This is a genomic window from Pseudomonas sp. BP8 (genome assembly GCF_017875955.1).
Classification (GTDB): Bacteria; Pseudomonadota; Gammaproteobacteria; order Pseudomonadales; family Pseudomonadaceae; genus Aquipseudomonas.
This window is the reverse complement of sequence record NZ_JAGINK010000001.1, coordinates 4,804,916-4,862,442: the sequence shown is the minus strand read 5'-3', so window position 1 is coordinate 4,862,442 and position 57,527 is coordinate 4,804,916. Positions and strand designations below refer to the sequence as shown.

Genomic DNA, 57,527 nt, shown 5'->3' with positions numbered 1-57,527 from the left:
GCGGCTCGAGCAGCGCACGCGTTTTGACCTGGAGATGATCCTCGAACTGGGCTACTGCAACGGCATCGAGAACTACTCGCGCTACCTCTCCGGGCGTCCGTCCGGCGCGCCACCGCCCACGCTCTACGACTACCTGCCGGATGACGCCTTGCTGATCATCGATGAGTCGCACGTCAGCGTTCCGCAGGTCGGCGCCATGTACAAGGGTGACCGTTCGCGCAAGGAAACCCTGGTGGAGTACGGCTTCCGCCTGCCCTCGGCGCTGGACAACCGGCCCATGCGTTTCGATGAGTGGGAATCGGTCAGCCCGCAGACCATCTTTGTTTCGGCTACCCCGGGTCCGTATGAGGCGGAGCATGCCGGACGGGTGGTCGAGCAGGTCGTGCGGCCGACCGGCCTGGTCGATCCCCAGGTGGAGATACGCCCCGCATTGACCCAGGTCGACGACCTGCTGTCGGAGATCGGCAAACGGGTGGCCGTTGGCGAACGGGTCCTGGCCACGACGCTGACCAAGCGCATGGCCGAGGACCTCAGCGATTACCTGGCCGATCACGATGTGCGTGTGCGTTACCTGCACTCGGACATCGACACCGTCGAGCGGGTCGAGATCATTCGCGATTTGCGTCTGGGTACGTTCGACGTGCTGGTCGGGATCAACCTGCTGCGAGAGGGCCTGGACATGCCGGAAGTGTCCCTGGTGGCGATTCTCGATGCTGACAAGGAGGGCTTCCTGCGCTCCGAACGCTCATTGATCCAGACCATCGGTCGTGCCGCGCGAAACCTCAACGGCAAGGCGATCCTCTATGCCGACAACATGACTGGCTCCATGCAGCGGGCAATTGACGAGACCGAGCGACGACGGGCCAAGCAGGTGGCTTTCAACGAAGCCAATGGCATCGTGCCCAAGGGCGTCGTCAAGGACATCACCGATATCATGGAAGGCGCCAACATCCCCGGCGGGCGCAGCAAGAAGCGCAAGGGCATGGCCAAGGCTGCGGAGGAGAGCGCCCGTTACGAAGCGGAGCTGCGCACCCCAGGCGAGATCACCAAGCGCATCAAGCAGCTCGAAGAGAAGATGTTCCAGTTGGCGCGGGATCTGGAGTTCGAGGCCGCCGCGCAATTGCGCGACGAAATCACCCAGCTGCGCGAGCGGTTGATCGCCAGCTGACACCGCTCAGGGTACCTCTGAGCGGTATGCGGATCTTGTAGTGGGTCGGGTAGGTAGGTGCGGGCGAGGCAGTTCTCGCCCGCCAAAGCAGTACCTGCCGGTTTGACCACAGGCGATGATCGCTCCATTGCTGGAGCCGAGTGCCCGCTCCCTGCTAACATCCCGCCTTTGTTTCATCTTTCGTCCGAGACTCCCCATGACCACCGTTCGCACGCGTATCGCGCCATCGCCGACTGGCGACCCCCATGTCGGCACCGCCTACATCGCCCTGTTCAACTACTGCTTTGCCAAGCAGCACGGCGGCGAGTTCATCCTGCGGATCGAAGACACCGACCAGTTGCGTTCGACCCGTGAGTCGGAACAGCAGATCTTCGACGCCCTGCGCTGGCTCGGTATCGAGTGGAATGAAGGTCCGGACGTCGGTGGTCCGCACGGCCCATACCGGCAGAGCGAGCGTGGCGAGATCTACGCCAAGTACGCCAAGGAGCTGGTGGATGCCGGTCACGCGTTCTATTGCTTCTGCACCGCCGAAGAGCTCGACCAGATGCGCGCCGAGCAGATGGCCCGCGGCGAGACCCCGCGCTATGACGGTCGCGCGCTGAACCTGAGCGCTGAAGAAGTCCAGCGCCGCCTGGCCGCTGGCGAGCAGCACGTGATCCGCATGAAGGTGCCGAGCGAAGGTATCTGCGTGGTGCCGGACATGCTCCGTGGCGATGTGGAAATCCCGTGGGACCGCATGGACATGCAGGTTCTGATGAAAAACGACGGCCTGCCGACGTACTTCCTGGCCAACGTCGTCGACGACCACCTGATGGGCATCACCCACGTCCTGCGTGGCGAAGAGTGGCTGCCGTCGGCGCCCAAGCTGATCAAACTGTACGAATACTTCGGTTGGGAGCAGCCCAAGCTGTGCTACATGCCGCTGCTGCGTAACCCGGACAAGAGCAAGCTGTCCAAGCGCAAGAACCCGACCTCGGTGACCTTCTACGAGCGTATGGGCTTCATGCCTGAGGCGATGCTCAACTACCTCGGCCGCATGGGCTGGTCGATGCCGGACGAGCGTGAGAAATTCTCCCTGGCGGAAATGGTCGAGCACTTCGACCTGTCGCGCATCTCTCTTGGTGGTCCGATCTTCGACATCGAGAAGCTGTCCTGGCTCAACGGCCAGTGGCTGCGTGAGTTGCCGGTGGAAGAGTTCGCTGCGCGCGTGCAGAAATGGGCATTCAACAGCGACTACATGATGAAGATCGCCCCGCACGTGCAGGGTCGGGTCGAAACCTTCAGCCAGATTGCCCCGCTGGGTGGCTTCTTCTTCGAAGGCGGGCTTAAGCTCGACGCCAAGCTGTTCGAGCACAAGAAGCTCTCCGCCGACCAGGTGCGTCAGGTCATCCAGTTGATCCTGTGGAAGCTCGAAAGCCTGCGTCAGTGGGAAAAAGAGCGTATCACCGGCTGTATTCAAGCGGTGGTTGAAGCGCTGGAGCTCAAGCTGCGCGACGCCATGCCGCTGATGTTCGCGGCCATTTCCGGCCAGGCCAGTTCGGTCTCGGTGCTCGACGCCATGGAAATCCTTGGCCCGGACCTGACCCGTTACCGTCTGCGTCAGGCCCTGGACCTGCTCGGTGGCGTGTCGAAGAAAGAAAACAAAGAGTGGGAAAAGCTGCTGGCAAACATCGCCTGATAGCCCGCTCTCACTCCTGCAGGGTTCGCGTGGGCCACAGTCTCTATGACCCACGCGAACCTTGTAGGGGCGGGCTTGCCCCGCGAAGAGGCCAGCGCTACCGCAACCAACACAGTTGTTCTCATCGTTAAAAAGCCTGTTTTGATAGGGCAGGGCGGTAAGTGATTGTTATCTGTGAAAAAACTTTTGAATATTTTCAAGAATTCGTTTGACAGCTCTGCAATCCGATCTTAATATGCGCCCCGTCCACAGCGATGAACGTTAAGAAGCGCCAGGCACCCAGCCGGTGATTCAAGTTCAGAGCGACATTGTGGGGCTATAGCTCAGCTGGGAGAGCGCCTGCATGGCATGCAGGAGGTCAGCGGTTCGATCCCGCTTAGCTCCACCAAATTCCGATTCCACGTCAGCCAAGGCGACGGGGAATGAAGTCCGGGTTCAGCACCGGGTTTCACGGTAGAAGGTTCGTCCCCTTCGTCTAGTGGCCTAGGACACCGCCCTTTCACGGCGGTAACAGGGGTTCGAGTCCCCTAGGGGACGCCAGTTTTACACAAGCGATGTTTCACGATGTCGCTGGGCCGCGAGGCTAGAAATCTGGGGCTATAGCTCAGCTGGGAGAGCGCCTGCATGGCATGCAGGAGGTCAGCGGTTCGATCCCGCTTAGCTCCACCAAATTGCGCCGGGTCTGTGAAAGCGGATCTGCACGAAGGTTACGTCCCCTTCGTCTAGTGGCCTAGGACACCGCCCTTTCACGGCGGTAACAGGGGTTCGAGTCCCCTAGGGGACGCCATGTTTTACCCGCGTTTTGCGGGGCTTTAAAGGCTCATTCGCATATTGGATGGGCCTTTTGTTTTCGGGGCTATAGCTCAGCTGGGAGAGCGCCTGCATGGCATGCAGGAGGTCAGCGGTTCGATCCCGCTTAGCTCCACCAATTTGCCAGGATTCGTGAAAACGGATCTGTACGAAGGTTACATGTCCCCTTCGTCTAGTGGCCTAGGACACCGCCCTTTCACGGCGGTAACAGGGGTTCGAGTCCCCTAGGGGACGCCATTTTTTTCTCGCGTTTTGCGGGGCTTATAAGGCTCATTCGATTATTGAATGGGCCTTTTGTTTGTCTGCGATTTACCTTTTTCTCCGTCTGCCGACCAAGGGTCGCAGAGAGCGCTTGCCAAAAAATATTATGCGTATCATATTCTGATCATAATATTTCTGAGGTGGGCCATGAGCGAAAAGAAGAGCAAGACCCGCGAACGCATTCTCGAATCGGCGCGCAGTGCCTTGATCCAGCACGGCCCGGCCGAACCAAGCGTGAGCCAGGTCATGGGTGCGGCTGGGTTGACCGTGGGCGGCTTCTACGCCCATTTCGACAGCAAGGACGCGCTCATGCTCGAGGCCTTCAACCAACTGCTCGGTGAGCGGCGTGGGCTGCTCGCGCAGGTGGATCCGGCGCTGGACGGCGAAGGTCGTCGCGCCCTGGCCGCCGCCTTCTACCTGTCGCGCAAGCACCGTGACGCACAGGTGCAGGCCTGCCCGTTGCCCGCCTCCCTTAGCGAAATGCAGCGCCTGCCGGCAGTGTTTCGCGAGGTCCTGGCTGAGCATATCGAGCTGATGGCCGCGCAGATGGTCGACTGCCCTGAAGACGTCGACAAGGCCTTTGCCGATCTTGCCCTGATGATCGGCGGCCTGGCCCTGGCCCGGGCCTTGGGCGGTACTGAGTTGTCGGACCGTATTTTGCGCGCCGCCAAGTCGGCAGTCATTTGAGCAACCTCACCCCTGGAGCATGGCGATGACCACCCTGAGCTGGATTCGCGGCGTCAACGGTACCCTGGGCCGATTGGCCCCTGAGCATGTCGCCGGCAAGATGCGCCGGGCCTTCATGACCCCGCGCAACCTGCCTCCCAAACCCTGGGAGCTGCCGTTGCTGGCCCGCGCCGAGCGCATCACCTTGCGCTTCGGCTTGTCGGCGCTGCGCTGGGGCAAGGGCCCGACAATATTGCTGATGCACGGCTGGGAAGGGCGGGCGACCCAGTTTGCCGCCCTGATCGAGACGCTGGTCGATAGCGGTCATAGTGTTGTGTCGCTCGAAGGTCCGGCCCATGGTCGTTCGCCTGGACAACAGGCACACGTGGTGCTGTTTGCTCGTGCGCTGCTTGAAGCAGCTGCCGAACTGCCACCGCTGCGCGCAGTGATCGGTCACTCCATGGGCGGCGCCAGTGTCCTGCTGGCCTTGCAGTGGGGCCTGCGTACCGAGGCGGCGGTCAGTATTGCCGCACCGGCGCAGTTGCTCGGTGTGTTGCGTGGCTTTGCCCGGCACCTGGGCCTACCGCCGCGTGCGCGTGCGGCGTTCATTCGCCAGGTCGAGCGCGATGTCGGCCTGCAAGTGGCCCGTCTGGATGTCAGTGGCTATCAGCTGGAGCTGCCGGGGCTGGTGGTGCATGCCGCCGATGACGCGCTGGTGCCGGTCGGTGAGGCGCAAGCCATTCACAAGGCCTGGTTCGACAGTCGCTTGATGGTGCTGGAGGAGGGTGGTCATCAGCGGGTGCTGGCCGACCCCCGTTTGAGCGAAGCCGTACTTGAGCTGTTGGCGCGCGCGCAGGCACCTGCCCGGCAAAGCGCCTGAGCATCCGTTACACTCTGCCCGTTCACTGACATTGGGAGCGCGCATGAGCTGGGATCTGGCATCGCCATTCATCATCGACCTTAGCGTCGGCCGGGAAGACATTGACGGCCTCGGCCACGCCAACAACGCCGTCTACGTCACTTGGCTGGAGCGCTGCGCCTGGCGCCATTCGCAGCGTCTTGGCCTTGACCTGGCCGAGTACCGGCGGCTGGACCGGGCCATGGCGGTGGTACGTCACGAGATCGATTACCTTGCCGCTGGCTATGAAGAGGACGAGCTGCAACTGGCCACCTGGATCGTCGACTGGGACCAGCGCCTGCGCATGACCCGCCGCTTCCAGTTAAAGCGCCCGCGCGACGGCGCGACCTTGCTGCGTGCGCAGACCACCTTTGTCTGCATCGAGCTTTCCAGCGGCAAGCCCAAGCGCATGCCGACTGAATTTGTCGAAGGTTACGGTCAGGCCTTGCTGTCCAGCTGAAGGGGGCGCGTACTCAGATCCTGGCTGCTTTTGCTCAGGGTTGTATCTTCGAAGTCGGTAACGCTGGGGCCGCTGCGCGCCCCTTTCGCGACACAAGGCCGCTCCCACAAAGATCGTGTACGCCGCAATTTACACGGCAAGCGCGGACATCGTGGGAGCGGCCTTGTGTCGCGAAAGGGTCGCGCAGCGGCCCCGGCATCACCGACTTCGAAGATGGGGATGCCGCCGTTACATCAAGCGTTTGAAGCGCCATCTCCAACATCATCATCTAGTGATCTTGTGCCTTTAGCTTCATCGGGGCTATCCAGTTCTGGCTCAGGCTCTGGTCGCAGTGAGCGGGGTTGTTCCTGCTCAAGCACGAAGTACAGTATTTCGTAGTTGCTTGGTTTGATCTGTTTCATTCAAAGTTTCTCGCGTGTACATCCCGAAGCGCTGACAGAAGCGAGGATGTGTGGTCGAGCGGCTCCGAGTACCTGCATTCACACGTAGTTGGAGACCGGGGGTGGCAAACGACCCACGGGAAAGAAATTGCTGTTTCATCAGATGCTCCTGGTTTGAGCTTTTTGGCAGTAAGCAAAAGCCTATCTTCAAAGTTCAGAGTTCTTGGCAAAAGCGTTCCGACCGATGCGTAGCCGCTTTCCTCAATGCGTGTCAGGCAAATCTCGGACGAATGCTCGACCCTGGGCTCAACGGCTCTGGTAGCATTCGCTTTTTTTCAGCGCGGTCTTTCTCCATGCAAATTGCCCTGGCCCCCATGGAGGGGCTGGTCGACAACATCCTGCGCGACGTCCTTACCCGGGTCGGCGGTATCGACTGGTGCGTCACCGAGTTCATCCGCGTATGTGACCGGCTGCTGCCGCCGTCCCAGTTCGACAAGCTGGCCCCCGAGCTGCGCCTGGGCGCACGCACGGCGGCTGGGGTGCCGATGCGCCTGCAACTGCTCGGCTCCGATCCGGTCTGTCTGGCCGAGAACGCCGCGCTGGCCTGCGAGCTGGGCGCGCCGGTGATCGATCTGAACTTCGGCTGCCCAGCCAAGACGGTCAACAAGTCGCGCGGTGGGGCGGTGCTGCTCAAGGAGCCGGAGCTGCTGCATGCGATCGTGCGCGAAGTGCGTCGGGCGGTGCCGGCACACATTCCGGTGACCGCCAAGATGCGCCTGGGCTTCGACAGCCCGGATGGCGCGCTGGAGTGTGGTACGGCGTTGGCTGAAGGCGGCGCTGCGCATCTGGTGGTGCACGCGCGGACCAAGGTCGAGGGCTACAAGCCGCCGGCGCATTGGGAGTGGGTGGCGCGGGTGCAGGATGTGGTCAAGGTGCCGGTGTTCGCCAATGGCGAGATCTGGACCGTGGATGACTGGCGGCGCTGCCGTGAGGTCAGTGGTGCCGAGGACATCATGCTGGGTCGCGGACTGGTTTCGCGGCCGGACCTGGCATTGCAGATTGCTGCGGCGCGGGAAGGCCGAGACTATCAGCCTATGGCCTGGCAGGCGCTGTTGCCGCTGCTGCGCGAGTTCTGGCGCCAGGCGCAGGCCAAGCTGTCGCCGCGCTATGCACCGGGGCGGATGAAGCAGTGGGTGGCGATGTTGACCCGCAGCTATCCGGAGGCGGTGGTGCTGTTTGCCGAGCTGCGGCGGGTGGATGATTGTCAGCGGATCAGTGAGCTGCTGGGGGTGGTCGCGGCGCGTTGCGAGGCAGTGGCCTGAGGTTTTTCGGCTGTCAGTGATGGCCTCTTCGCGGGGCAAGCCCGCTCCTACAGGTTCGGCGGCGCTGCCTCTCCTGTAGGAGCGGGCTTGCCCCGCGAAGAGGCCGCCACTGACATCGCCCGCAAAAAATTTTGCAATCAGCGCTTGAAACTCGTTGGCCAAGCCATATCTCTTGAGTACGCGATGCCGAAGTCGGGTCGCGTAATGACTTACTTGCTGAAACTCAGGAGTTTATGACCATGACCACCGCTTTCTCTCTCGCTCCACTGTTCCGCCATTCCGTTGGCTTCGACCGTTTCAATGATCTGTTCGAGTCTGCGGCGCGTAATGAGGCGGGTAGCAGTTACCCTCCCTACAACGTCGAAAAACATGGCGAAGACCATTATCGTATCGTGGTGGCCGCAGCCGGCTTCCAGGAAGAAGACCTCGATCTGCAGGTTGAAAAAGGAGTCCTGACTGTTAGTGGTGGCAAGCGTGATGCTGCCAACGCGACGGTGACCTACCTGCACCAGGGCATTGCCCAGCGGGCCTTCAAGTTGTCGTTCCGTCTGGCCGACCACATTGAAGTGAAGTCTGCTGGCTTGGCTAACGGTCTGCTCAGCGTTGATTTGCTGCGCGTCGTGCCGGAAGAGGCCAAGGCCAAGCGTATCCCGATCAACGGTGACAAGCCTGCGCTGAACTGAGTTTGGCGGGATGAAAAAAGGGGTGCCTACGGGTGCCCCTTTTTTACGGATTGCCGGGGCGCCACCCCATCAAATGGATAAGCCCACAATTCCTAAGCCAGCCAAGCCCCCTCCGCACGCCCATCAATAATCCGCCGGCGCCTCAAGCAACATCTGCCTGAACTCCTGCAGCGGCAGCGGCCGGCTATGCAGATACCCCTGATACAGGTAACACCCCAGCCGCTCAAGAAACTCCAGCTGCTCGGTCAACTCCACCCCCTCGGCAATCACCGATAACTCCAGGCTACGCGCCATGGCCACGATAGCCCGGACAATCTCGGCATCATTGGAATCAATCGGCGCATCACGAACAAACGTCTGGTCGATCTTCAACGTATCCACCGGCAAGCGCTTGAGGTAGGTCAGCGACGAATAGCCCGTGCCGAAATCATCCATGGCAAAACTCACCCCATAACGCTTCAGCTCGCGCATCTTGCCAATGGTGTCTTCCAGGTTCTGGATAACGATCCCTTCAGTGATTTCTAGCTTGAGCATGTGCCGCGGCAGGCGGTAGTCATCCAGGCTACGCAGTACCCGTGCGACAAAATCGTTCTGGCGAAACTGCCGCGGGCTGATGTTGACGCACAGGCTGAAGTCATCGGCATCGATCAGGCCGTCCTCAAGCATGCGCGCACAGGCATCGCAGGCTTCGTCGAGAATCCAGCTGCCTACTTCCAGAATCAAGCCGCTTTCTTCCAGCACCTGAATAAACTGCGACGGCGCTTGCTGGCCCAGTTGCGGGTGATGCCAGCGCAGCAGGACCTCGGCACCGACAATACGGTTATCCCGTGCATCCACCTGCGGCTGGAAGTGCAGCGCCAGTTCACCCCGAGCCAGTGCCAGGCGCAGGTCGTTTTCCATGCGCAGGCGCTCGCTGGCCGCCTTCTGCATGGTGGTGTGGAACAGTTGCGTGGTGTTGCGCCCGGAATCCTTGGCCCGGTACAGGGCGATATCCGCGCGCTTGAGCAGATCGGCCGGCGTTGCACCGTGGTCGGGGATCAGCGCCACGCCGATACTGGGGGTAACCTGCAGGCGCTGGCCGTCCAGCGACATGGGCTCGGCCAGCAGCTCACGCAGGGTATCGGCCAGTTGGCGGACTTTGCTTTCGACCGCTTCGCGGCTGCCCTCAAGGCCGCTCAACAGCACCACAAACTCGTCGCCTCCCAACCGCGCGACGGTGTCCTCAAGGCGCACGCTGGCTTCCAGGCGAGCGGTGATGATCTTCAGCACCGTGTCGCCCACCGGGTGGCCGAGCGAGTCGTTGATGTGCTTGAAGTGGTCCAGGTCGAGAAACAGCAGGGCACCGCGCAGGTTGTGCCGCTTGAGCAGGGCAATCTGCTGGCTCAGGCGGTCCATCAGCAGGGCGCGGTTGGGCAGGTTGGTCAGCGGGTCGTGATAGGCCAGGTGGCGGATCTGCGCCTGGGCGTTTTTCAACTGGCTGACATCGCGGGCGGTGAGCAGCAGGCAATCGCTTTCATTCAGGCTGATCGGCTCTACCGACACTTCGACCGTAAGGATATCGCCACGCTTGTTGCGCCCAAGCATCTCCCGGTGATGCACCCGGCCGCGCTCCTTGAGCTCGCTGAGCAGGGCGCCGCGCTGCTTGTCGTCGGCCCAGATGCCGATTTCGTACACCGAATGGCCGACCACTTCGGCAGCGCTGTAACCGGTCAGCCGGCAGAAGCCATCGTTGACCTCCAGGTAGCGGCCAGTATGGCGGTCGGTGATGGTGATGGCGTCAGGGCTGGAGTGAAACGCCTTGGCGAACTTCTCCTCACTGGCCTTGAGCGCCGCTTCAGCGCGTTGCTGCTGGGTGATGTCGCGCAGCGAGGTGACACTGCACGGCTGGTTGTCGACCGTGATCAGGCGGCTGGAAATGACGCAGGTCAACGGCGTGCCTCTGCGGTGGTTGACCACCACGGCGACGTTGCTCAGGGCCTGCTCACGGATGACCTGTTCAATGCGGTGCGCCCGTTCGGCTGATTCGGCCCACAGGCCAATCTCTTCGGCAGTGCGGCCGATGACCTGCTCGGCGCGCCAGCCGAAGGTCTGGGTAAAGGCCGGATTGACCTCGATGAACTGGCCCGAGTCCTGGCGAGTCACGCAGATCGGGTCGGGGCTGACCTGAAACAGGCTGGCGAACTTTTCTTCCGATGCGCTCAGGCGTTGTTCGCGTTCGACCTGGTCGGTGATGTCGAGCAAGGTGCCGGCCATCCGCAGTGGGTTGCCCTGTTCGTCACGGTACAGCCGTGCGCGGCTTTCGATGTAGCGCGAGGCGCCGTTTTCCAGCTGTACCCGGTAGGTGATCTGATAGTTGCCTGCTGGCCCTTCGCGCAAGCTCCGATAGGCCTGGCGCATGACGCTGCGCTCATCTTCAGGTACGCCCTCGAAAAACGCCTCGAACGACTCGTGGAACGGTACCGGATCGAGCCCGTGCAGTTGCGCGGCGCGGGCCGAGCCATACAGCATGCCGCTGGGGATGTGCCAGTCCCAGGTGCCCAGTTGCGCCGAATCCAGGGCCAGGTCGAGGCGCTCCTGGCTGTCCTTGAGTGCCAGTTCGGCGCGTTTGCGCTCGGTGGTGTCGACAAAGGTGCTGATCAGGAAGTTGACGCCCTCAAGCTCGATGCCCTGGGTGCAGAGGATGCCATCGTGGACCTTGCCGCTGCTGGCGCGAAACTGCACCTCCATGCTCACCGGGCCGGCCGTGTTGCGGGTGGCCTCGAGCATCTGCAGGCGCTGTTGGGGGTCTACCCACAGGCCCAGTTCGACGCTGGTCTTGCCCACCACATGGGCGCCAGGCCAGCCGAACATGTCCTCGAAGTGCTGGTTGACCTCGAACAGCATGCCGTCGTTGCGGCGGCTCAGCAGAATCGCGTTGGGGCTCAGGTGAAAGAGGGTCGCGAAGCGTTTTTCCGAGTTGATCAGCGCGGTTTCCCGTTCGCGTTGCCGGGTAATCTCGCGGATCACCCCGATCATCTGCCTGCGGCCGTGCCGGTCGTGGGTCAGGCTTCCGCTGATCTCCAGCCAGTGCAGGCTGCCATCGGGCCAGCGAATGCGGTGGCGCATGGCCTGCTCGATCGGCTCGCCATTGACCACCGCCTGGAAAGCCAGGCGGGTGCGGGCACGGTCCTCCTCGGGCAGCAGGTCGAGGTAGTCGATGTCGCCGGGCAGTGGCCGTTGTGGATCGAAACCGAACAACGCCTGGGTGCCGCGCGACCAGCTGATCCGCCCACTCTCGATATCCCACAGCCAGGCCCCCAGCCGCGCGCCATTGAGGGCGGCGAGCAGTTGCGGGGCGTTCTGCCAGGCTTGTTCCGACTCCTGAGGGTCAGCCGCAGGAATGCGCGGCAGACGCGGAAAGCGGTTCACTGATTTGGGCATCGATACCAGACCTTTGGCGAATGACGCGTCCCTGAGAATGAAATGCCGTGCTGACGACCGGTCAGGCGGTCCCTGAGTGGCTGTCGAGCAGGGCCATGAAAGCCCTGGCCGCGTTCGACAGTGTTCGCTCGGTGTGCAGAATGTAGCCTAGCTGTCGCGACAGCTTTACGCCGGGTAAAGCGATGGGTGCAACTTGCTCATCAAGCATGGTTCTGGGCAGTACGCTCCAGGCCAGGCCGATCGAAACCATCATCTTGATGGTTTCCAGGTAGTTGGTGCTCATGGCGATATTTGGCGTCAGGCCCTGGCTCTCGAACAGGCGCTGGACAATATGGTGAGTAAAGGTGTTACCGCCCGGAAATACCGCCGGATGCCGGGCTACGTCGGCCAGGCTGACCTCGCCGTTGCTCGCCAGCGGATGCTCGGGGGCGGCGACGAAGTCCAGCGGGTCGTCCCATACCGTCACGGCGCGGACCAGGTGATGCGGTTCGGGCGCCAGGGTGATGACCGCGATCTCGGCCCGGCCATGGAGAACTTCATCGTAGGCCGCTTCTGAATCAAGAAACTGAATATCCAGTGCCACCGACGGGAATTGCCGGGTAAATGCCCGCAGCAGCGGCGGCAAACGGTGCAGGCCGATGTGGTGGCTGGTGGCCAGGGTCAGGCGACCCGTCACTTCACCGGTCAGATTGGTCAGTGCACGTCGGGTATCGTCGAGTACATTGAGTATCTGGTAGGCGCGCGGCAGCAGTGCGCGTCCGGCTTCGGTCAGGGTGATTTCCCTGCCCAGCCGATCGAACAGGCGTACGTCCAGTTGCTGCTCAAGCCCGGCGATGCGTTTGCTGATTGCCGGTTGGGTCAGGTGCAGTCGCTCGCCCGCGCCAGAGAAGCTGCCGGTCTCGGCAATCGCGATAAACGCACTGAGGTTGGCCAGGTCCACCTTTCGTATTCCTTTTGGTTATCCAAAGCATAAAAATTATGAATTTGAGTTATTCAATCTAACCCCATAGCATCGACCGTACAAGCCAAGGGGTTATTGGCATAGAAAGACGCTGATGAGGAACAGTCTGATGGCTGGCAAAACGCTCTACGACAAACTCTGGGATGCGCATGAAGTCAAGCGACGCGACGACGGCTCGTCCTTGATCTACATCGATCGCCACATCATTCACGAAGTGACGTCGCCCCAGGCTTTCGAAGGCCTGCGCCTGGCCAATCGCAAGCCTTGGCGGATCGACGCCAACATCGCCACGCCTGACCACAACGTGCCGACCACGCCTGAGCGCAAGGGCGGCATCGAGGCCATCGCCGACCAGGTTTCGCGCCTGCAAGTGCAGACCCTCGATGAAAACTGTGACGAATACGGCATCGTCGAATTCAAGATGAATGACGAGCGCCAAGGCATCGTCCACGTCATCAGCCCGGAGCAGGGCGCTACCCTGCCGGGCATGACCGTGGTCTGCGGTGACTCGCACACCTCGACCCACGGCGCTTTCGGCGCACTGGCCCATGGCATCGGTACCTCCGAGGTTGAGCACGTGCTCGCCACCCAGTGCCTGGTCGCCAAGAAAATGAAGAACATGCTGGTGCGCGTCGAAGGCCAATTGCCTGAAGGCGTCACCGCCAAGGACATCGTCCTCGCCGTGATCGGCAAGATCGGCACCGCCGGCGGCAATGGCCATGCCATGGAGTTTGCCGGCAGCGCCATCCGCGAGCTGTCGATGGAAGGCCGCATGACCATCTGCAACATGTCGATCGAGGCCGGTGCCCGCGTTGGCCTGGTGGCGGTGGACGACATCACCATCGACTATGTCGAAGGCCGTCCCTACGCGCCGACCCCAAGCCAATGGCCGCAAGCGGTGCAAGCCTGGCGTGGGCTGGTGTCCGACGCCGACGCGGTGTTCGACACCGTGGTCGAGCTGGACGCTGCGCAGATCAAGCCGCAGGTCAGCTGGGGCACGTCGCCGGAGATGGTCCTCGCCGTCGACCAGCGCGTGCCGGACCCGGCTGCCGAACCTGACTTGATCAAGCGTGGCTCGATCGAGCGCGCCCTCAAGTACATGGGCTTGAACGCCAATCAGGCGATCACTGATATTCGTCTGGATCGGGTGTTCATCGGCTCGTGCACCAACTCGCGGATCGAAGACCTGCGTGCCGCCGCCTTCATCGCCAAGGGTCGTAAAGTTGCCGCCAACGTCAAGCAGGCGTTGGTCGTGCCGGGCTCGGGCCTGGTCAAGGCTCAGGCCGAGCGCGAAGGGCTGGACAAGATCTTCATCGAAGCAGGCTTCGAATGGCGTGAACCCGGTTGCTCGATGTGCCTGGCGATGAACCCGGACCGCCTGGAAAGCGGCGAGCACTGTGCCTCGACCTCCAACCGCAACTTTGAAGGCCGGCAGGGCGCAGGCGGGCGTACCCACCTGGTGAGCCCGGCGATGGCCGCCGCCGCCGCGGTGACCGGTCACTTCATCGATGTCCGCGAGTTGATTCCAGGGAGCGCAGCATGAAAGCCTTTACCCAGCACACCGGCCTTGTCGCACCCTTGGACCGCGCCAACGTCGACACCGACCAGATCATTCCCAAGCAGTTTCTCAAGTCGATCAAGCGCACCGGCTTCGGCCCCAACCTGTTCGACGAGTGGCGCTACCTGGATGTCGGCCAACCCTACCAGGACAACAGCAAGCGCCCGCTGAACAAGGACTTCGTGCTCAACCACGAGCGTTACCAGGGCGCCAGCGTGCTGATTGCCCGGGAAAACTTCGGTTGCGGTTCGAGCCGTGAGCACGCGCCGTGGGCATTGGACGAATATGGCTTTCGCAGTGTGATCGCGCCGAGCTTTGCCGACATCTTCTTCAACAACAGCTTCAAGAACGGCCTGCTGCCGATCATCCTCAGCGATGAGGAAGTCGATGAACTGTTCAAGCAGGTCGAGGCCATTCCGGGCTACCAGCTGACCGTCGACTTGCAGGCGCAGGCGGTAACCCGCCCGGATGGCAAGGTCCTGCACTTCGAGATCGACGCGTTCCGCAAGCATTGCCTGCTCAATGGCCTGGATGACATTGGCTTGACCCTGCAGGACGCAGAGGCCATCAAGGTCTTCGAGCAGCAGCACCGCGCCAGCCAGCCTTGGTTGTTCCGCGACGTCTGACGTTATTGCGTGATCGAGCCGGCCTCTTTGCGGGGCAACCCCGCTCCCACAGGATGTGTGTACCCCACCGTACCTGCAGGAGCGGGCTTGCCCCGCGAAGAGGCCGCTACAGGCAACACCCGATAAAGGAATTCATCGATGACCAGCACCACCCACACCGACGTCGTCCAGCGCCAGTTCGGCGAGCAGGCCAGCGCCTACCTGAGCAGCGCCGTGCACGCCCAGGGCAGCGAGTTCGCTCTGCTCCAGGCCGAACTTGCCGGGCGTGCCGATGCCCGTCTGCTGGACCTGGGCTGTGGTGCCGGGCATGTCAGTTTCCATGTCGCGCCATTGGTCGCCGAGGTCGTCGCCTACGATTTGTCGCAATCGATGCTCGACGTGGTCGCCAGTGCCGCCGCAGCGCGTGGCCTGGCCAATATCAGCACCGAGTGCGGCGCCGCCGAACGTCTGCCGTTCGCCGATGCCTCGTTTGATTTCGTGTTCAGCCGTTACTCCGCGCATCACTGGAGCGACCTTGGCCTGGCCCTGCGCGAAGTGCGTCGGGTGCTCAAGCCGGGTGGGGTGGCGGCGTTCGTCGACGTCATGTCGCCGGGCAGCCCGTTGCTCGATACCTACCTGCAAAGCGTTGAAGTGCTGCGCGATACCAGTCATGTGCGCGACTATAGCGCCGCCGAATGGCAGCGCCAGGTCAGCGAGGCCGGCCTGCATGTGCGCAGCCATAGTCGTCAGCGGCTGCGCCTGGAGTGGCAGTCCTGGGTCGAGCGCATGCGTACCCCTGAGCCGCTGCGCCTGGCCATTCGCCAATTGCAGCAAGCCATGGGCGAGGAAGTGCGGCAGTATTACCAGATCGAAGCCGATGGCTCGTTCAGCACCGATGTGCTGGTGTTGTGGGCTGAGCGCTAGTTTTTTCCGGTGGGGCCGAGACGGCCGCGCCGTTTGAATGGATAGAGGAAAGCATGAGCAAGCAGATTCTGATTCTCCCAGGTGATGGCATTGGTCCGGAAATCATGGCCGAGGCGGTCAAGGTGCTGGAGCTGGCCAACGACAAGTTCCAGCTCGGTTTCGCCCTCGAGCACGACGTCATCGGTGGCGCTGCCATCGACAAGCATGGCGTGCCGCTGGCCGATGAAACCCTGGAGCGTGCGCGTAACGCCGATGCTGTGCTGCTGGGCGCCGTCGGTGGGCCGAAGTGGGACAAGATCGAGCGTGACATCCGCCCGGAGCGCGGCCTGCTGAAGATCCGCGCGCAGCTGGGCCTGTTCGCCAACCTGCGTCCGGCTATCCTCTACCCGCAGCTGGCCGATGCTTCGTCGCTGAAGCCGGAAATCGTTGCTGGCCTGGATATCCTGATCGTCCGCGAACTGACCGGTGGCATCTATTTCGGTGCCCCACGTGGCCAGCGCGAGCTGGACAACGGCGAACGCCAGGCCTACGACACCCTGCCGTACAGCGAGAGTGAGATCCGCCGCATTGCTCGCGTCGGCTTCGACATGGCCCGTGTACGTGGCAAGAAGCTGTGCTCGGTCGACAAGGCCAACGTGCTGGCTTCCAGCCAATTGTGGCGTGAAGTGGTCGAGGATGTGGCCAAGGACTATGCAGATGTCGAATTGAGCCACATGTACGTCGACAACGCTGCCATGCAACTGGTGCGTGCGCCCAAGCAGTTCGACGTGGTAGTGACCGACAACATGTTCGGTGACATCCTGTCGGATGAAGCTTCCATGCTGACCGGTTCCATCGGCATGCTGCCGTCTGCATCGCTGGATGCCGACAACAAGGGCATGTACGAACCGTGCCACGGCTCGGCTCCGGACATCGCCGGGCAAGGCATCGCCAACCCACTGGCGACCATCCTCTCGGTCTCGATGATGCTGCGTTACAGCTTCAATCAGCAGGCCGCCGCCGAGGCGATCGAGCAGGCCGTGAGCCTGGTGCTGGATCAAGGCCTGCGCACCGGTGACATCTGGTCGGCGGGTTGCACCAAGGTCGGTACGCAGGAAATGGGCGACGCAGTAGTCGCAGCACTGCGGAATCTGTAATCTCTCTGGCCCGTCACCGTTCTCTGTCGGTGGCGGCCCACTTTTAGCGAAGGTGTAGTTGCGATGAAACGTGTAGGTCTGATCGGTTGGCGTGGAATGGTCGGTTCCGTGCTCATGCAGCGGATGCTCGAAGAGCAGGATTTCGACCTGATCGAGCCAGTGTTCTTCACCACCTCCAATGTCGGTGGCCAGGGTCCGAACGTGGGCAAGGATATTGCTCCGCTCAAGGACGCTTACAACATTGAAGAGCTCAAGACCCTCGACGTCATCCTGACCTGCCAGGGCGGCGACTACACCAATGAGGTCTTCCCCAAGCTGCGCGAAGCCGGTTGGCAGGGTTACTGGATTGACGCCGCATCGTCGCTGCGCATGCAGGATGACGCGGTGATCATTCTCGATCCGGTCAATCGCAAGGTGATCGACCAGCAGCTCGATGCCGGGACCAAGAACTACATCGGCGGCAACTGCACCGTCAGCCTGATGCTGATGGGCCTGGGTGGCCTGTTCGAAGCCGGTCTGGTCGAGTGGATGAGCGCCATGACCTACCAGGCTGCCTCTGGCGCCGGTGCGCAGAACATGCGTGAGCTGATCAAGCAGATGGGCGGTATCAACGCTGCGGTCACCGACGAGCTGGCCAACCCGGCCAGTGCCATCCTCGACATCGACCGCAAGGTCGCCGAGGCCATGCGCAGCGAAGCGTTCCCGACCGAGAACTTCGGCGTACCGCTGGCGGGCAGCCTGATCCCCTGGATCGACAAAGAATTGCCCAATGGCCAGAGCCGTGAGGAATGGAAGGCCCAGGCCGAGACCAACAAGATCCTCGGTCGCTTCAAGAGCCCGATCCCGGTCGACGGTATCTGCGTGCGCATCGGTGCCATGCGTTGCCACAGCCAGGCACTGACCATCAAGCTGAACAAGGATGTGCCCCTGGCGGACATCGAAGGCATGATCAGCCAGCACAACCCTTGGGTTAAGCTGGTGCCGAATCAGCGTGAGATCAGCATGCAGGAGCTGAGCCCGACCAAGGTCACCGGTACCCTGAACGTACCGGTCGGTCGTCTGCGCAAGCTGAACATGGGTTCGCAATACCTGGGCGCGTTTACTGTTGGCGACCAGCTGTTGTGGGGCGCTGCCGAGCCGCTGCGGCGCATGCTGCGGATTCTGCTGGAGCGTTGATCGCGCCCGGTATGATCCTCAACCCGTGCTCGTGATGAGCGCGGGTTTTTTGTTTGTGGGGTGTGGATGCAATGCCGATTGCCCTGCCAGAAGGTACCCCCAGCCGGCTAATCCAAGTAAAGTGCCGCTCCCGCCGTTCCAGCAGAGGATTTCCCCATGACTCAACCCCTAGACATCGCCGTCATCGGCGCCACCGGTAGCGTCGGTGAAACCCTCGTGCAGGTCCTCGAAGAACTCAGCTTTCCGGTCCAGACCCTGCACCTGCTGGCCAGCATGGAATCTGCCGGCAGCAGCGTGATGTTTGCCGGCAAGAAAGTCCGCGTGCGCGAAGTCGACAGCTTCGACTTCAGCCAGGTCAAACTGGCCTTCTTTGCCGCTGGCGCTGCCGTCAGCCACAGCTTCGCGCCCAAGGCGCACGCCGCCGGCTGCACCGTCATCGACCTGTCGGGTGGCCTCGACCAAGCGCTGGCGCTGGTCCCGGAAGCCAATGGCGAGCTGCTCGCCACACTGAGCCTGCCGGCGCTGATCACCAGCCCAAGCGCCGCCGCCGTTGCCCTGGCCGTCACCCTGGCGCCGCTCAAGGAACTGCTCGATATCGAGCGGGTGCAGGTCATGGCCAGCCTGGCGGTCTCGGCGCAAGGCAAAGAGGCGGTCAGTGAGCTGGCCCGACAGACCGCCGAGCTGCTCAATGCACGGCCGCTGGAACCGCGCTTCTTCGACCGCCAAATCGCCTTCAACCTGCTGGCCAGGGTCGGTGCCAGCGACGAGCAGGGTCACACCGCCGTCGAGCGCCGCCTGGTCAGCGAACTGCGCGTGCTGTTGGGGATGCCGGCGCTGAAGATTTCCGTCACCTGCGTTCAAGTCCCGGTGTTTTTCGGCGATAGCTTGAGTGTGACTGTGCAAAGCCGGCGTCCAGTGGACCTGGCAGCGGTCAATCAGGCCCTCGAAGCCGCTGAAAGTGTCGAATTGGTCGAATCGGACGATTATCCGACCCCAGTTGGTGACGCGGTGGGCCAAGACGTGGTCTATGTTGGTCGTGTACGTCATGGAATTGATGAACAAGAGCAGCTCAACCTCTGGCTGACCACCGACAATGTGCGCAAAGGCGCGGCGCTCAACGCTGTGCAAGTGGCGCAATTGTTGATTAAACACATAGCGTAAAAGATACTGCTGAGCAATTTTTGTCCTGCACCACACGCAGGTTTCGGGACGATTCATACAAGGGAAGAGGTCATGCTTCGAATTCGCAAACTGGTTCTGGCCATGGCGGCAGCGTCGGCGCTGTCGTCTGGCATGGCGAATGCCCTGGGGTTAGGTGAGCTGACCCTCAAGTCGGCACAGAACCAGCCGCTGGACGCCGAGATCGAGTTGCTCGATGTGCGCGACCTCTCCGCTGGCGAAGTGGCACCCAGCCTCGCCTCGCCGGAAGATTTCGCCAAGGCCGGAGTGGCCTATCCGTCCTACGTCGAGGACCTGACCTTCACCACGGTGATCAACCCCAACGGCAGAAGTGTGCTGCGGGTGACCTCCAGTCGTCCGGTGGCGGAGCCGATGGTCAAGTTCCTGGTCCAGGTGATGTGGCCGCAAGGCCGCCTGCTGCGCGACTACAGTGTGCTGCTTGACCAGGCTCAGGCCCAAGGCAAACAGCCAGCGGCGGCAAACATTGCCCCGGCGGTGAGTGGTGCGGCCAATTACACCACCCAGCGCCGCGATACCCTTTGGCAGATCGCTGCACGCAACAGCCAGGGCGGTTCGGTTCAGCAGACCATGCTGGCGATCCAGGCGTTGAACCCGGATGCCTTCATCGGCAACAACATCAACCAGCTGAAGGTTGGCCAGGTCTTGCGCCTGCCTGATCAACAGCAGATCCAGAGTATCCCCCAGGGTGAAGCGAATCGCGATGTGGCCGAGCAGTATGCGGCCTGGCGCGAAGGCCGTCGTCTGGGGCCGCGCGCCCGCCAGCTCGATGCCACCCGGCGTGGCGCAGCCGAGGCGGCGCCGTCCCAGATCGCTCAAGGTGACAACCTGCGTCTGGTCACTCCGGGGGCTCAAGCTGGCGCGGGCAATGCCAAGGCCGTCAACGACAAGTTGGCAGTCGCTCAGGAAAGCCTCGACACCACCCGTCGCGACAACGACGAGCTGAAGAGCCGCATGGCCGACCTGCAGAGCCAGCTCGACAAGCTGCAGCGTCTGATCGATTTGAAAAACGACCAGCTGGCGCGCCTTGAAGCGCAGGGCGCCGTAATACCGCCGCCTGCGAGCACCTTGCCAGGTGAGTCCGCACCGGCGCAGCCGGCTGTTGATGCTCAGGCGAACGGTGCCGAGCCGGTGGTCGCGCCCGCACCTGCGGCAGTCGATACCGCGCCCGACGCGGCGCCCGACGCGGCGCCTGGCGACGCCGCCAAACCACAACAGAGCGCGCTCGACGAGTTACTGGGTAACCCGTTGCTGCTCGCCCTGATCGCCGGTTCGACGTTCCTCGTATTGCTCTTGCTGCTGTTGCTTCTGGCGCGTCGGCGCAAGGCCCAGCAAGAGGCCGAGAAGCACCTGCGCATGGCCCGCGCCTTGTCGGAGGAGGGCGGCAGTGTTGCTGATCTTGATTTGGCGCCTAACAGCTTCGAAGGCCTGGATCTGCCACCGCCAAGCGTGACCCTGGCGCCAGGCGTGGTGGCTGCTTCTGCCGCTGCTGCCACGGCGGCAGAAAAACCGGTTGTGCCGGTTGTGCCGGTTGTGGTGCCGGTGCCAGTGCCGGAGGCTGAAGCTGAGGCTGAACAAGACCCAACTGCCAAGCTGCTGGCCGAAGCGGACCAGAGCCTGGCCGAAGGCCGTTTGAATCACGCCGCCGATCTGCTCGAGCCAGCCGTAGCTGCTGCGCCAGAGCGTGATGATCTGCGCTTGAAACTGATGGAAGTCTACGCCCGTCAAGGCGACCAGAATGCCTTTGCTGATCAAGAGCGCCAGTTGGCCGCCAATGAGCACAATCAGGTTGAAGTCGCGTCGCTGAGAGAGCGTTTCCCGGCGATGGTCGCGGTGGCTGTCGCGGGTCTGGGTGCTGCTGCGCTGGCTGCCGAGATGGACGAACAGTACGTGCAGGAGCTGCTCGAGGACGAGCACGCTGTGCCGGTTGCCGATGAGCTTGAGCCCGAGCCGGTGGCTGACGATCTCGAGCCTGATCCCGTGTTCGAGGCCGAGCCGGTGGTAGATGACCTCGAGCCTGATCCAGTGCTCGACGCTGAGCCTGTGGTCGCTGACCTTGAGCCTGATCTGTTGTTCGATGAGGAGCAACTGGCTGCAGACGTCACCCCCACCGAAGAGAGCGATCTGGACAGTGCCTTTGATCTGAGCCTGGACGACGAACTGGCGGCGGCTGATCCGCTCGATACGCCGATGCTCGATGAGGTTGTGGCTGGGCCAGAAGTAGAGCTCCAGGTGCCTGATGTGACCGAACCGGTGCTCAGCGAAACGGACGCTGACGACGATTTCGAAGCATTGCTGGCGCAGGCCCAGGCCGAGCCACAGGGCGTCGATGAGCTGGCGGATTTTGATCTGGATGTCGGTGAGCCGAGTGCAGCAGCGCCGGCCGAAGAGGCGCCGGTGGACGTTGCTGCGGAGTTGGCCGCTTTCGACGAGATCCCGGCGTTCGATCCGGTCTCCGAGCTGGATCTGCCAAGTGACTTCGACCTGTCGCTGTCACTGGATGATGAGTCGCCTGCGGCGAAGAGCTTTGCGTCGGAGCTGGATGACGTCAACGCCGAGCTGGACAAACTCTCGCAGAACCTCGAAAGCCCTTCGCTGGAGCCGCAGTTCACTGCCGCGGATGCTGCGCAGGAGCCTGAGCCGTTGGACGACCTGGACTTCGACTTCTTCTCGGGTGCAGATGAAGTGGCCACCAAGCTCGACCTGGCGCGTGCCTACATCGACATGGGGGATCATCAGGGCGCTCGGGACATCCTCGATGAGGTGGTCAAGGACGGCGACGAGGGGCAGCGTGGCGAGGCTCAGGACATGCTGTCGCGGTTGGTCTGAGGCCAGCCTGCGGCGGCGCACCCTTCGCGGGGCAAGCCCGCTCCTACAGGTTCTGCGGTGTAGGCTAGCCCTCTCACACCGCTGATCCACCTGCAAACCCCCGCTACGGCAGCCCAGACGGCTGCCGTTGTCGTTATAATGGCGCCTTTCGTTTCATCCACAGGTTTCAGTTACTTGGACATCATCGACATCGATCCGGCCGAATCGGCGGCCGAAGGCTATTCGCGCATCGCCCTCGGCGTTGAGTACAAGGGCGCTCGCTACCGCGGCTGGCAGCGCCAGTCCAGTGGCGTGCCGAGCGTTCAGCAAGCCCTGGAACAGGCCCTGTCGAAGGTGGCCAATGCGCCAATCACCGTTGCCTGCGCCGGGCGCACCGACGCCGGTGTACATGCCTGCGGTCAGGTCGTGCATTTCGATACCAGTGCCGTGCGTGATGAACGCGCCTGGACCATGGGCACCAATTTCAACCTGCCCCGAGATATCAGTGTGGCCTGGGCGCAGCCGATGCCGGCGGACTTCCATGCCCGCTTCAAGGCCACCGCGCGGCGCTACCGCTATGTCATCTACAACGACCCGATCCGCCCGGCGCACCTCGCCGAAGAGGTGACCTGGAACCACCGGCCGCTGGACGTCGAGCGGATGGCCGAGGCTGCCGCGTATTTGCTCGGTACCCACGACTTCAGTGCTTTTCGCGCCAGTCAGTGCCAGGCCAAGTCACCGATCAAGACCATGCATCACCTGCGGGTCAGCCGCCACGGGCAGATGATCGTGCTCGACCTGCGTGCCAGCGCGTTCCTCCATCACATGGTGCGCAACATTGCCGGCGTGTTGATGAGCATTGGTACAGGCGAGCGGCCGGTGGCCTGGATGCGTGAGGTGCTGGAGAGTCGCGATCGCCGTGAGGCGGGCGTCACCGCGCATCCGTATGGCCTGTACCTGGTGCAGGTGGAGTACCCGCAGGACTTCATCCTGCCCCAGCGTTACATCGGCCCACACTTTCTTAGCGGTTTCGACACGCTGGCGGACTGACGGCGCAGAGGTCATTTGCTAACATCCGGCCTTCGCCGATTACTCAAGGTTCGCTGTCCATGAGCAACGTTCGCAGCAAGATCTGCGGGATTACCCGCATCGAAGACGCCTTGGCCGCCGCCGACGCCGGCGCCGATGCCATCGGCTTCGTCTTCTATGCCAAGAGCCCGCGTGCGGTAGACGTGCGCCAGGCGCGGGCAATCATTGCCGAGCTGCCGCCATTCGTTACCACGGTCGGCCTGTTCGTCAATGCCTCACGCTGCGAGCTCAACGAGATCCTCGAGGTGGTGCCGCTGGACCTGCTACAGTTCCACGGCGACGAAACCCCGGCCGATTGCGCAGGCTATCACCGGCCCTGGATGAAGGCGCTGCGGGTGCGTCCCGGGGATGACCTCGAGGCTGCCTGCCAGCACTACGCCCAAGCCAGCGGTATCCTGCTGGATACCTTTGTCGCCGGCGTGCCTGGGGGGACCGGCGAGGCGTTCGACTGGTCGTTGGTGCCGCCGCAATTAAGCAAGCCGATTATCCTCGCCGGTGGGCTGACGCCGGATAACGTCGCCCAGGCGATTGCCCAGGTCCGCCCGTACGCGGTGGATGTCAGTGGTGGGGTAGAGCAGGCCAAGGGCATCAAGGACGCGGCGAAGATCGAAGCCTTCCTGCGTGCGGTGAAGCAGGCATGAAGGCAGATGTGACGGCTGCTCGTGCGCCATCGTCCATAACGTTCGCAGCCGTGTGCTGCCACGAGCAGGAGCGGGCGTCAGCGACGCCTGCATGACAGATTGAAGAAGGTACGGTTGTTCGGCTGGCCCCGCCCATCAGCGGTCCCCGAAACCGGCCCTTCATCGTTTCATTGAAGATTGAGTTCAAGGGCAGGGCTTGGCCGGCCAGACCGGTCCCCGCCCGCCAAATACTGGAGAAAGAAAGCATGAGCAACTGGTTAGTCGACAAACTGATCCCTTCGATCATGCGTTCCGAGGTGAAGAAGAGCTCGGTGCCGGAAGGCCTGTGGCACAAATGCCCGGCCTGCGAGAACGTGCTGTACCGTCCGGAGCTGGAAAAGACCCTCGATGTCTGCCCCAAGTGCAACCATCACATGCGTATCGGCGCACGCGCGCGCATCGACATCTTCCTCGACGCCGACGGTCGTGCCGAGCTGGGTGCCGACCTCGAGCCGGTCGACCGCCTGAAGTTCCGCGATGGCAAGAAGTACAAGGACCGTATCGTCGGCGCGCAGAAGCAGACCGGTGAGAAAGACGCCCTGATCTCCATGAGCGGTAGCCTGATGGGCATGCCGATCGTGGTCAGCGCCTTCGAGTTCTCCTTCATGGGTGGCTCGATGGGCGCCATTGTCGGTGAGCGTTTCGTCCGTGCGGCCAACTATGCGCTGGAAAACCGCTGCCCGATGATCTGCTTCTCCGCTTCCGGCGGTGCACGCATGCAGGAAGCGCTGATCTCGCTGATGCAGATGGCCAAGACCTCCGCGGTGCTGGCGCGTCTGCGCGAAGAAGGCATCCCGTTCATCTCGGTGTTGACCGACCCGGTCTACGGTGGTGTTTCCGCCAGCCTGGCAATGCTCGGCGACGTCATCGTTGGTGAGCCCAAGGCACTGATCGGCTTCGCCGGCCCGCGCGTGATCGAGCAGACTGTTCGCGAAAAGCTGCCTGAAGGCTTCCAGCGCAGCGAGTTCCTGCTTGAGCACGGTGCGATCGACCTGATCATTTCCCGTCATGAGCTGCGTCCACGTCTGGCCCGCCTGCTGGCACAGATGACCGGTCAGCCGACGCCGGCTGAAGCCCAGGAAGTGGCGGCCGTCGCGTAATGAGCCAACGTACCCTCGGCGAGTGGCTCGCCTATCTCGAGCAGTTGCACCCTTCGGCCATCGATATGGGCCTGGAGCGTTCGCAACAGGTGGCGCAGCGGCTCGGGCTGGGCAGGCTGGCGCCCCGGGTGGTGACGGTTACCGGCACCAACGGCAAGGGCTCGACCTGCGCCTTTGTTGCCACGCTGCTGCAGGCGCAGGGCCTGCGCGTCGGCGTCTACAGTTCTCCGCACCTGCTGCGCTACAACGAGCGGGTGCGTATCGATGGCGTCGATGCCAGTGATGAATGCCTGTGCCAAGCCTTCGCCGCCGTTGAGGCGGCGCGGGGCGAGATTTCCCTGACCTACTTTGAAATGGGCACCCTGGCAGCGTTCTGGCTGTTCCAGCAGTCTGCACTGGATGCTGTGGTGCTCGAAGTCGGCCTGGGTGGCCGTCTGGATACGGTCAACCTGGCGGATGCCGACCTGGCCTTGGTGACCAGCATTGGCGTCGACCATGTCGATTACCTGGGCGATACCCGCGAGTCGGTGGCGTTCGAGAAGGCCGGTATCTTCCGGTCGGGCAAGCCCGCCTTGTGCGGTGATCTCGATCCCCCTCAGCCGCTGCTGGACAAGGCGCGTGAGCTGGCCTGCCCGTTATTCCTGCGGGGGCGCGAGTTTGACCTGGTCAGCGGCGACGGCCACTGGCAATGGAGCGGCCGCCAGCTGGATGGTACGCCGGTCACCTTGGCTGACCTGCCGCTGCTCGATCTGCCCATGGAGAACGCCGCACTGGCGTTGCAGGCTTACCTGCTGATGGGGCTGGCGTGGGACGCCGCGCAGATCCGTCAGGCGCTGCTCGATACCCGCATCACCGGTCGTCTCGATCGCCGTGTGCTGGCGTGGCAGGGCAAGCGCGTGGAGCTGCTGCTGGATGTGGGGCACAACCCGCATGCTGCGCAATACCTCGCCCGCCGCCTGGCGGCGCGACTGCCGCAAGGCAAGCGTCTGGCGGTGTTCGGCTTGCTCGCCGACAAAGACCTGGAGGGTGTGATTGCACCGCTGCAGGGCCTGGTCGAGCGATGGGCGGTAGCGCCGCTGGATACACCGCGCAGTCGTCCGGCGGATGAACTTGCCACGGCCTTGACGAACCATGGCGCTGCGGTGAAGTCTTATGCCAGTGTCGAGGCCGCTTTGGCAGGGCAGTGCGCACTGGCGACGGCGGATGATCAGATCCTGCTGTTCGGTTCGTTTTTCTGTGTCGCCCAGGCGCTGGAATGGCTTGAGCGGCAGGCTCCTGAGGGTGGAGTAGATGGCAGTGCTGGATAAGGGAATGAGACAGCGCATGGTCGGTGCGCTGGTGCTGGTGGCGCTGGCGGTGATCTTCTTGCCGATGCTGTTCACCCGTGAGGATGAAATGCGCAAGGTTCAGGTCGAGGCGCCGCAGGCGCCGGCCATGCCGAGTTTGCCCCAGGTGCAGGTCGAAACGATCCAGGTGCCTGAGCAGCAGCCGCTGGCTGATCAGCCGCCGGTGGTGGTCGATGAGTCGACCTCGGCGCCGAGTGCGCCGAGCCAGCCGATTGCACCGGCGCCTACGGCTGTGCCGCCTGCAGAAGCCCCAGTGGCGAAGCCGCAGGCGCCAGCAGTGGCCGCCAAGCCTGCCCCTGCTGTGAGTACCGCCAAGCCGGCCGCAGCGTCGAAGATCGATGCCAACGGCCTGCCGGTGAGTTGGTCGATCCAGCTGGCCAGCCTGTCCAATCGGGCCGGTGCTGACAATCTGCAAAAGACCTTGCGCAGCCAGGGTTACAACGCCTATATCCGTTCGGCTGACGGCATGAACCGGGTGTATGTAGGGCCGTTGATCGAGCGTGCGGAGGCCGAGCGCCTGCGTGATGTGATCAATCGCCAGCAGAAGCTCAAGGGCTTTGTGGTGCGTTTCCAGCCGGAACGCAGCTGAGGTTTTGCTGTTTCGGGGGCCGCTTTGCGGCCCTTTCGCGACACAAGGCCGCTCCCACAGAGTGCTGCGCCAAGCTGACAGGCGCTGTGCAAGCTATGGGAGCGGCCTTGTGTCGCGAAAGGACCGCAGCGCGGTCCCGGAGGCCTACCGACTATTACCCCTGACATTCCGCTTACCCCCAGCCCGCCGCTCTGATAAAATGCGCCGCCTCAAACGTCTGCAGGCAGCACCGTGGCATTTACCTGGGTTGATTGGGCGATCATCGCGATCATCGCCGTTTCCACATTGATCAGTCTTACGCGCGGCTTCGTCAAGGAAGCCCTGTCGCTGATCATCTGGATAGTGGCCGGCGCGGTAGCCTGGATGTTCGGTGGTTCGTTGTCGCAGTACCTGGAAAGCTATATCCAGACGCCTTCGGCACGGGTCATCGCTGGCTGTACGATTCTTTTTGTCGCCACCCTGATAGTGGGGGCGATGCTCAACTTCCTGATCGGCGAGCTGATCCGCGTAACCGGGCTGTCCGGTACCGACCGCTTCCTGGGCATGGCCTTCGGCGCCGCCCGTGGCGCATTGCTGGTCGTCGTGGCAGTCGGGCTATTGAGCCTGGGCCCGGTGCAGCAGGATCCGTGGTGGCAGGAATCGCGCCTGATACCACAATTTCTATTGGTCGCTGACTGGTCGAAAAACCTTATCCTGGGTTTCACCAGCCAGTGGATGTCCAGTGGGGTCAGCGTACCTGCTGATCTTCCGTTCAAGGAACAGTTGCTAGGGCCATCCAGGCCTTGAGCGCTATTCACTCAAGTTTCATCAAAGTAGGGGTTGCGTCGCATGTGTGGCATCACCGGTATTGTCGGTAAGTCGAACGTCAATCAGGCGCTGTATGACGCGCTAACGGTCCTCCAGCACCGCGGCCAGGATGCTGCCGGTATCGTGACCAGCCATGATGGCCGGTTGTTCCTGCGCAAGGATAATGGCCTGGTGCGCGACGTCTTCCAGCAGCGTCACATGCAGCGCCTGGTCGGCCACATGGGCATTGGCCACGTGCGCTACCCGACTGCGGGCAGCTCGACCTCGGCCGAAGCTCAGCCGTTCTACGTCAACTCGCCGTACGGCATCACCCTGGCGCACAACGGCAACCTGACCAACGTCGAGCAGTTGGCCAAGGAGATCTACGAGTCTGACCTGCGCCACGTCAACACCAACTCCGACTCCGAAGTCCTGTTGAACGTGTTCGCTCACGAGCTGGCCGTGCGCGGCAAGCTGCAGCCCACCGAAGAAGACGTGTTTGCCGCGGTTTCCCACGTGCATAGCCGCTGTGTCGGTGGTTACGCCGTGGTAGCGATGATCACCGGCTACGGCATCGTCGGCTTCCGTGATCCTAACGGCATCCGTCCGGTGGTATTCGGCCAGCGTCACACCGACGAGGGCGTCGAATACATGATCGCCTCCGAAAGCGTGGCCCTGGATGTGCTCGGCTTCACCCTGATCCGTGACCTGGCGCCGGGCGAGGCGGTGTACATCACCGAAGGTGGCCAGCTGTACACCAAGCAGTGCTCGACCAACCCGCAGCTCAAGCCGTGCATCTTCGAACACGTCTACCTGGCCCGCCCTGACTCGATCATGGACGGTGTCTCGGTGTACAAGGCGCGTCTGCGCATGGGCGAGAAGCTGGCCGAGAAGATCCGCCGCGAGCGTCCCGAGCATGACATCGACGTGGTCATCCCGATTCCGGATACCAGCCGTACGGCTGCGCTGGAACTGGCCAACCACCTGGGCGTCAAGTTCCGCGAAGGCTTCGTCAAGAACCGCTACATCGGCCGTACCTTCATCATGCCCGGCCAGGCCGCGCGCAAGAAGTCGGTCCGCCAGAAGCTCAATGCCATCGAACTGGAGTTCCGCGGCAAGAACGTGATGCTGGTCGACGACTCGATCGTACGCGGCACCACCTGCAAGCAGATCATCCAGATGGCCCGCGAGGCCGGTGCGAAGAATGTCTACTTCTGCTCCGCCGCCCCCGCTGTGCGTTACCCCAACGTCTACGGCATCGACATGCCGAGCGTACACGAGCTGATCGCCCACAACCGTACCACCGACCAGGTGGCCGAGTTGATCGGCGCCGACTGGCTGATCTATCAGGACCTCCCGGACCTGATCGAATCGGTCGGTGGCGGCAAGATCAAGATCGAACACTTCGATTGTGCGGTGTTCGACGGTGAGTACGTCACCGGCGACATCGACGACGCCTACCTGGAGCGCATCGAGCAGAATCGCAACGATGCGGCGAAGGTCAAGAATCAGGCAGTCAGCGCGATCATCGACCTGTACAACAACTGATTTGGGAGCGACGGCATGACGGATCAATGGGATGCCGGGCGACTGGACAGCGACCTCGAGGGTGTCGGTTTCGACACCCTGGCGGTCCGCGCCGGTCAGTACCGCACGCCTGAGGCGGAGCACAGCGACGCGCTGTTCTTCACCTCCAGCTATGTGTTTCGCACGGCCGCCGATGCGGCCGCGCGCTTTGCTGGCGAAACGCCAGGCAATGTCTACTCGCGCTACACCAACCCGACCGTGCGTGCCTTCGAGGAGCGCCTGGCGGCGCTGGAAGGCGCCGAGCAGGCCGTGGGCACCTCTACCGGCATGTCGGCCATCCTCTCCACGGTGATGGCGCTGTGCAGCGCCGGTGATCATGTGCTGGTGTCGCAGAGCGTGTTCGGTTCGACCATCAGCCTGTTCGAGAAGTACTTCAAGCGCTTCAGCGTGCAGGTGGACTACGTGCCACTGGCCGACCTCAGCGGCTGGGAAAAAGGCATCAAGGACAACACCAAGCTGCTGTTCGTCGAGTCGCCGTCCAACCCCTTGGCCGAGCTGGTCGACATCGCCGCGCTGGCCGAGATTGCCCACGCCCGTGGGGCGATGCTGGTCGTCGACAACTGCTTCAGCACCCCGGCGTTGCAGCAGCCGCTCAAGCTGGGTGCCGATATCGTCGTGCACTCGGCGACCAAGTTCATCGACGGCCAGGGCCGTTGCATGGGCGGGGCGGTGGCTGGCCGCAGCGAGCAGATGAAAGAAGTGGTGGGCTTCCTGCGTACCGCAGGCCCGACCCTCAGCCCGTTCAACGCCTGGGTGTTCCTCAAGGGCCTGGAAACGCTCAAGCTGCGCATGCGTGCCCACTGTGAGAGCGCCCGCGCCCTGGCGCTGTGGCTGGAGCAGCAGGATGGCGTGGAGAAGGTCCACTACGCGGGCCTGGCGAGCCATCCGCAGCATGAGCTGGCCAAGCGTCAGATGAGTGATTTCGGTGCTGTGGTCAGCTTTGAGGTCAAGGGCGGCAAAGACGGCGCCTGGCGCTTCATCGACGCCACGCGGCTGCTGTCGATTACGGCCAACCTGGGTGACAGCAAAACCACCATCACCCACCCGGCGACCACTTCCCACGGCCGCTTGTCGCCGCAGGAACGTGAAGCGGCGGGCATTCGTGACAGCCTGATCCGCATCGCGGTCGGCCTGGAAGATGTGGCTGATCTGCAAGCCGACCTGGCGCGTGGGTTGGCAGCGCTGTGATCGACTGGAAGGGTGGCGAGCCAGACCATAACGGTCGGGTAGCCCTGGTTACCGGTGCCGCTCGCGGCATCGGCCTGGGCATCGCCGCCTGGCTGATCTGTGAGGGTTGGCAAGTGGTCTTGAGTGACCTTGATCGCCCGCGTGGCGCCAAGGTGGCCAAGGCGCTCGGTGACAATGCCTGGTTCATCACCATGGATGTCGCCGACGAAGCGCAGGTCAGTGCGGGGGTTTCCGAGGTGCTTGGCCAGTTCGGTCGCCTCGATGCGCTGATTTGCAACGCGGCGATCGCTAATCCACACAACCACACCCTGGAGAGCCTGAGCCTGTCTCAGTGGAACCGGGTGTTGGCAGTAAACCTGAGCGGGCCGATGTTACTGGCCAAGCACTGTGCGCCGTATCTGCGCGCGCACGGTGGGGCGATCGTCAACCTGACCTCGACCCGCGCCCGGCAATCCGAGCCTGACACCGAAGCCTATGCCGCAAGTAAGGGCGGCCTGCTGGCGTTGACTCACGCTCTGGCGATGAGCCTGGGCCCGGAGATTCGCGTCAACGCGGTCAGCCCCGGCTGGATCGATGCGCGTGATCCGGCTGAGCGCCGTGCCGAGCCGCTGAGCGAGGCAGACCATGCCCAGCATCCGGCGGGCAGGGTAGGGAAGGTCGAGGATGTGGCGGCGCTGGTTGCCTGGCTGTTGTCCAGGCAGGCGGGGTTCGTTACCGGGCAGGAGTTCGTGGTCGACGGCGGCATGAGCCGCAAGATGATCTACACCTGATCAGCACGCTGTACGTTGCATGCTAAAAGAGGGGGCCGCGAGGCCCCTTTCCTGTTTGTGGCGAAGAGAGCTCGAAAGCGCAATCAGCCCGGCTTTTTCTTGCCGCCTGCTGCTTGCCGGTGAAAGCTGCTTTCCAACCTTTTTGAAAAAAATTCAATGGGGGTATTGACTTAGCATCGGTACCTGCGTAAATTTCGCGGCCTCAGCGAAGCAAACGTAACACGCAACACAAGCAGCACAATGGGTGATTAGCTCAGCCGGGAGAGCATCTGCCTTACAAGCAGAGGGTCGGCGGTTCGATCCCGTCATCACCCACCACTTCCTGAGATGTTCCTGGTCTGAAGGTTCGAAAGAAGCTTCAAGCCTGAGAGGAACAGGACGCAAGTCCACACTGCGCAGCGGTAGTTCAGTCGGTTAGAATACCGGCCTGTCACGCCGGGGGTCGCGGGTTCGAGTCCCGTCCGCTGCGCCATTTTTCTCCAGATGGGTGCTTGTCACCGGTCTGAGGTCCAGAGGCCAAGCCTTTGTACCAGATCCCAGTTTCAATCGGGCGCAAGCCTGAACGATACGCAGCGGTAGTTCAGTCGGTTAGAATACCGGCCTGTCACGCCGGGGGTCGCGGGTTCGAGTCCCGTCCGCTGCGCCATCTTCTGCTACGAGGCCCCTTGAACGCCTCGCAGCAACACAAGAAGAGCGATCACGTTATCGCTTTTTTTGTGCCTGACTGACCGGCATCTTGTGCCTGGAAAGTTAGATCCCAGTTTCAATCGGGCGCAAGCCTGAATGATACGCAGCGGTAGTTCAGTCGGTTAGAATACCGGCCTGTCACGCCGGGGGTCGCGGGTTCGAGTCCCGTCCGCTGCGCCATCTTAGCCTCGAGGCCCCTTGAACGCCTCGAAGCACAACAGAGAAAGCGACCTTCGGGTCGCTTTTTTTGTTTCTCCAGCCGAATATCTTGGCGCAACATTTACACGCGCCTGACGGAGTCTTCACTGATCAGCGGTTTCAGTGATCGAGCATGTGTTGCACAATAGGCCCCATTCGACTTACCTCGGTATTCATGATGTCCAGATCATCCGTCTTCGGTGCGCTCGGGCTGGCCCTTGTGCTGGCGGGGGTATCCGGTTGTTCCTCAAAAAAAACCGCAGTCTACGAGCACGAGAACTTCGATGACTCGGGCACCTACTCGCGCAGCTTTCCGGTCAGTGATGCCGGCTCGTGCGAGGCGGCCCGACGGGCGCTGCTTAGCCAGGGCTATATCATCACCAACAGCGGCGCTAACCAGATTGCCGGCAACAAGAGTTTTCAGCAGAACAGCGAAAACCACCTGCAGATCAGCTTCAGCGTGACCTGTGCGCCGGACAGCAGCGATGACCAGCGCTCGACCATGTTCGCCAACGCCCTGCAGGACCGCTATGCGCTGAAGAAGTCCAACACCTCCGCCAGCCTTGGCGTCGGCGTGTTGGGCTCGGTGTCGATGCCGATCGGCTCGAGTGATGATTCGTTGGTCAAGGTGGCGAGCGAGACGGTGACAGCGCCGCAGTTCTATGACCGCTATTTCGCGTTGGTTGAAAGCTACTTGCCCAAGCCGAAAAAGACCGAAAAGGTCGCGCCGCATGTCGAGCTGCCGAAGCCGGAAAAGCCGGCGCCTGATCTTGGCTTGCCAGAGCAAGCCCCGGCGCCGTTGGCTCCTGTCGCGCCAGCGAATGTGGCGCCGGTTGCAGCCAGCGAGGCGCAACCGGCTGCCGCTGCCGCGCCGCTGACTGAGGCGCCTGCAGTTGCAGCCCCCGTACCCGCCAGCGAGGTGCAGCCGGCACCGGTGGTGGATGACAGCCAAGGATCCCAGCCGATTGCGCCGCCGAGCGAGTCGACGCCGATTCAGGTGGAGCAACCGGCGCCAGTCACCGAAGTGGCGCCTGCAACCCTGTAAGTATTGATTGCCAGTGGCGGCCTCTGTGCGGGGCCGAGCCGCTATCTCAGCGGCCCAAGCCCGCTCCGCTATCAACTTAATTTTCTGTTACAGCTTCCTGCGGATAATGCACAGAACCCCTGCTACGTTTACCACTCATAGCATTGTCATCATTGTTTCATCCGGGCAGCTTAGGTTGGCCGCATGAGCCGAGAACATCATGAGTGAAGAGGACGCAGGGCGATGGACGATTATCAGGAAGAACTACTCGAATTCCAGGCCTATGAACTGGACATCCCGGAACCTACCGACGACGCCACTGAGCTTTAGCCGGTGCGCCGCTGATTGCGGCGAAACTCGCCCGGTGTCAGGCCCGTCCAGCGCTTGAATGCGCGCTGGAAGGCCTCAGCCGACGCAAACCCCAACAGATAGGCAATCTCGCCAAAGGCCAATTCCGTATCGCGGATATAGGTTTCGGCCAGGTCGCGTCGTGTGTCATTGAGCAGGCTGCGAAACCGCGTGCCTTCTTCAGCCAGTTTGCGTCGTAGCGTCCAGGTCGGCAACTGCAGGTGGCGCGCCACTTCCTCCAGATCGGGCTCGCGCCCACCATTGAGCAACGGCCCGAGCAAATGCGTGATGCGCTCGCCGAGGCTGCGAACGCGTGTGCGTTGCGCCAACTCGGCCTCGCAGAGCTGCAGCAAATGCTTCCAGGTGCTGGGGCAGTGCTGTGGATTGGGCAGGTCAAGGGTGGCGCGGTTGAGGCGCAGCTGATTGCTGCTGGCGGCGAATTGCACTGCAGTGCTGCACAGCGGCTGATATTGCGCGGCATACACCGGCGCGTCGAACTCGATCTCGATGCGTTCAGCCTGGATCGGCTGGGCCGCCAAATGACCCAGCTGCGCCAGCCAGCCGGCCAGCAGCGAGTCGACCACAAAGCGGTTGTAGGCGTTGTAGGGGCTGATCGAGTAGAAGCGCAGCCACGCCCCTTGCGCGTCTTCGATGAACAGTGACTGGCCGCGGTAATTGGCGGCATACAGCGGCTCGAAGCGCAGCAGGGTGCGCGCGGCTTCGCCCAGGGTGGGTGCTTGCGCGGCGGTCACGCCGGCCAGGCCGGCCTGGGCCAGACGGCTCAGACTGCCCATGCGCAGGCCCAGGGAGGGATCGTCGCAGAGTTCGATAGCGGCGTGCCCCAGGTGCATGTAGCGCGGTATCGACAAGCGCGCACAGGCTTCGCCCAAGCGCTCGTCGTCCAGGCCGTAGCGGCGCAGCAGCGGCAGCGGGTCGTGCCCGAGTTGCCGCAGCGCATCGGCCAATGGCTGGACGAAACCTACGGCAAGATCACCCAGACGCAGGCGAGGGCGGGGCATGTCGTTACAACCACAGGTTGAGCAGGCGTGCACCGCTATGCGGGCTGCCGGCCAATTGTTCGCCGGCGTGGGAGGCGAAACCTTGGCCATCGCCGCTCAACTCCCAGAACTGCCCTCTGAGGAACACGCTCATGCTGGTGATACCTGCATTGGCGGCCAAGGTCAGTTGTTGCCAGGCGGCCTGTTCGCTGACTTGGCCGCGCTGCAGCGGCAAATCGGCTGCAGCGTCCTGATGGCGGTTGCCGCGCCACGGCGCACCCCAGCTGCCCTTGCCACTGAGAAACACCGGGTTGGCAATCAGTTGCACCGATTGCCCGGCCAGTTGCCGGTAGTTCTCCGGGTACCAGCTGTCGCTGCCGACCAGCACGCCAAGGCGGCCGGCAGGGGTCTGCACGACCTGCAGTGGTTGCTGGCGGCCGTCGTGGATATAGCGTCGCACTTCGCTGTCCGGAAACTGCTGGCGCTGCGGCTGGCCGAGTATCGCGCCGTCACTGCCAAACACCACGCTGCTGTTGAACAGCGGGCCGCTGCCTGCCTGCAGCACGCCCTGTTCGACATAGGGCGCGGGCAGCACGATAGAGCCCGCCACCAAGGTCACGCCGAACTCCTTGGCCAAGCCGCCGAACAGGGCCTGATAGTCGGCCGCCATCTGTGCGGCCTTCATGCGCAGGTGGGCGTCGGCGCGGCGATCATCGCCCGTCGCCCAGAGCATGGCCAGGCCGTAGCGCAGCGGGTTGCTCAGTTCCAGCCACTGCTCGGCCTCGCGTTGCTGGGTAACCTGGTACAGCTCGTTCTTTTCACCGCGGGCCCATAGCCAGGTGCCGATGTGCTCAGGCAGTACCACCACTGTACGCGGGCTGATCAGCCCCTTGGCGCGGGCTTGCTGCAGATAGGCCGAGAGTTTGCGGTGCAGGCGTTGCAGGTTCTGGTAGTCGCTCGGGTTGAGCTGCGGCTCGATGCCCAGCAGGTTGCCATGCTCGCCTGGCACACCCTGGTTGAGCGCCAGTTCGACGCGCAGGTCGGACAGGTAGTGGCCCTCCGGACGTTGCTGAGTCCAGAAGCCATAGCCGCACACGGCGGCAATCATCACCAGCGCCAGGGCGCTTGCCAGAAGTTTACGCATGAAGCGGTTCGGCACCATCGGTACAAAGGATGCCCTAGGGTAGACCCGCTGTGCAGCAGGATCAATAAGTTGTCAGTTTCGATCATTGAGCCAGTTCAAACGGCTGTTTAATGTCGACTGCAGACAAACGACGGGCCCCGCGCGACAGCTGAGGAGCCCGCATTCCGTGATTACGCCACATGTGGAGTTCATCCATGGCTGCCGACCGTTACCCACACCTGCTGGCCCCCCTCGACCTGGGCTTTACCACGCTGCGCAACCGCACCTTGATGGGGTCGATGCACACCGGCCTTGAAGAGCGTCCGGGTGGCTTCGAACGCATGGCGGCCTATTTCGCCGAACGTGCCCGTGGTGGCGTCGGCCTGATCGTCACCGGCGGTATTGCGCCGAACGATGAGGGCGGAGTGTACTCGGGGGCGGCCAAGCTGAGCACCGAGGAAGAAGCCGACAAGCACCGCGTCGTCACTGAGGCGGTACATGCTGCTGGTGGCAAGATCTGTCTGCAGATCCTCCATGCCGGGCGTTACGCCTATAGCCCGCGCCAGGTCGCACCGAGCGCGATCCAGGCGCCGATCAATCCGTTCAAGCCCAAGGCGCTGGACGAGGAGGGAATCGAAAAGCAGATTCACGACTTCGTCAATTGCGCCGCGTTGGCCCAGCGCGCGGGGTATGACGGGGTCGAGATCATGGGTTCGGAAGGCTACTTCATCAATCAGTTCCTCGCCGCGCACACCAACCAGCGCGACGACCGTTGGGGCGGCAGCTACGAAAACCGCATGCGCCTGGCAGTGGAAATCGTCAGCCGGGTGCGCGAGGCGGTGGGGCCTAATTTCATCATCATCTTCCGCCTGTCGATGCTCGACCTGGTCGAAGGCGGCAGCAACTGGGACGAGATCGTACTGCTGGCCAAGGCTATCGAACAGGCTGGCGCTACCCTGATCAATACCGGCATCGGCTGGCATGAAGCGCGTATTCCGACCATCGCCACCAAGGTGCCGCGCGCGGCGTTCAGCAAAGTCACGGCCAAGTTGCGTGGGGCGGTGAGCATTCCGCTGATCACCACCAACCGCATCAATACGCCGGAGGTCGCCGAGGCGGTGCTCGCCGAAGGTGATGCCGACATGGTGTCGATGGCCCGGCCGTTTCTCGCTGACGCAGACTTCGTCAACAAGGCCGCCGCCGGCCGTGCCGATGAGATCAATACCTGCATCGGTTGTAACCAGGCCTGCCTGGATCACACCTTTGGCGGCAAGCTGACCAGTTGCCTGGTCAACCCGCGTGCCTGCCATGAGACCGAGCTGAACTACCTGCCCGTCGCCCACAGCAAGCGTATCGCCGTGGTCGGCGCTGGCCCGGCGGGGCTTGCGGCGGCCACCGTGGCCGCCGAGCGTGGCCATCAGGTGACCTTGTTCGATGCGGCCGCAGAGGTCGGCGGGCAGTTCAACGTGGCCAAACGCGTGCCGGGCAAGGAAGAGTTCTTCGAGACCCTGCGCTACTTCCGCAACAAGCTGAAATCGACCGGCGTCGAGCTGCGCCTGAACAGCCGGGTTGGCGTCGATGAGCTGGTTGCCGGCGGTTTTGACGAGATCATCCTGGCCACCGGGATTGCCCCACGCAGCCCGGCGATTGCCGGCATCGAGCATGCCAAGGTGCTCAGTTATCTGGACGTGCTGCTCGAGCGCAAGCCGGTCGGCCAGCGTGTGGCAGTGATCGGCGCGGGGGGTATTGGTTTTGATGTGTCCGAGTTCCTCGTGCACGAGGGCGTGGCTACCAGCCAGGACCGGCAGGCGTTCTGGCGCGAATGGGGCATCGATACGCAGCTCGAGGCACGCGGTGGCGTTGCCGGGGTCAGGCCTGCGCCGCATGCGCCCGCTCGTCAGGTGTACCTGCTGCAGCGCAAGGCATCCAAGGTGGGTGATGGCCTGGGCAAGACTACCGGTTGGATTCATCGCACTGGGCTGAAGAACAAGCAGGTGCAGATGCTCAATAGTGTCGAATACCTGGCGATTGATGATGACGGCCTGCATGTGCGCATCGGCGATGGCGAGCCGCAGCTGTTGGCGGTGGACAACGTGGTGATCTGTGCCGGGCAGGAGCCGCTGCGCGAGCTGCAGGAGGGTCTGCTGGCGGCGGGGCAGTCGGTGCATTTGATCGGTGGTGCGGATGTGGCGGCGGAGCTGGATGCCAAGCGGGCGATCAATCAAGGCTCGCGTTTGGCGGCCGAGCTTTGATGTTCGTTCGTCAGGGCATTTGGCGTTGACCCGTCAGCCTTTCACGGGATTTGAAACTGCATCTGGCTCGTGTACGCCGGGGCTGCTCTGCAGCCCTTTCGCGACACAAGGCCGCTCCCACAACGCGACCGCGCCAGCTTGAGGTTTAGTGCAAGACAGAATCTCTCATAGAACGGTGCTTACCTCGATAGCGGCGCTGGCCTCTTGTGTGCGGGCCTGCCCCGCGATTGTGTCCGCTCATGCACCTGATAGACTCGGCCGATGCACGCCGAATTCTCCTCGCTCCCCGTCGCTCCCCTGCAATCTCTGCACTTGCCCTGGCTAGACCGCGCCGGTCTGCAGGTCGCGGTGCTGCGCTTGGACCTGATCGACCCGCTGATCAGCGGCAACAAATGGTTCAAGCTGCGCGACCATCTGATCCAGGCAAAAGCCGCAGGCGCGCCGGGCTTGATCAGCCTCGGCGGCAACCATTCCAATCACCTCCATGCCCTGGCCGCCGCGGGCAAGCGCTTCGGCCTGGCCACGGCCGGCTTGCTCCGCGGCCATCCCCAGGACACGCCAACCGTAGGTGATCTGCAGGCCATGGGCATGCATCTGCACTGGCTCGGCTATGGCGGCTACCGGGCGCGCAATGAACCCGGGTTCTGGACGCCATGGCAAGCGCTTTACCCCAACTGGTACTGCATACCCGAAGGCGGCGGTGGCCTGCACGGCGCTCAGGGTTGCGCGCTGATTGTGGAGCAGGCCCAGGCGCAATTACTGCCCGCGTTGGGCTGGGAAGACTACGACGCTTGGTGGTTGGCGGCGGGCACTGGCACAACCTTGGCGGGTCTGGTGCTGGCGGAGGCGGGTAAACACTGGGTTCATGGCGCGCTGGCTGTGCCCCGTGAACACGGCGTGCCGGCAACCGTTGCCAGCTTGGCCGGCGCCCAGGGTTACCAGTTGCACGATGCCTGCCGGGGTGGCTTTGCCCGCATCGACGCGGACCTGTTGGCCTTTATCGCCGAGAGCGAGCGGCACACCGGCATGCCGTTGGAGGCGGTCTATACCGGCAAGGCCCTGATGGCGTTGCGCGAACAGGTCGAGGCCGGGCAGTTCGCGCCCGGCACCCGACTGATCTTCCTCCACACCGGCGGCCTGCAGGGCCGGCGCGGCTACTTGTAGGGCAGCATGCGCAGCAGGGTGTTGTCGCGCCTCACCCAGTGGTGATAAAGCCCGGCCACGGCGTGCAGGCCAATCAACCAGTATCCCCAGCTGCCCACGCGCTCATGCCAGCCCTTGATGAACTTGGCCTGGCCCGAGTCAGGGCCGATAAGCGCCGGCAGTTCCAGCCCGTAGAACGGGATCGGCTTGTCGGCGGCGCTGAGGATCAGCCAGCCGGCCAGGGGCAGACCGATCATCATCAGATAGAGCAGCAGATGCACCAGGTGCGCCATGCCGGTCTGCCAGGCCGGTGGCTTGGGCACGATCGGCGGCGCGCGGCGGCTCAGGCGCACGGCCAGGCGCAGCCAGACCAGCACGAACACAGTCAGGCCGAGCATGAAGTGCAGCTCTTTCATCAGGTCGCGTTCGGCACTGTCCTTGGGGAACAGCCCGCGCAGTTCGATACAGGCGTAGACGGCGGCCAGCAGCACCAGCATCAGCCAATGCAGAGCGATCGACAGGCGCGGGTAATGTGCAGCGGGGGTGGATGAGACCATGGGCGTTCCTCATCATCAGGTCAAAAGTGGCGCTCTTGCTGGCGCTTGCCTGTAACTCTAATCGCTGTGTGGAATACTTCTTTGCTTCAGATCCATGAATCGGTGCCGACATCGCGTGCCAGATGATGGCCCTGGCGACCTGTGCAACCTTCGGCAATACCTGCGCCCTGATCCAGCTACCGCCGACCAAGCAGCTCCCGGCATGGCCGGTCAGTTCGGCAGGTGTGGCCAGCTGTCAGCTACCAGAAACAGCCGCTGGCGTTCCTCCCAGGCGCCATCGGCGCCCTGCACCAGCCTGACCAGCAATTGCGCTGGCGCAAACTCATCCAGTGCCTGCAGCCAGCTCTCGAAATACGCTGGCGTCCAGCAGTGCGCCTGTTCGATCCGGGCCGGCGCGAGCCAGTCATGCCGCGGCAATGCTTGCCAGCGACCGCACGCTACGTGGCTGCAATACGCCAACCAGTCACGTCGGTACACCCACTGCCCCTGCAAGTGCCCCGGATTGGCCCCGGCGGGCGGCTGCGCATGCCCAGGGGCGGGGTAAAACAGGTAGCCGCCAAGCCACAGGTGCGCCTGCACTTCGGCCACCCCCAGGGCTGCGAGAATCGCCCGGCTCTGCGGCCGTGACGAGATCGGTAGCTGGTGCCCGACCAGGTGGGCAAGCTTCTGCCCCAACCGGTCATGACAACCTGGGCCAAGCCACTGTGCCGGGTCCTGCCCATCGGCGTCTGGTGGGCCGAGGTAGAGCTTGATCGCCAATTCCAGATGGTGCACGCCTTCGCGGTCGCGCAGGAGGATGTCCAGCTCGCCCAGGGTTTGCCGGCCTTCTCGGATCGCCAGGTTGGCCGCCAGCAGTTCGATACCGGGCGCATGCCTCAAGGCAAACTGCCAGAGCCTCTCGTAGTACAGGCCCAGACGTCGGCTGGTGAGTCCGCTCAGCCAGTCATGCAACAGCCGCGGGTCGCTGTCCAGGGCCAGCAACCAGTCGCCCAGGCGCTGCGGATCGTCAGCCCAGGCACTGGCCGCCAACGGGTGGCGCTGGGGGCAGGGAGGCGTGTGTAACAGCGGTGGCGACAGCACGGCCCAGGCCAGATCGCGCACCGCAGGGTGGCGCAGTTGGCGGGGCAGGTCGCGCAGCTCGGCAAAGGGCGTCATCCAGCGAGCATAGCCGGTTTGCCGCTGGCCGGTCGTTTCGACCATAATCCTCGCTATCGTTACCCGCCGCAGAGCCTTGCAGGAGCACCATGGAGCAATTTCGCAATATCGGTATCATCGGCCGCCTGGGCAGTTCCCAGGTGCTCGACACTATTCGCCGACTGAAAAAATTCCTCCTCGACCGGCACCTGCACGTGATCCTCGAGGACACCATCGCCGAAGTGCTGCCCGGGCACGGCCTGCAGACCTCGACGCGCAAGCTGCTTGGCGAGGTCTGCGACCTGGTCATCGTCGTCGGCGGTGATGGCAGCCTGCTGGGCGCCGCCCGCGCCCTGGCCCGGCACCATACCCCGGTGCTCGGGATCAACCGCGGCAGCCTGGGTTTTCTCACCGACATCCGCCCGGACGAGCTGGAGGTCAAGGTCGCCGAAGTGCTCGACGGCCACTACCTGGTCGAAAACCGCTTCCTGCTGCAGGCCGAAGTCCGTCGCCACGGCGAGGCCATCGGCCAGGGCGACGCCCTCAATGACGTTGTGCTGCACCCCGGCAAGTCGACCCGGATGATCGAGTTCGAGATCTACATCGACGGCCAGTTTGTCTGCAGCCAGAAGGCCGACGGCCTGATCGTCGCCACCCCGACCGGCTCGACCGCCTATGCGCTGTCTGCCGGCGGCCCGATCATGCACCCCAAGCTCGACGCCATCGTCATCGTGCCGATGTACCCGCACACCTTGTCGGGCCGGCCGATCGTGGTCGATGGCAACAGCGAACTGAAGATCGTCGTCTCGCAGGACCTGCAGATCTACCCGCAGGTCTCCTGTGACGGCCAGAACCACTTCACCTGCGCCCCGGGCGATACCATCACGGTCAGCAAGAAGTCGCAGAAGCTGCGCCTGATCCACCCGCTCGACCATAACTACTATGAGGTCTGCCGCACCAAGCTCGGCTGGGGCAGCCGCCTGGGGGGTGGAGGCGACTGATGCTCGATCCAGCGCGAAGTTTCGACATCATTGGTGACGTGCACGGCTGTGCACAGACCCTCGAACGGCTGCTCGATACCCTCGGCTATCAGCGTATAGGCGGTGTCTGGCGGCATCCGCGGCGTCAGGCACTGTTTCTCGGCGACATCGTTGACCGGGGGCCGCGCATCCGCGAGGCGCTGCATATCGTCCACGACATGGTCGAGGCCGGCCAGGCCTTCTGCATCATGGGCAACCATGAATACAACGCCCTGGCCTGGGTCACCCCGGCGCTGCCCGGCAGCGGCAAGGCATTTGTCCGTGAACACACGCCGCGTCATGCCCGCTTGATCGACGAGACCCTGACCCAGTTCGCCCAGCATCCGCGCGACTGGCAGGATTTTCTCGCATGGTTCTATCAAATGCCGCTGTTCGTCGACGCCGGGCGTTTCCGCCTGGTGCACGCCTGCTGGGACCCGCAACTGATCGAGCCGCTGCGCCAGCAGTACCCACGCGGCTGCATCGACGAGCACTTCGTGCAGGCCTCGGCGGTCACCGGCAGCTTTGCCTCGAACGTCTGCAACCGCCTGCTGCGCGGCACCGACATGCGCCTGCCGGACGGCCTCACGCTGACCGGTGGCGATGGCCTGACCCGCGCGTTCTTCCGCACCAAGTTCTGGGAAGAAGACCCCCAGACCTACGGTGATATCGTCTTCCAGCCCGATGCCCTGCCGGTGGAAGTGGCCAGCGCGCCGCTCAGCCATACTCAGAAAAACGCCCTGCTGCGCTATGAAGAAGACCAACCGTTGTTGTTCGTCGGCCATTACTGGCGCAGCGGCCGACCGACACCCATCCGCCCCAACCTGGCCTGCCTGGATTACAGCGCCGTGCTCTACGGCAAGCTGGTGGCCTACCGGTTGGATGATGAAACCCGCATCGACCCGCACAAGTTCGTCTGGGTCGATGTCGACCGCCCGCAGGACACTCAATGAACGTTATCGAAGTACTGCGCCTGCCGTTGGCGGTCGACCTCAGCGGTTTCGTCCACCTGCTGCGCCGTCTGCAGGTGCCGCATCGGGTCAGTGAGGAGGGCGAGGAGCAGGTGCTCTGGGCGCCGGAAACCCTGGTCAACGATGTGCGCGAGCTGTACCAGCGTTACCCCGAAGGCAATGACCAGATCGAACTGCCGGCCGAAGCCCAGGCCAACCTGCCGCAACGCCCGTCGCTGGCCGAGCAGGCCCGCGCCTGCAAGGTCACCGCGGCGGTGCTGCTGCTCAGCGTGGTGGTGGCCGGGCTGACTGGGCTGGGCGACAACCTGGCGAGCATTCGCTGGTTCACCTTTCTCGATTTTCGCGTGCAGGGCGACTACGTCTACTTCACCTCGCTGGCCCAGAGCCTGGGCGAAGGCCAGTGGTGGCGCCTGGTGTCGCCGATGCTGCTGCACTTTGGCGTGCTGCACCTGGCGATGAACGGGCTCTGGTACTGGGAGCTGGGCAAGCGCATCGAGCTGCGCCAGGGCCCGTGGCTGTTGCTCAGCCTGACCCTGCTGTTCAGCCTGGTGTCCAACCTGGCTCAGCACTTTGTCGGTGGCCCGAGCCTGTTCGGCGGCTTGTCCGGGGTGCTCTATGGCCTGCTCGGGTATGTCTGGCTGTACCAGTGGCTGGCGCCCAATCCCCATTACCGTCTGCCCAAGGGCGTGCTGGTGATGATGCTCATCTGGCTGGTGGTCTGCCTTTCGGGGCTGATCGGCCAGCTCGGCTTTGGCCAGATCGCCAATGCCGCCCACGTCGGCGGCCTGCTCATCGGATGCCTGACGGGCCTCTTGGGCGGTGGCCTGGCCCGGCGTAAACTGTCGGCTTGATTTAGGAGACGCTATGTCCACATTCGCGCAAATGATCGAAAACATCACCCCGGAAATCTACCAGAGCCTGAAAACGGCGGTGGAACTGGGCAAATGGTCCGACGGCCGCAAGCTGACCGTCGAGCAGAAAGAGCTGTCGCTGCAGGCAGTGATCGCCTGGGAGATGCAAAACCTTCCCGAAGACCAGCGCACCGGCTACATGGGGCCGCAGGAATGTGCCTCGAAGTCGGCGCCGATTGCCAACATTCTGTTCAAGTCGGACTCGGTACATTGATCGAACTCGCTCGTGGCTCTTTGAGCAAGATGGCGGTGCGTCTTGAAGCACCGGTCGTGCAGTACAGCTTTCGTCTGGGCGAGGAGCAGGTCGCGGTCAATCCGCTGATCGGCAAGACGCTGCGCCTGGAGTATCTCGGCGCCATTCACTGCAGCCATTGCGGCAAGCGCACCAAGACCAGCTACAGCCAGGGTTACTGCTACCCGTGCATGACCAAGCTGGCGCAGTGCGACCTGTGCATCATGGCCCCGGAGCGCTGCCACTACGACGCCGGCACCTGCCGTGAACCGTCCTGGGGCGAGCAATTCTGCATGACCGACCATGTGGTCTACCTGGCCAACTCGTCGGGGATCAAGGTTGGTATCACCCGTGCCACCCAGCTGCCCACCCGCTGGCTCGACCAGGGTGCCAGCCAGGCCCTGCCGATCATGCGCGTGGCCACCCGCCAGCAGTCCGGCCTGGTCGAAGACGTGTTGCGCAGCCAGGTGCCCGACCGCACCAACTGGCGCGCCCTGCTCAAGGGCGAGGCTGAAGTGCTCGACCTGCCGGCGATACGCGATGAGATCTTCAATGCCTGCGCCGAGGGCATTCACGCACTCCAGCAGCGCTTCGGCGTTCAGGCCATCCAGCCGCTGGCCGATGCCGAGGTGGTGCAGATGCGTTATCCGGTCGAGGCCTATCCGAGCAAGATCGTCAGCTTCAACCTCGACAAGACCCCAATCGTCGAAGGCACGCTGTTGGGCATCAAGGGTCAGTACCTGATCTTCGACACCGGCGTGATCAATATTCGCAAATACACGGCCTACCAGTTGGCCGTGCATCAGTAAAAAGGACAGCCACATGCGTACCGAACAACCGCAAGTGATCTACCTCAAGGATTACCAGGCGCCCGAGTACCTGATCGACGAGACGCACCTGACCTTCGAGCTGTTCGAGGACCACAGCCTGGTCCATGCGCAACTGGTCATGCGCCGCAACCCGGCGCGTGGCGCCGGCCTGCCGCCGCTGGTGCTCGATGGCCAACAGCTCGAACTGGTCAACGTGCAACTGGACGACCAGAGCCTGTCCGCCGCCGACTATCAGGTCGATGACGACAGCCTGACCCTGCACCCGCAGGCCGAACGCTTCACCCTCGATACCACGGTCAGGATCCACCCGGAAACCAACACCGCCCTCGAAGGCCTGTACAAGTCCGGCAAGATGTACTGCACCCAGTGCGAGGCGGAGGGTTTCCGCAAGATCACCTATTACCTCGACCGCCCGGATGTGATGAGCACCTTCACCACCACGGTGATCGCCGAGCAGCATCGCTACCCGGTGTTGTTGTCGAACGGCAACCCGGTTGGCAGCGGTCCTGCTGAAGACGGTCGGCACTGGGCGACCTGGGAAGACCCGTTCAAGAAGCCGGCCTACCTGTTCGCACTGGTTGCCGGTGACCTCTGGTGTGTCGAAAACAGCTTTACCCGCCAGTCTGGCCGTGACGTGACCCTGCGCATCTATGTCGAGGAAGAGAACCTCGACAAGTGCGAGCACGCCATGACCAGCCTGAAGAAGTCCATGCGCTGGGACGAAGAAGTCTATGGCCGGGAGTACGACCTGGACATCTTCATGATTGTCGCGGTCAACGACTTCAACATGGGCGCCATGGAAAACAAGGGCCTCAACATCTTCAACTCCAGCTGTGTGCTGGCCCGCGCCGAAACGGCCACCGATGCCGCCCACCAGCGCGTCGAAGGGGTAGTCGCCCACGAGTATTTCCACAACTGGACCGGCAATCGCGTGACCTGCCGCGACTGGTTCCAGTTGTCGCTCAAGGAAGGCTTCACGGTGTTCCGCGACGCCGAGTTCAGCGCCGACATGAACTCGCGCACGGTCAAGCGCATTGAAGACGTCGCCTACCTGCGCACCCACCAGTTCGCCGAGGACGCAGGGCCGATGGCCCACCCGGTGCGCCCGGACAGCTTCATCGAGATCTCCAACTTCTACACACTGACGGTGTACGAGAAGGGCGCCGAAGTGGTCGGCATGGTCCGCACCCTGCTGGGCGCTGAAGGTTTCCGCAAAGGCAGCGACCTGTACTTCGAGCGCCATGACGGCCAGGCCGTGACCTGCGATGACTTCATCAAGGCCATGGAAGACGCCAATGGCGTCGACCTGACCCAGTTCAAGCGCTGGTACAGCCAGGCTGGCACGCCACGCCTGGAGGTCAGCGATGCCTACGACGCCAGCGCCCAGACCTACAGCCTGACTTTCCGCCAGAGCTGCCCGCAGACCCCGGACAAGGCTGAAAAGCTGCCGTTCGTGATCCCGGTTGCGCTGGGCTTGCTGGACGCCGACGGTAATGACCTGGCGCTGCGCCTGCAGGGCGAAACCAGCGGCGTTGGCAGCAGCCGCGTGCTGTCGCTGACCGAAGCTGAACAAACCTTCACCTTTGAAGGCATCACTGCCAAGCCGTTGCCGTCGCTGCTGCGTGGCTTTAGCGCACCGGTCAAGCTGAGCTTCCCCTACGATCGCGATCAGCTGATGTTCCTCATGCAGCACGACAGCGACGGTTTCAACCGCTGGGAGGCCGGGCAGCAGCTGTCGGTGCAGGTCTTGCAGGAGCTGATTGGCCAGTACCAGCGGGGCGAAGCGCTCGTGCTTGACCCGCGTCTGATCACTGCGCTGGGGACGGTGCTGGGCAACCAGTCGCTGGATCCGGCGATGGTCGCCGAGATGCTTTCGCTGCCGGGCGAGGCCTACCTCACCGAGATCAGCCAGGTGGCCGACGTCGATGCCATCCATGCCGCGCGCGAGTTCGCCCGCAAGCAGATCGCCGAGCAGCTGTTCGATGCCCTGTGGGCGCGCTACCAGGCGCACCGGGAGGTCTCTCGCAGCACGCCTTACGTTGCCGCCGCCGAGCATTTCGCTCGCCGCAGCCTGCAGAACATTGCCCTGTCGTACCTGATGCTCAGCGGCAAGCCGCAGGTGTTGGCCGCGACGCTGGAGCAGTTCGAGCACTGCGACAACATGACCGAGCGCCTGACCGCCCTGGCGGTGTTGGTCAACTCGCCGTTCGAAGCGGAGCGGGCCACCGCGCTCGAAGCCTTTGCCGAGCACTTCAAGGATAACCCGCTGGTCATGGACCAATGGTTCAGCGTTCAGGCTGCCAGCGCGTTGCCTGGTGGGCTGGCGCGGGTCAAGGCGTTGATGCAGCATCCGGCGTTCACCCTGAAGAACCCGAACAAGGTGCGTGCGTTGGTGGGGGCGTTTGCTGGGCAGAACCTGGTCAACTTCCACGCGGCGGATGGCTCGGGGTACCGCTTCCTGGCTGATCTGGTGATCGAGCTGAATGCGCTTAACCCGCAGATCGCTTCGCGCCAGTTGGCGCCGCTGACGCGCTGGCGCAAGTATGACGCTGCGCGTCAGGCGGTGATGAAGGGTGAGCTGGAGCGGATTCTGGCGTCTGGGGCGTTGTCCAGTGATGTGTATGAGGTGGTGAGCAAGAGCTTGGCTTGATTCGAACTGGGTGAACTGGGGGCTGCGGTGTGGCCCCTTTTGGTTGTTTACGGATTGGCGGGGGCTTTTGGGTTAGGGGCTTATCCATTTGATGTGGTGGGTTTTCGGGCCCCTTCCGCCCTTACGGCGGGTCACTTTTTTTCTTGGAAAAAAGTAACCAAAAACCGCTTGCTCCTGCATCCGGCCCCTCCGCTGCGCTGCGGGGTTCCCTCGCTCCGGTCTTGCTCCGGGAGGACCGCGCTGTACGGCCCATCCTGGGCCTCAGCGCTTTCCGGCCATCCATGGCCTCCACCTCCCTGCGCAAGACCTCCACTTGGCCTCCTGAAGTCGCTGGTAGATCAAGAGCAAGATCAACAGCCAGGGCAACGGCTGGCGAATCGCTGCGCTCTCGCTTTGTTTATTTACCAGCGGATTTGTGGGGTGGCTGGCAGGGCTGCGCCCTGCGATTTGCATTGGCAGTACCGGCCTCTTCGCGGGACAAGCCCGCTCCTACAGGTACAGCGCCGAATTCAAAGTTTGCGCAGTCCCTGTAGGAGCGGGCTTGCCCCGCGAAGAGGCCCGAATATCCACCACACCTGCCACTATCGAAGACAACGCCAGCCCAGACGCCGCCTGTAACTTAGCGACCTCAGGAGGCCGTATGTGGGAGCCAGCGGTTTTTGGTTACTTTTTCCAAGAAAAAAAGTGGTCCGCCGTAAGGGCGCAAGGGGCCATCAGCCACACGACATAAAACGGATAAGCCCCCAAGCCCCAATCTGATCCAACCCCCCCGACAACCCGTCAATAGGCTTTTTCCTGCTTAACAAAAGATAACGTCCCTCTCGTTGTCATCCCCAAGACTTCCCCGCTAGGATGGCCCAAAGCTATTGCAGGCCTCTGGCACAGGCTTTTCGCAGTACCTGCAAGGCATTGACCCACTAAGAAGAACACAATAGGGGAAGGTCATGAGGGAGCGGCAAATCGCACACGCCAGGCGCGCAGCCTGGCCGTTGGCGGCCGGCGCAATGCTGGCGTTGGCACTGGGAATGTGGACCGGCAGCGTCGAAGCCGCCGCCGCCGATGAATACTCCAGCGAGTCGGCCAAGGCCAGCGAGAGCCTGCTGATCGACGTCGCCCATGCCGGCCAGCGCCTGGTCGTGGTCGGTGATCGTGGCCATATCCTCTTCTCCGATGACCAAGGCAAGACCTGGACCCAGGCCCGCGTACCCACCCGGCAATTGCTCACCGCCGTGTTCTTCCTTGACGACAAACGCGGCTGGGCGGTCGGCCACGATGCCCAGATCCTCGCCAGCAACGATGGTGGCGCAACCTGGACCAAGCAGTTCGAAGACCTCGCCCGCGAAGCCCCCTTGCTCGACATCCGCTTCATCGATGCCCAGCACGGCTTTGCCGTCGGCGCCTATGGTGCATTGCTGGAAACCACCGATGGCGGCCAGCACTGGCAGGATGTCGGCGAGCGCCTGGACAACCCCGACCAGTTGCACCTTAACGGCATCGCCGCGATCAAGGACGCCGGCCTGTTCATCGTCGGCGAGCAGGGCAGCATGTTCCGCTCCGCCGACAACGGCCAGAGCTGGGCGCCTGTGCAGAGCCCTTACGAGGGCTCGCTGTTTGGCGTGATCGGTACCGCCCAGGCGCGGACCCTGCTGGCCTACGGCTTGCGCGGCAACCTGATGCGCTCCACTGATTTTGGAGACACCTGGCAGTCGATTGAGCTCAGGGCCGCGCGCGGCCCGCTCGAATTCGGCCTGGCAAGCGCTACGCTTGTCGATGATGGCAGTGTGGTACTGGTCGGCAATGGTGGCAGCGTGCTGCGCAGCAGCGACGACGGTCAGACCTTTACGGTCTTCAATCGCGCCGATCGCATCGCCTTGGCCGGCGTCAGTGGCCTGGCCGATGGTCGCCTGCTGCTGGTCGGCCAAGGCGGCGTGCACCTGGCCAACGCCAAAGGTGCCGAGGAAGTGCAGCCATGACTCGCCGGGAGAGCTTTGACATGCACCAGCACGACCAGGACAAGACCACGCTGCTCGAGCGCCTGATCTTCAACAACCGACCGGTGGTGATCGGCCTGTGCCTGCTGGTGAGCATTTTCCTGTTCTGGCAGGCCACGCAGATTCGTCCCTCGACCAGCTTCGAAAAGATGATCCCGCTGCAGCACCCGTTCATCGAACAGATGCTCGAGCACCGCAACGACCTGGCCAACCTCGGCAATACCGTGCGTATCTCGGTCGAGGCGGTCAACGGCGACATCTTCGACAAGGACTACATGGAGACCCTGCGTCAGATCCATGACGAGGTGTTCTATATTCCCGGCGTCGATCGCGCCGGCTTGAAGTCGTTGTGGAGCCCCAGCGTGCGCTGGACCGAGGTAACCGAGGAGGGCTTCGCTGGCGGTGAGGTGATCCCCAATACCTATAACGGCTCGGATGATAGCCTCGACAAGTTGCGTGACAACGTCCTCAAGTCGGGCCAGGTCGGCCGTCTGGTGGCCAACAACTTCAAGTCGAGCATCGTCGACGTGCCGTTGCTCGAAAGCTACCCGGACCCGCAAGACCAGGGTCGCCAGATCAAGCTCGATTACCAGCAGTTTTCCCATCAGCTGGAAGAGAAGATCCGCGACAAGTTCCAGGCGCAGAACCCCAACGTGAAGATCCACATTGTCGGCTTTGCGAAAAAAGTCGGCGACCTGATCGATGGCCTGGTGATGGTCGCGCTGTTCTTTGGCGTGGCGCTGGTGATCACCTGCATCCTGCTGTACTGGTTTACCTGGTGTGTACGCAGCACCATTGCCGTGCTCATCACCACCCTGGTGGCGGTGGTCTGGCAACTGGGCCTGATGCATGCGGTGGGCTTTGGCCTGGACCCTTACTCGATGCTGGTGCCGTTCCTGATCTTCGCCATCGGCATCTCGCACGGGGTGCAGAAGATCAACGGCATCGCCTTGCAATCGAGCGGTGCCGACAATGCCCTGACCGCCGCCCGGCGTACGTTCCGGCAACTGTTCCTGCCCGGGATGATCGCCATTCTTGCCGACGCCGTGGGCTTTATCACCCTGCTGATCATCGACATCGGGGTAATCCGCGAACTGGCCATCGGCGCCTCGATCGGCGTCGCGGTGATCGTCTTCACCAACCTGATCCTGCTGCCAGTGGCGATCTCCTACGTGGGTATCAGCAAGAAAGCCATCGAGCGCAGCAAGAAGGACGCAACCCGCGAGCACCCGTTCTGGCGCCTGCTGGCGAATTTCGCCAGCCCCAAGGTGGCGCCGGTATCCATCGCTCTGGCCCTGGTGGCGTTCGCCGGTGGGCTCTGGTACAGCCAGAACCTGAAGATCGGTGACCTTGACCAGGGCGCGCCGGAGCTGCGTCCGGATTCGCGCTACAACCAGGACAACCACTTCATCATCAGTAATTATTCGACCAGCTCCGATGTTCTGGTGATCATGGTCAAGACGCCCTCGGAGAGCTGCTCGATCCACTCGACCATGGCACCGATCGATGAACTGATGTGGACCATGCAGAACACCCCGGGAGTGCAGTCGGCAATTTCCCTGGTGACCGTGTCCAAGCAGATGATCAAGGGCATGAACGAGGGCAACCTGAAGTGGGAGACCCTGTCGCGCAACCCCGACGTGCTCAACAGCTCCATTGCCCGTGCTGACGGTCTGTACAACGCCGACTGCTCGCTGGCGCCGGTGCTGGTATTCCTCAACGACCACAAGGCTGAAACGCTGGAGGGGGTAACCGCAGCGGCCAAGGCATTTGCCGACACGCATAACAAAGACGGTTTGCAGTTCTTGTTGGCCGCTGGCAACGCTGGCATCGAAGCAGCCACCAACGAGGTGATCAAGTCGGCCGAGCTGACCATCCTGATCCTGGTCTACCTGTGCGTGGCGATCATGTGCCTGATCACCTTCCGATCATTTGCCGCCACCTTGTGCATCGTCCTGCCGCTGGTGCTGACCTCGGTGTTGGGCAACGCGCTGATGGCGTTCATGGGCATTGGCGTCAAGGTCGCGACCTTGCCGGTGGTGGCGCTGGGGGTAGGCATCGGCGTCGACTACGGGATCTACATCTACAGCCGCCTGGAAAGCTTCCTGCGCGCGGGCCTGCCGTTGCAGGAGGCCTATTACCAGACCTTGCGCTCCACCGGCAAGGCGGTGTTGTTTACCGGCCTGTGCCTGGCGATCGGTGTGTGTACCTGGATCTTCTCGGCGATCAAGTTCCAGGCGGACATGGGCTTGATGCTGACCTTCATGCTGCTGTGGAACATGTTTGGCGCGTTGTGGCTGTTGCCGGCGTTGGCACGGTTCCTGATCAAGCCGGAGAAGCTGGCGGGCAAGGAGGGCGGTTCGATCTTTGCCCATTGAGCGGTGTGGTATCGGGGGTAGCTCTGCGCGCGGCCGGGCCGGCCTCTTCGCGGGGCAAGCCCGCTCCTACAGATTTTGTGGGCGCCATGCCTGCGCGAAGGCTGACCACTGTCCCCAGGCAATCACTATTCCTGTAGGAGCGGGCTTGCCCCGCGAACACCGGCAAAGCCGGTGCCATCCCCCACGCTGCGTGGGCCGGCCTCTTCGCGGGACAAGCCCGCTCCTACAGATTTTGTGGGCGCCATGCCTGCGCGATGGCTTACCACTGTCCCCAGGCAATCACTAATCCTGTAGGAGCGGGCTTGCCCCGCGAACACCGGCAAAGCCGGTGCCATCCCCCACGCTGCCTGGCCCGGCCTCTTCGCGGGACAAGCCCGCGCCTTCAGGGTATGCGCGACAGCTCGGCCCACAGGTATAATGCCGGTCTTTACCCTTCAGGTACTGCCATGACCACCCTCGCCACCGCCCTCGAATCCAGCGATATGCTCCTGATCGACGGCCTGCACGCCTTTGACTTCACCTTCGACGCCAAAGGCCTGTTGGTCGAGTGTATGGACGGTCGCGACCTCAAGCGCTGGAAATTCACCGCCGAACAAGTTGCCGCGGCAGTCGGCGCGGGTGACGAATGGCGCCTCAACGATGACCAGGGTGAGCATCAGCTAGTCTGTATGAGTGCCGTGAGCGCCTCGGACGACGATGAAGATGACTACGATGATGAAGAGCCGGACCTGGAAGCGCCTGCTGAGCGCTAGTCTGATGAGCCTGTTTCTCGATGCGCATGCCGCGACGTTACTGGTAGGCAGTTATACCGATGGGGCTAGCCAAGGCATCTATCGCTACCACTTTGACAGCCAGAGCGGCCAGATCGAAGCCAAACCCTTGCAGGTGGTCAACAGCGTGAGCCCGTCGTGGCTGGTGTTGTCTGCCGACCAGCGCCTGCTGTTCGCGGTCAATGAAACGCCGCAGGGCCATGTCAGCAGCTTCGCCCTCAGCGCCAAAGGCGAGATCAAGCCGCTGAATCAGGTCGCCAGCCAAGGTGACGAGCCGACCCACGCCAGCCTCAGCCACGACCAGCGCTACCTGTTCGTCGCCAACTACGCCGTGGCGCCCGATCCGGGCGGCAGTCTCGTGGTGATCCCGGTAGCCAAGGATGGCAAGCTTGCGCCATTGGTGCAGCAGGCGCGGCACACCCCGAGCAAGGTCAATCCGGAGCGTCAGGCCGGTGCCCATGTGCACTCGCTGGTGCCGTCACCCGACGGTCGCCATCTGTACGCGAGCGATCTGGGTGCAGACAAGGTGTTCATCTATCGCTACGACGGCGCCAGCACTGTAAAACCGTTGAGCCCGGCGATCCCTGCGTCGGTGAGCCTGCCGCCAGGCAGCGGGCCGCGGCACCTGTTGTTCGATGCCAAAGGTCTGCATGCTTATCTCACCCTCGAAATGAGCGGTGAAGTGGTGATGTTCGCGGTCGAGGATGGCGCGCTTGCCGAGCGTCAGCGGCTTGCGCTTACGGCGAGCAATGATGTTGCCGCAAAAGCGTCGGGCGGTCTGCATCTGTCGGTCGATGGGCGTTTTCTGTATGTCAGCAACCGCGGCACGGCCAACGAGATCGTGGTATTTGCGGTAGGCAAGGACAACGGCGAGCTGAGCGTTTTGCAGCGGCGTTCGGTGGAGGGTGATCACCCCCGTGAGTTTGCCCTCGATCCAAGCGGCAACTTCCTCTTGGTCGCCAACCAGAAGAGCAACCAGATCGTCGTCATGCGCCGCGACCCGCGCAGTGGCAAGCTGGGCGAGACGGTGCAGAAACTGGCTCAGGATGCGCCTTCCGATCTCAAGTTTCTGGAGTGACCATCAATCGACTCAGCGCGCCATGATCGCCTGAAATAACGCCGACTGTAGCCACCCTTGCAACCAACTGCGCAGCCGCGGATAAGGCGCCTCGGCGAACCATTGCGGTTCGACCCCGGCAAACTGGCGCATCAACGGCAGCAGGGCGGCATCGGCCAGGCTCGGGTGGTCGGCGAACAGATAAGGCCGTCCCTCTAGCAGTCCCTCCAACTCCGCCAGCCAGGTCTCTGCCTGCTGGCGGTAATGCGCGCGTGAATGCTGTGGATAGCGCTCGGCGTACTTGTAGAGGTTTACCTGCGCCTTGAACGTGCTGTCGTTGCGGGCAATCAGTGCATCGGCCCGCTGCGCCGCAGCAGGCTCGGCCAGCAGGCGCCAATCCTGCGGGTCGCTCTGGTTGAGGGCCCAACGCATGATGTCCAGGCTCTCTTCGAACACACCCGCGCCGGTATCCAGCACCGGCACCGTGCCCTTGGGCGACAGTGCCAGCAGTTCGGCAGGCTTGTTTTTCATGGCCACCTCACACACCTCGACGGCGCACCCGGCATAGCGCAGCGCCAAACGCGCGCGCATGGCCCAAGGGCAGCGGCGGAACGAGTAGAGGATCATCCGCAGACCTCCACCTCGCTCAGGCCATTGCCCTGGCGGCGCACCTGGATCTGCACCGGAATCCGCTCGTGCATTTCCTGCACATGGGAAATCACCGCGACCTTGCGGCCCTGAGCCTGCAGCCCGTCGAGGGCGTCCATGGCCAGTTGCAGCGACTCCGGATCAAGGCTGCCAAAGCCTTCGTCGATGAACAGCGATTCGATCCGCAGCGTGCTCGACGCCATCGACGCCAGGCCCAGGGCCAAGGCCAGCGACACCAGGAAGGTTTCGCCACCCGACAACGAATGCACCGAGCGCAGTTCATCGCCCATCTCGGTGTCCAGCACCAGCAGGCCGAGGGCGCTGCCGCCGCGCTTGAGGCGGTAGCGCTTGGCGAGCTGGCGCAGCTGGCTGTTGGCGTGGTGCAGCAGCAGGTCGAGGTTGTAGCCTTGGGCGATCTTGCGGAACACGTCGCCAGAGGCCGAGCCGATCAAGGCATTCAGGCGCGCCCAGCGCTGCCATTGCTGGTAGGCCTGTTCGATTTCTTCCGCCAGGGCCTGGTGCGCTTGCTGGCGGCGCTGGTCGTCGGCCTGTTGCGCCCGCAGTTCGGCGCACTGCTGCTCATGAACGGTGAGTTGCTGCTGCAGCGTCGCGAGGATTTGCTCCAGTTCGTCGCCGGGTATTTCGCCCTTGGCCTGGTCGTTGTGCTGCTGCAGGCGCTGGGTGCGCTCCTCGAGCAGTACGCGGCCTTGCTCGATGGCTTTTTGTGCCCCTTGCAACTGCTCGCGCAGTTCGCCCAAGGCGGTGTCATCAACGGCCAGCAGACGGCTCAGCCCCTGGTCATCGAGTTCGGGATGATCTGTGCGCCATTGGCTGATCTGACCTTCCAAGGCCAGGTGTTCCTGCTCGAGTGCCTCGCGACGCTGCTGGTTGGCCTTGAGTTCGCCCGCCAGTTGCAGGCCTTCGCTATGGGCATCCTGCAAGGCTTGGGCGGTGCTGGCTTCACTGGCGCGGGCATGGTTAACGCGCTGTTCGAGGTGGCTCTGCCAGGTTTCGGCGTTGGCATGTTCGCCCAGCAGTTCGGCTAGCGTGGCACGCGCCTGTTGCTGCTGCTCGGCAAGCCCGGCGACGTGCTGCTGCAGCTCGGCCTGGCGCTCCTGGCGCGTCTGCTGCTGGTCGCGCAGGCGTTCCAGCTGTTGCTGGCGTTGCTGCTGCTCCTGTTGCTCGTCCTGTTGCTGCTGCAACTGCTGCAGGCGCTGGGCAACTTGCTGGTCGAGCGCGAGGAAGGCGTGGGCCGGCTCGTCACGCAGGGCCTGGAGGATGTCTGCGGGCAATACCCCGGCAAACTCGGCGAGTGCCTGGTCGAGGCGCTCCTGGTCGGCGGCCATGGCCTGATGCTGCTGTTCGAGACGGCGTTGCCCCTGCTGTTGCGCCTCGGTGGCGGCCTGCAGTTGCTGGGTGAGGCGGGCGGCGTCCTTCTGCAGGCTCAGCAGGGCGCTCTGGCGCTGTTCATCGCGGCTGATTTCGGCGTCGAGGCGCCGCAGTTGGTTGTCCAGCCAGGCACTGCGGGTCTGATCGTTCTGGGCACTGAGCGACGGCCACAAGGCGTGGGCCTGGAGTTGCTGTTGCAGCGGTTGCAGCTGCTCGCCCAATTGCGCCTGCTGGTGCTGGTATTCCTTGACCTGGCCATTGACCATGCCGACCTGCGTGCGCAGGTCGATCAAGCGGCTATTGAGCCCCTCTACCCGTGCCAGGGCCGCCGCTTCTTCGGCCTGGTCGTGGAGGCCGAGGCTGTGCAGGAGCGCCTCGGGCTGGTGGAACGGATGCTCGGCACTGCCGCAAACCGGGCAGGGCTCGCCATCGCGCAGTTGCCCGCGCAGCTCTTCGACACTGGTGTTGCGCGCCAGGCGCTGACGTTCCAGCAGTTGGCGGGTGAGGGTCAGTGCCTGCTCGGCGGCTTCCAGGTCGGCTTTGGCTGCCTGGCCTTGGTTGATCAACTGCCCGCGCTGCTGCAAGCCTTGCTGTTGCCGCTCGTTTAGCTCACCGATGTTGTGTTGCAGTTCTTGCTCACGGGCGTGCAGGCGCGACAGTTCTTCGACGGCGCGCTGTTGCTTGCGGTGTTCCTGGAGCAGGGTGCCGAGCAGGTCGAGTTGTTCGGCCAGCGCGTGCGGTTCGGCGCCGGCTTCGCGGAACAGCACCTCGAAGGCGTCGCGCTGCGCTTGCAGGTGAGCAGTGGCCTGGCTGGCCTGGGCTTGCAGGCCGGGCAGTTCGTCGCGGCCCTGGCTGAGCCGATTGCCGATCTGCAGCAGTTGCTGCAACTGGCCGCGATAAGCCTGCCAAGCACTGCCAAGGGCGGCGAGTGGGGCACTGTCGGCCAGCGCTGCGTCGATGGCTGTGAGCTGTTGCTGGCTGCGCTGCTGCTGTTGCTCGAGTTGCTGCAGTTGCTGTTGGCCTTCATTGACGGCCTGGTCAGCCTGTTGAGCGCCGACGCTGAGCTTGGCGGAGTCCTGGTCGAGACGGGCCAGATTGTCCTGGGCGGCAAAGGCCTGGCGCAGCCGGGGGGCGCTGTCGGCCTGCTCGCGCTGAGCATCGGCCGCTAACTGGCGGGCGTTTGCCAACGCCTGTTGCAGCTCCAGGGTGCGGGCTTGCAGGCTGTGTTGTTGGCGCTGTTGCTCATCGAGTGCGGCGGCCAGCGGCGTGAGTTGACTGGCCAATGCCTGTTGGCGATGAAACTGGTGGCGCTGTGGGGCGAGGCGCTCCAGGTGCTGCAGATCCTGGCGCTGGCCGGCCAACTGCTGCCAGGCAAGCTCGGCGCCTTGCAAGGCCTGCTCGGCCGCGCTGTGCTGCGCCTGCAGTTGCTGCTGCTCGTTGAGCCAGGCGCGTTGCTGCTCCAGCTGACGCTCGCGGGCCTGCTCGGCCTTGAAGGCCTGTTGGGCCTGCTCCAGGCGCTGGTCGAGCTCGACGCGAGCTTCTGCAGCCATCGGCAGCAGGTGGCTGGCGCGCTCCTTGAGGGCGTTGTGGGTGTCGCCGGCTTCTTTGGCCTTGCTGAAGGCACGCTGGCCGAGGCGGGTGTAGATCGCCGTGTTGGTGAGCTTTTCGAGCAGCTCGCTGCGCTCTTTGTCGTCTGCCTTGAGGAAGGCGCTGAACTCGCTCTGGGCGAGCATCACCGCGCGGGTGAACTGCTCGAAGTTCAGCCCCAGGCGGGCCTCGACCAGTTGCTTGTATTCGTTCTTGCCGCTGCCCAGCAGCTGTTCGCCGTCCAGGTCGTAGAGGCTTTGCCGGCTGTGCTGGAGTTTGCCGTTGGCCTTGTCGCGGGCGCGGTTGGCTTCCCAGCGGGCACGGTAGCGATGGCCGTCGATGCCGACGAAATCAACCTCGGCAAAGCCACTGCCGGTACCGCGG

Annotated in this window: 45 protein-coding genes and 10 tRNA genes (2 of these 55 running past the window's edge); 46 read left to right on the top strand and 9 right to left on the bottom strand. The window is 63.1% G+C overall.

Features of this window, described 5'->3' with window-relative positions; genetic code table 11:
- The 11 genes from uvrB to J3B00_RS21275 form a co-directional block, all read left to right on the top strand.
- On the top strand, positions 1-1,168 hold the 3' portion of the coding sequence (gene uvrB / locus J3B00_RS21325) for an excinuclease ABC subunit UvrB (protein WP_209871511.1). 848 nt of this gene lie to the left of the window's left edge; the window shows 1,168 of its 2,016 coding nt (coding positions 849-2,016); the start codon falls outside the window, past its left edge; it ends in the stop codon at positions 1,166-1,168.
- Between the two features lie 196 nt (positions 1,169-1,364).
- On the top strand, positions 1,365-2,846 hold the full coding sequence (gene gltX, locus J3B00_RS21320; RefSeq protein ID WP_209871508.1) for a glutamate--tRNA ligase: 1,482 nt from the start codon (positions 1,365-1,367) through the stop codon (positions 2,844-2,846).
- A 312-nt stretch (positions 2,847-3,158) separates the two neighbouring features.
- A tRNA-Ala gene (locus J3B00_RS21315) sits at positions 3,159-3,234 on the top strand.
- A gap of 76 nt (positions 3,235-3,310) precedes the next feature.
- Positions 3,311-3,386, top strand: a tRNA-Glu gene (locus J3B00_RS21310).
- Positions 3,387-3,439: 53 nt separating this feature from the next.
- Positions 3,440-3,515: transfer RNA gene (locus tag J3B00_RS21305), tRNA-Ala, on the top strand.
- Positions 3,516-3,557: 42 nt separating this feature from the next.
- Positions 3,558-3,633, top strand: a tRNA-Glu gene (locus J3B00_RS21300).
- 65 nt (positions 3,634-3,698) lie between these two features.
- Positions 3,699-3,774 (top strand) — tRNA-Ala (locus J3B00_RS21295).
- 43 nt (positions 3,775-3,817) lie between these two features.
- Positions 3,818-3,893: transfer RNA gene (locus tag J3B00_RS21290), tRNA-Glu, on the top strand.
- 171 nt (positions 3,894-4,064) lie between these two features.
- Positions 4,065-4,604, top strand: coding sequence for a TetR/AcrR family transcriptional regulator (locus J3B00_RS21285; protein WP_209871505.1), 540 nt, complete (start codon positions 4,065-4,067; stop codon positions 4,602-4,604).
- Positions 4,605-4,629: 25 nt separating this feature from the next.
- Entirely contained in the window at positions 4,630-5,463 is an 834-nt protein-coding gene (locus J3B00_RS21280) for an alpha/beta fold hydrolase (protein WP_209871502.1), read from the top strand.
- Between the two features lie 43 nt (positions 5,464-5,506).
- The gene (locus tag J3B00_RS21275; protein WP_209871499.1) at positions 5,507-5,941 is read left to right on the top strand and encodes a thioesterase family protein; all 435 of its coding nucleotides are present in this window, start codon (positions 5,507-5,509) and stop codon (positions 5,939-5,941) included.
- Positions 5,942-6,174: 233 nt separating this feature from the next.
- On the opposite strand, the gene J3B00_RS21270 is transcribed toward J3B00_RS21275, so the two are convergent.
- Positions 6,175-6,342, bottom strand: a complete 168-nt coding sequence (locus tag J3B00_RS21270) for a hypothetical protein (protein WP_209871496.1) — start codon at positions 6,340-6,342, stop codon at positions 6,175-6,177.
- 332 nt (positions 6,343-6,674) lie between these two features.
- Here J3B00_RS21270 and J3B00_RS21265 point away from each other — a divergent pair, with 332 nt between their 5' ends.
- Both J3B00_RS21265 and J3B00_RS21260 read left to right on the top strand, forming a co-directional pair.
- Complete coding sequence (locus J3B00_RS21265; RefSeq protein WP_209871492.1) at positions 6,675-7,643, top strand: tRNA-dihydrouridine synthase; 969 nt, start codon at positions 6,675-6,677, stop codon at positions 7,641-7,643.
- A 239-nt stretch (positions 7,644-7,882) separates the two neighbouring features.
- Entirely contained in the window at positions 7,883-8,326 is a 444-nt protein-coding gene (locus J3B00_RS21260) for an Hsp20 family protein (RefSeq protein WP_209871489.1), read from the top strand.
- 123 nt (positions 8,327-8,449) lie between these two features.
- On the opposite strand, the gene J3B00_RS21255 is transcribed toward J3B00_RS21260, so the two are convergent.
- On the bottom strand, positions 8,450-11,746 hold the full coding sequence (locus J3B00_RS21255) for a PAS domain S-box protein (protein ID WP_209871486.1): 3,297 nt from the start codon (positions 11,744-11,746) through the stop codon (positions 8,450-8,452).
- A gap of 61 nt (positions 11,747-11,807) precedes the next feature.
- Positions 11,808-12,686, bottom strand: coding sequence for a LysR family transcriptional regulator (locus J3B00_RS21250; RefSeq protein WP_209871483.1), 879 nt, complete (start codon positions 12,684-12,686; stop codon positions 11,808-11,810).
- A gap of 130 nt (positions 12,687-12,816) precedes the next feature.
- Here J3B00_RS21250 and leuC point away from each other — a divergent pair, with 130 nt between their 5' ends.
- The 21 genes from leuC (at position 12,817) to J3B00_RS21145 (ending at position 33,176) form a co-directional block, all read left to right on the top strand.
- Positions 12,817-14,250 carry a 3-isopropylmalate dehydratase large subunit gene (gene leuC, locus J3B00_RS21245; protein WP_209871480.1) on the top strand — a complete coding sequence of 478 codons (1,434 nt, stop codon included), beginning with the start codon at positions 12,817-12,819 and terminating at the stop codon, positions 14,248-14,250.
- Entirely contained in the window at positions 14,247-14,891 is a 645-nt protein-coding gene (leuD, locus tag J3B00_RS21240) for a 3-isopropylmalate dehydratase small subunit (protein ID WP_209871477.1), read from the top strand. The genes leuC and leuD overlap by 4 nt, the downstream gene beginning before the upstream one ends.
- 138 nt (positions 14,892-15,029) lie before the next feature.
- A complete protein-coding gene (locus J3B00_RS21235; protein ID WP_209871474.1) occupies positions 15,030-15,794 on the top strand; it encodes a class I SAM-dependent methyltransferase in 765 nt (254 codons plus the stop codon).
- Between the two features lie 53 nt (positions 15,795-15,847).
- On the top strand, positions 15,848-16,930 hold the full coding sequence (gene leuB / locus J3B00_RS21230; protein ID WP_209871470.1) for a 3-isopropylmalate dehydrogenase: 1,083 nt from the start codon (positions 15,848-15,850) through the stop codon (positions 16,928-16,930).
- 63 nt (positions 16,931-16,993) lie between these two features.
- The gene (asd, locus tag J3B00_RS21225) at positions 16,994-18,106 is read left to right on the top strand and encodes an aspartate-semialdehyde dehydrogenase (protein ID WP_209871467.1); all 1,113 of its coding nucleotides are present in this window, start codon (positions 16,994-16,996) and stop codon (positions 18,104-18,106) included.
- 156 nt (positions 18,107-18,262) lie between these two features.
- Positions 18,263-19,267 (top strand): aspartate-semialdehyde dehydrogenase, encoded by a 1,005-nt coding sequence (locus J3B00_RS21220; RefSeq protein ID WP_209871463.1) that lies wholly within the window; start codon positions 18,263-18,265, stop codon positions 19,265-19,267.
- A gap of 72 nt (positions 19,268-19,339) precedes the next feature.
- On the top strand, positions 19,340-22,132 hold the full coding sequence (locus J3B00_RS21215) for a FimV/HubP family polar landmark protein (RefSeq protein ID WP_209871459.1): 2,793 nt from the start codon (positions 19,340-19,342) through the stop codon (positions 22,130-22,132).
- 138 nt (positions 22,133-22,270) lie between these two features.
- A complete protein-coding gene (gene truA / locus J3B00_RS21210; RefSeq protein ID WP_209871456.1) occupies positions 22,271-23,161 on the top strand; it encodes a tRNA pseudouridine(38-40) synthase TruA in 891 nt (296 codons plus the stop codon).
- A 59-nt stretch (positions 23,162-23,220) separates the two neighbouring features.
- Positions 23,221-23,841, top strand: coding sequence for a phosphoribosylanthranilate isomerase (locus J3B00_RS21205; RefSeq protein WP_209871452.1), 621 nt, complete (start codon positions 23,221-23,223; stop codon positions 23,839-23,841).
- A 245-nt stretch (positions 23,842-24,086) separates the two neighbouring features.
- Positions 24,087-24,980, top strand: coding sequence for an acetyl-CoA carboxylase, carboxyltransferase subunit beta (gene accD / locus J3B00_RS21200; protein ID WP_209871449.1), 894 nt, complete (start codon positions 24,087-24,089; stop codon positions 24,978-24,980).
- Entirely contained in the window at positions 24,980-26,287 is a 1,308-nt protein-coding gene (gene folC, locus J3B00_RS21195; protein WP_209871446.1) for a bifunctional tetrahydrofolate synthase/dihydrofolate synthase, read from the top strand. Before accD ends, folC begins: the two co-directional genes overlap by 1 nt.
- Entirely contained in the window at positions 26,271-26,915 is a 645-nt protein-coding gene (locus J3B00_RS21190; RefSeq protein WP_209871443.1) for an SPOR domain-containing protein, read from the top strand. The genes folC and J3B00_RS21190 overlap by 17 nt, the downstream gene beginning before the upstream one ends.
- A 231-nt stretch (positions 26,916-27,146) precedes the next feature.
- Complete coding sequence (locus J3B00_RS21185) at positions 27,147-27,701, top strand: CvpA family protein (protein WP_209871440.1); 555 nt, start codon at positions 27,147-27,149, stop codon at positions 27,699-27,701.
- Between the two features lie 42 nt (positions 27,702-27,743).
- Positions 27,744-29,249, top strand: coding sequence for an amidophosphoribosyltransferase (purF, locus tag J3B00_RS21180; protein WP_209871437.1), 1,506 nt, complete (start codon positions 27,744-27,746; stop codon positions 29,247-29,249).
- Between the two features lie 15 nt (positions 29,250-29,264).
- Positions 29,265-30,476, top strand: coding sequence for an O-succinylhomoserine sulfhydrylase (locus J3B00_RS21175; RefSeq protein WP_209871435.1), 1,212 nt, complete (start codon positions 29,265-29,267; stop codon positions 30,474-30,476).
- The gene (locus J3B00_RS21170; RefSeq protein WP_209871431.1) at positions 30,473-31,246 is read left to right on the top strand and encodes an SDR family oxidoreductase; all 774 of its coding nucleotides are present in this window, start codon (positions 30,473-30,475) and stop codon (positions 31,244-31,246) included. The genes J3B00_RS21175 and J3B00_RS21170 overlap by 4 nt, the downstream gene beginning before the upstream one ends.
- Before the next feature lie 242 nt (positions 31,247-31,488).
- Positions 31,489-31,564 (top strand) — tRNA-Val (locus J3B00_RS21165).
- Between the two features lie 77 nt (positions 31,565-31,641).
- Positions 31,642-31,718 (top strand) — tRNA-Asp (locus J3B00_RS21160).
- 97 nt (positions 31,719-31,815) lie between these two features.
- Positions 31,816-31,892: transfer RNA gene (locus J3B00_RS21155), tRNA-Asp, on the top strand.
- Positions 31,893-32,036: 144 nt separating this feature from the next.
- A tRNA-Asp gene (locus tag J3B00_RS21150) sits at positions 32,037-32,113 on the top strand.
- Between the two features lie 196 nt (positions 32,114-32,309).
- The gene (locus J3B00_RS21145; protein WP_209871429.1) at positions 32,310-33,176 is read left to right on the top strand and encodes a DUF2242 domain-containing protein; all 867 of its coding nucleotides are present in this window, start codon (positions 32,310-32,312) and stop codon (positions 33,174-33,176) included.
- Positions 33,177-33,481: 305 nt separating this feature from the next.
- On the opposite strand, the gene J3B00_RS21140 is transcribed toward J3B00_RS21145, so the two are convergent.
- Entirely contained in the window at positions 33,482-34,522 is a 1,041-nt protein-coding gene (locus J3B00_RS21140) for an AraC family transcriptional regulator (RefSeq protein WP_209871426.1), read from the bottom strand.
- Between the two features lie 4 nt (positions 34,523-34,526).
- Complete coding sequence (locus J3B00_RS21135; RefSeq protein WP_209871422.1) at positions 34,527-35,645, bottom strand: carbon-nitrogen hydrolase family protein; 1,119 nt, start codon at positions 35,643-35,645, stop codon at positions 34,527-34,529.
- 194 nt (positions 35,646-35,839) lie between these two features.
- Between J3B00_RS21135 and J3B00_RS21130 the strand changes: the two genes are divergently transcribed.
- Both J3B00_RS21130 and J3B00_RS21125 read left to right on the top strand, forming a co-directional pair.
- A complete protein-coding gene (locus J3B00_RS21130) occupies positions 35,840-37,876 on the top strand; it encodes an NADPH-dependent 2,4-dienoyl-CoA reductase (protein ID WP_209871419.1) in 2,037 nt (678 codons plus the stop codon).
- 261 nt (positions 37,877-38,137) lie between these two features.
- Positions 38,138-39,040 (top strand): pyridoxal-phosphate dependent enzyme, encoded by a 903-nt coding sequence (locus J3B00_RS21125; RefSeq protein WP_209871416.1) that lies wholly within the window; start codon positions 38,138-38,140, stop codon positions 39,038-39,040.
- On the opposite strand, the gene J3B00_RS21120 is transcribed toward J3B00_RS21125, so the two are convergent.
- Both J3B00_RS21120 and J3B00_RS21115 read right to left on the bottom strand, forming a co-directional pair.
- On the bottom strand, positions 39,031-39,576 hold the full coding sequence (locus tag J3B00_RS21120; RefSeq protein WP_209871413.1) for a cytochrome b: 546 nt from the start codon (positions 39,574-39,576) through the stop codon (positions 39,031-39,033). The genes J3B00_RS21125 and J3B00_RS21120 overlap by 10 nt on opposite strands.
- 210 nt (positions 39,577-39,786) lie before the next feature.
- Positions 39,787-40,776, bottom strand: a complete 990-nt coding sequence (locus J3B00_RS21115) for a DUF1853 family protein (RefSeq protein ID WP_209871410.1) — start codon at positions 40,774-40,776, stop codon at positions 39,787-39,789.
- Positions 40,777-40,820: 44 nt separating this feature from the next.
- On the opposite strand from J3B00_RS21115, the gene J3B00_RS21110 reads away from it, so the two are divergent.
- From J3B00_RS21110 to J3B00_RS21065, 10 genes are all read left to right on the top strand, one after another.
- The gene (locus tag J3B00_RS21110; protein WP_209871407.1) at positions 40,821-41,711 is read left to right on the top strand and encodes an NAD(+) kinase; all 891 of its coding nucleotides are present in this window, start codon (positions 40,821-40,823) and stop codon (positions 41,709-41,711) included.
- On the top strand, positions 41,711-42,682 hold the full coding sequence (locus J3B00_RS21105; RefSeq protein ID WP_209871404.1) for a metallophosphoesterase: 972 nt from the start codon (positions 41,711-41,713) through the stop codon (positions 42,680-42,682). The genes J3B00_RS21110 and J3B00_RS21105 overlap by 1 nt, the downstream gene beginning before the upstream one ends.
- A complete protein-coding gene (locus tag J3B00_RS21100) occupies positions 42,679-43,551 on the top strand; it encodes a rhomboid family intramembrane serine protease (protein ID WP_209871401.1) in 873 nt (290 codons plus the stop codon). The genes J3B00_RS21105 and J3B00_RS21100 overlap by 4 nt, the downstream gene beginning before the upstream one ends.
- Positions 43,552-43,564: 13 nt before the next feature.
- Entirely contained in the window at positions 43,565-43,825 is a 261-nt protein-coding gene (locus J3B00_RS21095) for a DUF1315 family protein (RefSeq protein ID WP_209871399.1), read from the top strand.
- On the top strand, positions 43,822-44,652 hold the full coding sequence (locus J3B00_RS21090; protein WP_209871396.1) for a DUF2797 domain-containing protein: 831 nt from the start codon (positions 43,822-43,824) through the stop codon (positions 44,650-44,652). Before J3B00_RS21095 ends, J3B00_RS21090 begins: the two co-directional genes overlap by 4 nt.
- A 13-nt stretch (positions 44,653-44,665) precedes the next feature.
- Positions 44,666-47,323 (top strand): aminopeptidase N, encoded by a 2,658-nt coding sequence (gene pepN, locus J3B00_RS21085; RefSeq protein ID WP_209871393.1) that lies wholly within the window; start codon positions 44,666-44,668, stop codon positions 47,321-47,323.
- Positions 47,324-48,267: 944 nt separating this feature from the next.
- Complete coding sequence (locus J3B00_RS21080) at positions 48,268-49,296, top strand: YCF48-related protein (RefSeq protein ID WP_209871388.1); 1,029 nt, start codon at positions 48,268-48,270, stop codon at positions 49,294-49,296.
- A gap of 20 nt (positions 49,297-49,316) precedes the next feature.
- Positions 49,317-51,692: an RND family transporter gene (locus J3B00_RS21075; protein ID WP_209871385.1), complete on the top strand. Its 2,376-nt coding sequence runs from the start codon at positions 49,317-49,319 to the stop codon at positions 51,690-51,692.
- A 446-nt stretch (positions 51,693-52,138) separates the two neighbouring features.
- On the top strand, positions 52,139-52,444 hold the full coding sequence (locus J3B00_RS21070; RefSeq protein ID WP_209871382.1) for a DUF5629 family protein: 306 nt from the start codon (positions 52,139-52,141) through the stop codon (positions 52,442-52,444).
- Positions 52,395-53,540, top strand: a complete 1,146-nt coding sequence (locus tag J3B00_RS21065) for a lactonase family protein (protein WP_209871379.1) — start codon at positions 52,395-52,397, stop codon at positions 53,538-53,540. The genes J3B00_RS21070 and J3B00_RS21065 overlap by 50 nt, the downstream gene beginning before the upstream one ends.
- Positions 53,541-53,552: 12 nt before the next feature.
- Here J3B00_RS21065 and J3B00_RS21060 read toward each other — a convergent pair whose 3' ends face one another.
- Both J3B00_RS21060 and J3B00_RS21055 read right to left on the bottom strand, forming a co-directional pair.
- Positions 53,553-54,146, bottom strand: coding sequence for a glutathione S-transferase (locus tag J3B00_RS21060; RefSeq protein ID WP_209871376.1), 594 nt, complete (start codon positions 54,144-54,146; stop codon positions 53,553-53,555).
- Positions 54,143-57,527: the 3' portion of an AAA family ATPase gene (locus tag J3B00_RS21055; RefSeq protein WP_209871373.1), read on the bottom strand. It continues 260 nt past the right edge of the window; the window shows 3,385 of its 3,645 coding nt (coding positions 261-3,645); its start codon lies off the right edge, out of view; the stop codon is at positions 54,143-54,145. Before J3B00_RS21055 ends, J3B00_RS21060 begins: the two co-directional genes overlap by 4 nt.

What these genes read in the sequence shown, in the direction of transcription:
- accD (WP_209871449.1), top strand. Translation starts at nt 24,087, where the DNA reads ATGAGCAACTGGTTAGTCGACAAACTGATCCCTTCGATCATGCGTTCC.
- J3B00_RS21065 (WP_209871379.1), top strand. Translation starts at nt 52,395, where the DNA reads ATGACTACGATGATGAAGAGCCGGACCTGGAAGCGCCTGCTGAGCGCT.
- J3B00_RS21235 (WP_209871474.1), top strand. Translation starts at nt 15,030, where the DNA reads ATGACCAGCACCACCCACACCGACGTCGTCCAGCGCCAGTTCGGCGAG.
- J3B00_RS21260 (WP_209871489.1), top strand. Translation starts at nt 7,883, where the DNA reads ATGACCACCGCTTTCTCTCTCGCTCCACTGTTCCGCCATTCCGTTGGC.
- J3B00_RS21095 (WP_209871399.1), top strand. Translation starts at nt 43,565, where the DNA reads ATGTCCACATTCGCGCAAATGATCGAAAACATCACCCCGGAAATCTAC.
- J3B00_RS21080 (WP_209871388.1), top strand. Translation starts at nt 48,268, where the DNA reads ATGAGGGAGCGGCAAATCGCACACGCCAGGCGCGCAGCCTGGCCGTTG.
- J3B00_RS21285 (WP_209871505.1), top strand. Translation starts at nt 4,065, where the DNA reads ATGAGCGAAAAGAAGAGCAAGACCCGCGAACGCATTCTCGAATCGGCG.
- J3B00_RS21070 (WP_209871382.1), top strand. Translation starts at nt 52,139, where the DNA reads ATGACCACCCTCGCCACCGCCCTCGAATCCAGCGATATGCTCCTGATC.
- folC (WP_209871446.1), top strand. Translation starts at nt 24,980, where the DNA reads ATGAGCCAACGTACCCTCGGCGAGTGGCTCGCCTATCTCGAGCAGTTG.
- J3B00_RS21060 (WP_209871376.1), bottom strand. Translation starts at nt 54,146, where the DNA reads ATGATCCTCTACTCGTTCCGCCGCTGCCCTTGGGCCATGCGCGCGCGT.
- J3B00_RS21120 (WP_209871413.1), bottom strand. Translation starts at nt 39,576, where the DNA reads ATGGTCTCATCCACCCCCGCTGCACATTACCCGCGCCTGTCGATCGCT.
- J3B00_RS21130 (WP_209871419.1), top strand. Translation starts at nt 35,840, where the DNA reads ATGGCTGCCGACCGTTACCCACACCTGCTGGCCCCCCTCGACCTGGGC.
- J3B00_RS21280 (WP_209871502.1), top strand. Translation starts at nt 4,630, where the DNA reads ATGACCACCCTGAGCTGGATTCGCGGCGTCAACGGTACCCTGGGCCGA.
- J3B00_RS21175 (WP_209871435.1), top strand. Translation starts at nt 29,265, where the DNA reads ATGACGGATCAATGGGATGCCGGGCGACTGGACAGCGACCTCGAGGGT.
- leuB (WP_209871470.1), top strand. Translation starts at nt 15,848, where the DNA reads ATGAGCAAGCAGATTCTGATTCTCCCAGGTGATGGCATTGGTCCGGAA.
- J3B00_RS21115 (WP_209871410.1), bottom strand. Translation starts at nt 40,776, where the DNA reads ATGGTCGAAACGACCGGCCAGCGGCAAACCGGCTATGCTCGCTGGATG.
- purF (WP_209871437.1), top strand. Translation starts at nt 27,744, where the DNA reads ATGTGTGGCATCACCGGTATTGTCGGTAAGTCGAACGTCAATCAGGCG.
- gltX (WP_209871508.1), top strand. Translation starts at nt 1,365, where the DNA reads ATGACCACCGTTCGCACGCGTATCGCGCCATCGCCGACTGGCGACCCC.
- J3B00_RS21075 (WP_209871385.1), top strand. Translation starts at nt 49,317, where the DNA reads ATGCACCAGCACGACCAGGACAAGACCACGCTGCTCGAGCGCCTGATC.
- J3B00_RS21145 (WP_209871429.1), top strand. Translation starts at nt 32,310, where the DNA reads ATGTCCAGATCATCCGTCTTCGGTGCGCTCGGGCTGGCCCTTGTGCTG.
- leuC (WP_209871480.1), top strand. Translation starts at nt 12,817, where the DNA reads ATGGCTGGCAAAACGCTCTACGACAAACTCTGGGATGCGCATGAAGTC.
- J3B00_RS21100 (WP_209871401.1), top strand. Translation starts at nt 42,679, where the DNA reads ATGAACGTTATCGAAGTACTGCGCCTGCCGTTGGCGGTCGACCTCAGC.
- J3B00_RS21135 (WP_209871422.1), bottom strand. Translation starts at nt 35,645, where the DNA reads ATGCGTAAACTTCTGGCAAGCGCCCTGGCGCTGGTGATGATTGCCGCC.
- J3B00_RS21215 (WP_209871459.1), top strand. Translation starts at nt 19,340, where the DNA reads ATGCTTCGAATTCGCAAACTGGTTCTGGCCATGGCGGCAGCGTCGGCG.
- J3B00_RS21205 (WP_209871452.1), top strand. Translation starts at nt 23,221, where the DNA reads ATGAGCAACGTTCGCAGCAAGATCTGCGGGATTACCCGCATCGAAGAC.
- J3B00_RS21110 (WP_209871407.1), top strand. Translation starts at nt 40,821, where the DNA reads ATGGAGCAATTTCGCAATATCGGTATCATCGGCCGCCTGGGCAGTTCC.
- J3B00_RS21220 (WP_209871463.1), top strand. Translation starts at nt 18,263, where the DNA reads ATGACTCAACCCCTAGACATCGCCGTCATCGGCGCCACCGGTAGCGTC.
- asd (WP_209871467.1), top strand. Translation starts at nt 16,994, where the DNA reads ATGAAACGTGTAGGTCTGATCGGTTGGCGTGGAATGGTCGGTTCCGTG.
- J3B00_RS21190 (WP_209871443.1), top strand. Translation starts at nt 26,271, where the DNA reads ATGGCAGTGCTGGATAAGGGAATGAGACAGCGCATGGTCGGTGCGCTG.
- J3B00_RS21270 (WP_209871496.1), bottom strand. Translation starts at nt 6,342, where the DNA reads ATGAAACAGATCAAACCAAGCAACTACGAAATACTGTACTTCGTGCTT.
- leuD (WP_209871477.1), top strand. Translation starts at nt 14,247, where the DNA reads ATGAAAGCCTTTACCCAGCACACCGGCCTTGTCGCACCCTTGGACCGC.
- J3B00_RS21125 (WP_209871416.1), top strand. Translation starts at nt 38,138, where the DNA reads ATGCACGCCGAATTCTCCTCGCTCCCCGTCGCTCCCCTGCAATCTCTG.
- J3B00_RS21255 (WP_209871486.1), bottom strand. Translation starts at nt 11,746, where the DNA reads ATGCCCAAATCAGTGAACCGCTTTCCGCGTCTGCCGCGCATTCCTGCG.
- pepN (WP_209871393.1), top strand. Translation starts at nt 44,666, where the DNA reads ATGCGTACCGAACAACCGCAAGTGATCTACCTCAAGGATTACCAGGCG.
- truA (WP_209871456.1), top strand. Translation starts at nt 22,271, where the DNA reads ATGGCGCCTTTCGTTTCATCCACAGGTTTCAGTTACTTGGACATCATC.
- J3B00_RS21105 (WP_209871404.1), top strand. Translation starts at nt 41,711, where the DNA reads ATGCTCGATCCAGCGCGAAGTTTCGACATCATTGGTGACGTGCACGGC.
- J3B00_RS21140 (WP_209871426.1), bottom strand. Translation starts at nt 34,522, where the DNA reads ATGCCCCGCCCTCGCCTGCGTCTGGGTGATCTTGCCGTAGGTTTCGTC.
- J3B00_RS21275 (WP_209871499.1), top strand. Translation starts at nt 5,507, where the DNA reads ATGAGCTGGGATCTGGCATCGCCATTCATCATCGACCTTAGCGTCGGC.
- J3B00_RS21265 (WP_209871492.1), top strand. Translation starts at nt 6,675, where the DNA reads ATGCAAATTGCCCTGGCCCCCATGGAGGGGCTGGTCGACAACATCCTG.